Origin of the sequence: Aquimarina sp. Aq78 (assembly GCF_900299525.1) — a bacterium.
GTDB lineage: Bacteria > Bacteroidota > Bacteroidia > Flavobacteriales > Flavobacteriaceae > Aquimarina.
This window is the reverse complement of sequence record NZ_OMKA01000030.1, coordinates 1-46,949: the sequence shown is the minus strand read 5'-3', so window position 1 is coordinate 46,949 and position 46,949 is coordinate 1. Positions and strand designations below refer to the sequence as shown.

The following is a 46,949-nucleotide window of genomic DNA, read 5'->3' as shown; positions in this document are numbered from 1 at the left end:
GCTACGACACATATATTTAACGTTATAGGACATTTCACAAAATAAAACATTTCTAAAATTTAATTAATGAAAAACATTATTATTTTCTTTTCTTTTTCTCTTCTTATTTGCAATATCTATTCTCAAAACTTTTATGGACCGTATGGAGGAGGTAGAAACTATGAGCTAATGCTAAATTCTTTTGATTTAACTATTAATAGTTCTGATTTTAATACTATTAAGAATGGAATAGAAAATGCTACTTCAGGTCAAGTCATTTTAATAAACATAAATGATAATGAGATTATATCGCTTGATTCTACTGTAACAATACCAAATGGCGTAACCATTTTTGGAATGCGAGGTATCGAAGGTAAAAAAGGAGCAAGATTTACAGTAAGTGAATCTAATATTAATAAAACTGGTTTCATTCTAAAAGATGGTTCTCGTTTATCTGGAGTTAGGTTAAAAGGGCTTATTTTAAACCCAGAATCACATGTAAGTGATGGGGCTTCAAAAAACATAGGTGTTAAAATTAATAATGCGAATAATATTTTTATTGATAATTGTGAAATCTCACATTGGACAATTGGGATAAGTGTAGATAATATAGATTTAGCCAAAAATATTAACATCCATAATAATTTTATACATCGCAATATGACAAACGGTCTTGGATATGGTATTTATGTAGGAGATAATACTTATTTAAATATTTATAAAAACATATTTGATTATAATAGACATTCAGTAGCAGGCGGAGGTTTTCCAAATAGCGGATATAACATTCTTAGAAATCTTTTTCTGACAAATAGAACTTCCCAGAATATGCATGAAATTGACATGCATGGTTGTAGAAAAAGTTCAATATGCCAAGAAAGATACCAAGACTGCTTCGCTGCTGGGGGAATAATAGAAATAGCATTCAATCACTTTGCAACCGATATAGAACATCACAATTCAATCAGTAATAGATATCCAAATATTAGTATTGCTGGTGAACCTGAAAACGCAACAATTCACAACAATCATTTTACGAGAAAATTTGCCACAGCCAACAATGCCGCCGAATATCAATTCCTATATCAAAGACATGCAGCTCCAGAAGCCGATCAACGATGCATAGATTTAGGACTGGCAGATGAAGAAGAGATATTCGTTATCCAAAATGATGATAATGGAAGAGGAATAACACTTTCTGAAAATAACTTCGAACAAAATGACATGAAGCTAATTTATATTTCATGGGGAGGAATTACTAAGTGGAATATACTTAAACCGTATATGAATGAGCTATTTTTGATTGGTGATTTTAATGGAGATGGAAAATCTGATTTTTTCAAAGGAAATGGTAGTTCATGGTGGGTTTCATGGGGAGGAATTTCAGAATGGATAAAGTTAGGGAATTCCCATAAAACTACTAGTAGTCTTTTCGTTAAGGATTGGAATAGAGATGGTATCGATGATTTGGTTTATAAATCTGGTGATACTTATACAATTTCATATTTTAATTCATATGGTAATTTTTATACAGGTATTGACAATAATAATACGGGTAATATTATTAATCCTGATTTCCAAATTATGGATTTTGATGGGGATACCATTCCTGATTATTTTGAAACCACAGGAACCGAATGGTATATAACCTATTCTAGTACAGGAGTTCGTACTAGAATAAATGGTTCTAGTAAACTCAAAAAACAATTAATTTTTGGAGATTTAGACGGCGATGGCAAAACTGACATTATCAACATCGGAGATCCACCAAAGTATGTAGGAGATTTCAATGAAGATGGTCAATCGGATGTATTATCAAACAAAAATAACGCCTCTAAATTTTTCTTAAATAAAAATATGGAGGAGAACTCAGATTCAATTCAGATATCTGAAATGTACCCTAATCCAGTTAAAGATATCTTATTTTTATATATAGAAAATGATTTTAAATCAGCTGAAATCTATAATGTTCAAGGTAAAATCATTAAAAATATCGAATCGAATAAAAATCAAAAACAATTAAATGTTTCTTGGCTTCAAAAGGGAGTATACTTTATTAAAATAAAAACTAACAATGGGGAGTTTACCAAAAAAATTATTAAAAATTAGGATGATGCATAAAATAATAAACGTCCTATAACACTATATAACAAAACATAGCTGCCCTTCGGGTCAGCAACGTTTGTTATATTTATCGTTACCAGCAATTAAATGAACCCTGAAAATCAAATATTAAATTGGTTAGTGATTGGAATATCCCAATCGCCTAATAGCTTGAATGAAAGTTTTTATTTCGACAAAATCAATAATGAGTTCTTCTCAATACTGGTTACTGATTATTTTATGCTCGATGACAATTTGGACGTGGCAAAAAATACCACTACTTCATACTCTAACAGTAATCAAAGTGAATTAGTAAATAGAATCAAAAGAATTGAAAATGAAGACAAAAATATAATTTCAATTCCACGATTAACGGATAAAGAAAGAAAGGATTTATTAACTGAATTCCTTCAGACAATTGATAATTCAGAAGAAAAAGAAAGAATCGAAAATCTATACTTAAATACAGAACGAACAATTTTTAATAAGAAATTTGATATCGAAAGTGAAGATAAAATTGTTGATGGATGGGATAACTTCAAAAATGAAATCTTACTGTCTAAAGCTGAATCTTTCCTAAACTTAAACAATATCAATACTCATTCTGCCCGAGTATGGGAACTTGTGGAAGAAGGTAACATAACGATTGATCTGACAAAAGATGACGATGGAAATTTAATCGAAAAAAAAGGAAGTGGTGGTTTTTTTGGAAATAGAAATGAAAGAGAAAATTGAGAGAATAAAAGATAAACTTAATCGACTCAAAAAGTTGGATAAGAATTTTGATGCTTTTGGCTCTCAAAAACATCAATACAAGTTAAATAGAACTAAGTCCGAGCAAGAGTTAATTGATTTTGAAAAAACGCATTCAATATCGCTGCCAATAGAATATCGAGGGTTCTTAAAAAATATTGGAAATGGAGGTGCTGGACCATATTATGGCCTTGAACCTTTGGAAAATGGAAGGTTTGCTGACTTGGACTATATGAGAGAAAATGAGCTAATTGACCTTTCAAGACCTTTTCCGCATACTGAACATTGGAATCTTGATTTGGGAGAGTTAACCGAAAATAATGAAGAGGAATATGCAAAGAATGAAGAGGAATACTTTGATGAAAAATGGATAAATGGACTCTTGAGAGTTGCTAACTTCGGATGTGGTGTATATCTAAACTTAGTAGTTAATGGGTCTGAATTTGGAAATTTATGGGTTGATGACAGGTGTAATGACCAAGGAATTTATCCAGATCCTTATTCCGAAAAAGAAGATCGAATACAATTTTTGGATTGGTATGAATTGTGGTTAGACAAAGAATTAAAAGAAAGAAAAGCTGGTAACAAAACAAACTTATGGTCGAAGCTAAAAAGTATGTGGTCTTAATCCGCCACTGCGCATAGCCGAGACGTTATACACAATAAAATCAATTATTTGAAAATAGTAGAACTTTCCAAAGAAGTAAAGAATTTACTTGAACAGTTTGATGCTCCTCAAAGACTTATAAAACATCTAACAATTGTTAATTCAACAGCATTTTATCTTGTTGAACAATTAAAAGGTGAATGGCCAAACTTGTCATTAAACGAAAAGGAAATATCATTTGGTGCATCAACTCACGATATCGGAAAAACAGTAATTACTGACGAATTATATAAAAAAGGTAAAAAACACGAGTCCGAGGGTTTTAAAATATTAAAAGAAATTGGTTATGAAGACACGGAATCAAGATTTACAATAACTCACGGAAATTGGGAAAATTCTAATCTTCAAATAGAAGATCTTATTGTATGTTTATCTGACAAAATTTGGAAAGGAAAACGAATAAATGAATTAGAGGAACGAATAACTCTCAAGATCTCGGAATTAACCAAAATGGATTTTTGGGATGTTTCAATGAAATTAGAATTAATTCTAGAAAAGATTGCTATTGGATCGGATGAAAGAATAGCTTGGCAAGGAATATAAAATATGTATAACACTATATATGTGATCATAACAGTTAAGTGATAGACCCAATGGGTATTGTATTTTTGGTAACGTGCAATGCTTGCAGAAAGAAAAAGTTAGCAACCAATGCGCAGAAAAATCGAAAAGCAAGGTAACATTTTGCCCTACTACGACACATATATTAAACGTTATTACAAATTAAAATGAAGAAACATAAGGAAGATATAAAAATGTAATAAAAACGTATTTTACACTTAACGTCATAATGCATTCAAAAAAGCCTAAATATCTAATATTTTATTCAAGGAAACATGTTCTTTAAAGTATATTAATACTATAATCTCCTATTTTACCAATTATAAATTCGTATCAATTATTGATGAATTAATACAATTATTAAATACAATGTTATCAAAAACCGTAAATTTATTACATGTTAACAACGGGATTAATTCTTATTCTTGCTTCTCTTGGTCTAGCTCAAGGTCTTTTTTTAAGCTTTTACCTATTCACACTTAAAAAAGGTGATGTAAAATCTAATATTTTTCTGGCACTTTTCTTATTAGGTCTAACTATTAGAATTGGTAAATCTGTATTAAATTATTACATCCCTTTAGAGAATTGGCAAAACAACATTGGTATTTCTGGCATTCTGTTTGCCGCACCTTCTTTATGGCTGTATGGAATTACACTTTTTGAAAAAAAAAGAACTCTCTCAGTAAAAGATTACCTTCATTTTGTTCCTTTTGTATTGTTTCTTTTTTTAATTCCATTTGTACCAAGAAATGGAAATTTTGAATCTTTTTGGAACTATGGAATCGTTGTTTTTTGTTTACTTTTTTATTTAATATTATCCTGGACGTATCTATACAAAAATCGGGTAAAAGTATCCAAAAACATATTCTTTTGGTATCGCAACATACTAATTGGTACTACACTTGTTTTGATTCATTATATTGGTAATCTTTTTGATTTTACGATGTACTATATCAGAGGTCCTATATTTTATTCTTTTCTAATATATGCTTTTAGTTACATTTTTTTAAACCGACACAAGTTTAATCTACAGAAATATAGCAATTCTAATTTGGACAAAAATAATTCTAGAGATTTATTTTTGGAGATTAAAAAACTCTTTGAAACCGAACAACTTTTTTTAGATGATCAACTAACTTTACTTGTTGTTTCTAAAAAATTAAATAGGAGGACTCGAGAAATTTCACAAGCCATTAATGAAAACACCCAACAAAATTTTTATGATTTTGTAAACCAGCAACGTATTGAAAAAGCAGAGCAATTATTTAACGATTCAGAATATAAAAGTGAAAAAATAGCCACAATTGCTTACGAGTCTGGTTTTGGAAATGTTACTTCTTTTAATGTTGCCTTTAAGAAAAAAACCGGACTAACCCCTTCGGCTTATAGAAAAGGATAAAAAATCCGATTTTTCGTTCAAGGAAGCACGTATATTAAACTATTCTAACAATTTATTATTGAATATTGTCAAATACAAATTTGTAATGATTTTTAATTACATCATTAAAATATTCAATACATGGACAGAAAGAAATTCATTTATGGTTCAATTGTAGGGCTTGGTACAGCAATCGCCGTACCTGCTTATATACTAACGAAATCAAAAAAAGAAAATACTCAACAATCCAAAAAAGATTCGAATCAATTAGATGAAAAATTGGTTAAAGATTTTGTAATTGCCGGGCATTCAAAACTAAACCTGGTTAAAGAGATGCTTAATGAGCATCCAAACTTAATTTATACATCTTATGATTGGGGAAATGGTGATTTTGAAGAAGCGATTGAAGGCGCCGCCCATCTAGGAAACAAAGAGATTGTAAACTACTTTATATCAAAAGGATCCAGAGCTAATCTTTTTGTATTAACAATGTTAGGCAAAACATCCTTAGTAAAACCAGTTATCGAGACGTATCCCGAATTACTTTTTGCAAAAGGCGCTCATGGTCTTACACTACTCCATCATGCGCAAATTGGTGAGTGTTTAGAACTCGAAGACTATTTTAAGGAAAAAGGGTTAACCAAAAAAATGATAAAAATTAGATAAAAAAATTATGAAAAAAATAATCCCGTTTTTAATATTACTTGTACAATGCACTTCGACTTCTAATAATGAACTTACGAAAGAAGAACGAAATTTTGCAATCAACGAGTTAACTAATTCAAAAAACAATTTATTAAGTATCGTAGATGGTATGAATGAAGCACAACTCAACTATAAAAGTGATGAATCATCATGGTCTATTGCCCAATGTACAGAACATATTACAATCTTTGAGAATCAAGTATTTGAAATACTTGAAGAATCTCTAGAATTACCTGCAAATCCAGAAAGAAGAGAAGGCGTAAAAAACACCGACAAAGAACTTATGGCACGTATACTAGATCGAACAGATAAAGCGATTACACAAGAAGATCTTGAACCAAATAGAACATATGGAAATCATAACTCCACTATTGAAGAGTTTATAGCCAAACGAGAAAAACATATAAACTACATCAATACAACTAAAGATGATCTAAGGAATCATTTCATGGCTTTTGGGACTGTGGATGCTTATCAAATTTTTCTATATATGTCTGCACATACAGAACGCCATATCGAACAAATTAAAGAAATTAAAGAAAACATAAATTTTCCAAAAAATTAAATAGTAAACAGATGAAAAAAGTAACAATGATTAGTTTAATCACTCTCTTTATAGTTACATCATGTAAAGAAAACACCCAAGGTACGAGTAATGATACATCAACAACAAAACAAAATTATTCAAACCTAACACCACTAGAAGTCGTAAACAAAAGAATGAATTATTTTAATGAACATAATTATGATGAGTTCATTAAACTTTATAATACTGATGTTAAAGTGTATACATATCCAGATAATTTAATGGGGACAGGTTCAGACAGGCTGGCTTCTATATTTAAATCAGATTTCGAAAGTAAATCAGTGGCAGTAAAAATTGTAAATCAAATGGATAATGGTCCTTATGTCATTAATCATGAAATAGTCTCTAATAATGGTAAAGAGACTAAATATATTTCTATTTACAAAGTCGAAAAAGGACTCATAAGTGCTGTAAGTTTTGTGAGAGATTTTTAACACCAAAAGTTATTCTATTCATTCTAAAATAGATTCTTAAAATTCTTAGTCAGCTTTTATCAGAATCTGAAAAAAATTAATAAAACGCACTACAACAACCTGTATAATTAATTGCGGCTGGGTTTCCTTTCGGAGATTTCACCGTAATTAATTATCTTTAACAACCGCGAAAGTACTCATGTGCTTTCTCGCAACTAATCATACACAAACCGTAATGTACAAGCCTCACTTAGAATGAAAATATTAACCAAAGGAAAATATTATGGAATAAAGGATTCAGAAAAATCATTTGGTGGGGTTCTATTATCTCAATATAATTATACTGGAAATAAAACGGATTGGCATTATCACGAAAATCCTTATTTCTGGTTTGTTCTAAATGGAAATATGATGGATTGCAATAAGAAAGTGAAAACCTTATGCCCATCAGGGAGTTTAATGTTTAATAATTGGCAAGAAATCCACTATGGTTCTAAACATTCTAAAAATGCTAATGGTTTCCATTTAGAGTTTCAGAAAAAATGGTTCGATAATAACGGGATAAATTTGGATTTACTTGAAGGTAGTCAATTAATTCAAAATCCTCAAGTGCATTTTCTTTTCGCAAAGTTATACTATGAATTTATAAACTCAGATCAATACAGTAAGGTAACTGTAGAAGTTCTATTATTGCAAATTTGTGAAGCATTAGGTGACTTAATAGAAACTAATGTCAAGAATGTTCCAAATTGGGTAAATGATCTAAAAGAATTACTACATTTCGATAATTCAAATCTTAGCTTGCAATACATATCAGATCAACTTGGAGTACATCCCGTTCATATCTCAAGAGCAGTACCAAAATATTTCTCTACAAGTCTTGGAGAGTATATTAGGCAACATAAATTAAAAAAAGCGATTCCACTATTACTTGACCCTAATAATTCGTTGACTAAAATTGCATATCAAACAGGTTTTTCAGATCAAAGTCATTTTAACCGTGTTTTTAATTCTTATTTTAATATGAATCCCAGTTTGTATAGAAAAGAATTCAACAAAAAATAGTAATGTTAATCTGATACAATTTTTAATAACATCGTTATGGTACTTTTGAACTCAATCAAAACTTAAATTATGTTTAAAGACTCAACATTAGTGCTCTTATTATGTTTTTCATTTTTTACGAGTTGTGCGCAACAAAATATAGAAGATTATATAGGTAAATGGGAAGGAAAAACAACTAACAAAGATGCCCTTAACCTAGATATAACCATTAAAAAATTAAAAGGAGAAGATGCTTTTTTCACGCTTTCAAACAACAAAGAAATATTAACCAAAAAATTCAAATTTGGTAACAAAATCAATTTCACTTTAGATAAGAACTTTATTTTTAATGGAATAGTGAACGATGAACAATCAGAAATAAATGGTTTTATCAAATCAAAAGGGTACTTGTACCCTGCTAACCTCTATAAAAAAGGAGACCACTTCATAGGAAAATGGAACCTGTCTGTGTTTCATTATTTACAGCCTCAATCTTTACGATTAACTATAAAAGATGGTGGTGGAGCCGATGATGAATATCGAGCCTATCCAATCCTTGGCACTCTTTGGTGTAATGATTTCAAGAAAAAGAATAATTTTGTATCATTTACAGATTATAAAACAGGACTTGAATTTGAAGGGCAATTAAAACCCACTGAAATTATATTAAATATTAGTCTGGGTGGCAATTTTATAGCAAAAGCATCATTTAGAAAATACACAGGAAAATCTTCTTCTGGTTCAGTAAATGAGAATTCTCAGATCAACGATGGCTGGAAATCATCAAAAAATCGATTGGCACTACCTAAAATGGAAAAAGGTATTCGTAATGATAGTTTAATAGGAATAGAAGGTATTCTTGTTGCAAAAAACAGTAAAATTACCTACGAAAAATATTTTGCAGGTTTCAATGCTAATATTCCACATGATACACGTTCTGCCTCAAAAAGTGTCTCATCTGCCATCATAGGTATAGCTATAGATGACAACATCATAGAGAATGTCGAGCAAAAGCTATACGATTTTATCCCTTCAGACTATCAATACACAAAAGACACTTTAAAATCCAAAATAACAATCAAAGACTTATTGACTATGAGTTCTGGATTAGACGTAAATAAATTAGCATATGAAGGATATTATCAAGATTCAAATAATTGGTTAAAGACAGTTTTAGAAGCACCTATGGTAAAAGCCCCAGGAACTTATGCCGATTATGGGTCTGCAAACCCATTTCTACTTGGCGTTTATTTAAGTAAACGATTAGACGTACCGTTAGAATTTTATATGGCTGATAAGCTTTTTTCACCTCTAGGGATTACAAATTACACCATGAATACCGATGATACAGGAATAACACCTTATTTTGGAGGCGGTTTACATCTAACGCCTAGGGATATTCTAAAATTCGGACAGCTCTATCTTAATAAAGGAACATGGAATGGAAAACGAATTATTTCAGAAAATTGGGTGGAAGAATCGTTTGAAAAACATGTACAACTACAGGATAGAAATAAAAATGAGTATGGTTACCTATGGTGGCATAGCACTTATATTGTAAATGGAAAAACAATTACATCCATTGAAGCACGAGGTGCCGGAGGGCAATTTATTTTTATAGTTCCAACGTTGGAATCCGTAGTTGTGATAACAGCAGGAAATTATAAGAATAGGAAAGGGAATCAATCACGGGAAATATTTGAAGAGTATATTCTTCCTGCACTTTTGAATTAAAAGGTCAGTATAAAATTTATTGCCTGACACTTGCCTACTTACCAAAGTCTTAGCAGATCTTCTTTTCGGTTTGTATTTATTAAATTTGAGTATGGATTTAAAACATATTCTTTTGAACTTGCAGTTGATGATACCGAAGCAAAGTATTTATCGAATGAACTGAATAAAAAAATGTAATTAATGTGTGAATTCAATTTAAATGTTTTTAATTTTATAATAATAGCATCCGTATTTATAGGAACAACATTTGGACTACTACTTATTTTCACTAGGCGGATAAATAGAAAAGCTAATGTACTACTTGGATTAGTTACTTTCATTATTGTTTTTTGGAATATTTGGATATTGAGTTTGGATTTTCAAATAACTAATTATCTACCACATTTTTATTTAATACCACTAAATTACTCTTTGGCTCTGGGGCCATTATTATACTTATATGTAAAAAAAATAACCAACTTTAGTTATCATCTTTCTAAAAAAGATAGCATTCATTTTTTGCCATTAGTAATTGAACTCACTATACATTTTATTATAAGTCGTGATGCGTTTGTTAATAATATCATTGGTATTGAAACTGATACTTACCTTAAATTAATGCCTATCGTTCAGTTTTTTGCAATTGTTTCTGTTGTAATCTATTGTTTATATGCACTAAAAGCAATTAAAGCGTATCATTCTTGGTTAAACAAAAATTACAGTAATAATGACGCATATAGTTTAAGATGGTTATATAGGTTGATTATCGTGTTCGCTGTACTTTGGTTTTTATGGACACCTTATACTATTATTGATTATGTAATATTTGATTTTCAGTTAAACATAAGTGATTATTACCCAATTTATGTATTACTTTCTATTATAACTATTTGGATTAGTGCTGAAGCTTTTTTAAGACCAGAAGTAATTTTACTTGAGGCTAATAGAGAAAATAGTACAGACAAAGAAAAACCATCTGAAGAAATCTTAAAAAAAGCATCTTGGTTAAAAGAACAAATGGTAACTAATCTTTTTTATCTTAACTCAGAATTGACATTAAAGTCTTTAGCAGATAATCTTAATATGCACCCAAATGTTTTGTCCAAAGTAATAAATGATGGTTTAGATAAAAATTTCTCAGATTTTGTAAATGAATATCGTGTAAATGCTATTATTGAAAAGTTACATAGTGGTAATTATGATCACATAACTTTATTAGGTATATCTTTTGAATGTGGTTTCAATTCAAAAACAACGTTTAACAGAGTCTTTAAAAACATCAAAGGTATGACTCCAATAAATTATAAAAAGTCAATAGAAAACGACCCTGAATAGCTATAAATGGGTACCATTCTATAATATGGGGCTTTCGGTAATCTTAGTAAGTATATGTTTGTTGAATCATCCTGTTTATACAATCAAATATGAAATCAAACTATTACTTAGTACTTATTGCTTGCTTAATAATATCTTGCAACACCATCAATAGTTCACCCAAAAAAAATTCTCAAACAAAAGAAGTTGAGAATTTATATTTTTCAAAAATTGACTTTAAAAAAAATAAACCTACATCAGATAACTACTCAAATAGTTTTACGCTAAACAAAGATGAGTTTCTAAACATTCACTTTACATTAGACAAACCTCTTATTGAAAGTCTTAAGTTATTGGCTCCAAACTTAACACAAGATCAATTATTAAATAAAGGAAATTTTCAATTTTCGTTTTTAGTAGATGGAGAAATAATTTATGTGGAAAATTTAAACAAAGGCGCAGGAACAATTGATTCTAAAACAGCTCAACTTAAACATATGATTCCTTTAGTTTATCCCAAACAAATTGATTTTTGGGGTTGGTTTATGTGGCTAAAGTTTATGAAATTAGGAGGAGGACAAGATGTTCTTGTAGAAGGCAAGCATTCTTTAAGTATTGAAATAAGGCCTTATATAAAAGAAGAAACATTAAAAGTTGGTACTATTCTAGCCAAAGGAAATATTACTGTAGAGGTGGCAAAAATTCTTGTAGACGAAAGTCTAATACCTGTTCAAAAAATACAACCCAATAGTGGTTGGGAATTATCTAAAGATAATTTTAATCGTCACAAAATAGAAGCTCTAAATAGAAAAATAGCCGAAAAAAGATTTGAAAATATTAATGGAGTTGTAGTTATAAAAGAAAATAAGCTTTTAATAGAAGAATATTTTAATGGTGAAAATAGAAATAGTTTACATGATTCAAGATCTGTAGGGAAATCTCTTGCCTCTACAATGCTCGGAATTGCTATTGAAGAAAATTATATTAATAGTGAAAATGCATTATTAAAAGATTTTTACGAATTAAAATCTTTTAATAATTATAGCAAGAAAAAAGATTCAATAACATTAAAATCTCTTTTAACGATGAGTTCAGGGTTTCTTGGTGATGATAGTGATTACAGTAGCCCTGGAAATGAAGAAAACATGTACCCAACAAATAACTGGCTGAAATTTTCTCTTAATTTACCTATGCAGAAAGACAAAACAATAGGGAAAGATTTTACTTATTTTACAGCTGGAGTAGTGATTCTAGGAGATATCATTCATAAATCTGTTCCTGAAGGATTAGTTTCATATGCAGATAAAAAATTATTTGCACCTCTTGATATTACCAATTATAAATGGCAATACACACCACAGAAAATCGGTAATACTGCTGGTGGAATACAGCTAAGAGCAATTGATTTTGCTAAGTATGGACAGTTATACAAAAGCAAAGGAAAATGGAATAGCAAACAAATTATAACTGAAGAATGGGTAGAAAAAAGTTTATCGAAACAAGTATCGCAAGCCTATGCTGGAATAGAAGATGGGTATTATGGCTACCTTTTCTGGAATAAAACATATACTGTCAATGGTAAAGATTACCAAGTTTCTTTTTGTAGTGGTAGAGGAGGAAATAAAATTTTCATCTTTAAAGACATTCCTTTTGTTGTCGTTATTACTTCTTCTGCATATAACAATCCAAGTGCTCATTCTAATGTGGACAAAATGATGATTGAATATATATTACCAGCAATAATCGAGAAAGAATAAAGCCAATTGCCAACAATGTATAAAAAACATAAGGCGTTTTATACTTAATCGAGATTGCGTGCATTTCTCACTGAATCTGCTAAAAACAAAATTTGACATTTAAGAGATTAAATTAAAAGTAAAACATTTATATTTAGCTCAATAAAAAATCGAAACAACAGTGCTTACCGATTATTCTATCTTTTTGAAAATGAGAGTTTTACACAATTCAACCGATCATATGAAAACAATAAAAGTTTTAATTACATTATCAATTTTCATCATATTTTTATCTTGTAAAAAGAGTGATCAAACAAAATCAAAAGATTCTTTTTCAATTGAAGAAAAATCACAAGAAAAATCGTCTGAAAATAGTAATATGCTAATTTTGACAGAAAATACATTAGGTGATTTAAAATTGGAGAAAGGAATGCCTCTGGATGAATTAAAGATAAAAAAGCTCTTTAATAATCTTTCTGTATCAAAAAATATCGGAGAACAAGATGGACCAAATTATTTCTATTACAAAATTGGAACAGAAGCAATATTAACAACACCAAATACTGAAAATGAGATATTATCTCAATTATGGATAAATGAGAAATCTAAAGTATCGGATGAATATGGAATTAAACTGGGAATGATATATTCGGATATTGAAAAAAGACGTACCAATATGAATATATCTACAGAGCATTATCATATTTATTTATATAAGGAAGGCTCCAATATTGTGTACGAAATGTCATTAGAGAATTATAATGGTCCAGATAAAGAGGAATATTCATTAGAAGATATTAAAAACAACAATTCTAAAGTCGTTTCAATTATCTGGAAATGAAAACTATTCACAATACCATATATGCGATCATAACAGCAAATTGATCAATCAATAGGTTTCTACATATTTGGTATGATGCAATGTTTGCTACAAATAAAATACAGCAAACAATGTGCAAAAAAACCGAAAAACAAGTTAATATTTTACCCTGCTACTACACACATATTAAAAGTTACCATTCATTGCAGAACGAACACTGAGTCGAAAATCAAGAATTTAAAAACTACTTGTTTTTATTAAGCCATATTTCTAATTTCTGAGCTTTATCTTTAGCATATTCTAGAGTATTATCCATCTCATAACACTTTTTAAAATTCTTTAAAGCATGTATAGAATCTCCTTTTTCTAATAATCCATCACCATAACTATCATATACATTTGCAGAGTTTGGATATTCGTCTATGTTTAACTTAAATATTTTTAACGACTCTTCTAGATTACCATTTTGCAATAACAAATATCCTAATTGATTAATATTACCTTCTTTGACTTCATAAGTCATTGTATCCTTTTTTATCTCATAATAATGAGCAATACCTTTATCGATGCCTTCATTCAATATTTTTTTAGCCAAAACAGTTTCGGCTTTTAATCTTGGAACCTTATATGATTCATTTCTATTAATATTGACAAAACCACCAACTATATCTCGAAGATTGCTATTTGAATTATTAGTTAGTAAAATTAAACCGCTTTTGGCATCGACTTCATTATACAAATAAGTACCAAAACCTACCCAACCACCAGAATGAAAAACAATCCTTGGTTCGGTTTTAGATTCTATAAACCAACCAAAACCATAGTTAGTTTCTTCTCCACTATTTAATTTCCCTGGTGTAAATGCTTCGTCTAGGTATGTCTTTGAAATAATTGTATGATTAGAAAGTGCCATATTCCATTTCATTAAATCTTCTAATGTTGAGTAAATACCACCATCGCCTCTTACATCATTAACAATATTATAATCATTAAGTTCTAAATCTTTTTGGTTTAATGCAGTTTGGTAACCAAAAACACGATTTGGCATGTTTGGGTCTGCTGCCTCTTGGTATTTATACAAAACGGTGTTATTCATTTTAAGAGGTTCAAAAATTTGCTCTTTTAAAAATGCACTAAAATGCTGCCCTGATACTTTTTCTACTATCGAAGCTAAAAACAAATAACCAGTATTACTATACTCCCATTTCTCTCCTGTTTCAAAATCTAATCCCGGATTGATTCTATATATTTCTTTAATGATTTCATCGTTTCCCAAAATGTACTTTTTAGTAGAATCTGCAGGTTTCCAATTGTAAGCAATTAGCCTTTCATAATCGGTTAACCCCGAGGTATGGTGTAATAAATGCTTAACAGTTATATTTTCATATGGAAAATTAGGAAGAATAGTATTTACTTTTTGATCGTACTCTAACTTTCCTGCTTCTTTTAATTTCATGATGGCCATACCAGTAAACTGCTTACTAACTGAAGCTAAACGAAATTGTGAATCTAAGGTTAAGGAATCTTTAGGATTGATGCTTCTTAATCCCGAAGCATTTTTAAAAACAACTTCTCCGTTTTTGTATACTAAGATGTTTCCTGTTGTTATGCCTTTTTTGTGAAGCTCATTCAAAAACTCTTTATAAGTGTTAGTTTCTGCTTCTGGTTTCTTTTCTGTTTTACAAGAAAAAAAGCAAACCGTGAGAAAACATATTAGGGCTATTTTTTTAATTGATTTCATTTTTTTAATTGATTAATTGAACACACTAAAATTACAATTAAATCCTTAATTATTCGATAACGTATTACTTACTATACTAAGTATTAATAACAATTGTTTTAGTACTACTCTTTGGGTTATTTTAAATAAAAAAACAGAATTTAATCGAATAAAATTAACTTTGAAAAACAGTGAAATGGCGACAAAATGTATAACTAATTACTATTTCCTTCTAAATCAAAGCTAATAATTGTGTTATAAAGGTTAGTGATTCTCCAAGATTTAGTAAATTTAACGCACAACTTACCATACACAAGTCCTTAACTGCAATTAGAATATAAATTGAATAAGATCATGATAAAACCAATAATCCTTTTATTCTCTCTCTTACTTTTAGGATGTAATGGTCCTAATAAAAAAGAAAATCGTTCCTTTTCAGATATCGAAAGAAAAAGTATAGATTGTGTGAAACAGATATTTGAAAAAGACAGCATTTTTGGCAACATCAGAAATCACGCTTCCGAAAAAACTTCATTAACTGAAGTAATTAATGATTACTCAAAGAATTTAAAATCATTAGATTATTCTCATTGCCCAGAAGAATTTGAATCAGCATTTTCTAAACATATTGATGCGTGGTTGGATTTTAGAAAAATATCGGATAAATATCCGTTACTTCGTGGAGAACTACATGATATTTTTGCTGTCATAGAAAAAAGCAAAGATTCCACAGAATTTAAATCAAGATTGAATCAAATTTTGGAAACATGGAAAATAGTTAAAGAGAGTTCAAATCAATAACGACCTGTTACCAACAAAATGTACAATTCATTACTTCAGGTGTTCTCTATTGATAAAGAAACTACCTTTATAATTATCAACAATAATTTGTCTTAAAATTATGGAAAACGAAAATAAATCACCTCGTAGAACATGGGATCTGATGATCGGGATTGCCCTTGTCTTATTTGGGAGTTTGCGATTATACAACAGATTACAGGCTCAGGCAGAATGGGATTTTAGGTCTATTATTACCATATTGTTTATTGGATATGGTGGATATCTGATCTATAGACATTTTCAAAACTCATCTAAGGGTTAACCGGATCGAGAGTTAGTTTTGTTTCTAACAATCTAAAACCGGCAAAAACACCATAACCACCCTCTCCTTGTATATTATTAGGCGGTATAATAGGCTGAAAGAAAGGGTTTGATGTTTGATCTTTATTTAGGAACGAGGCCTTTAAAGTAGTGTAAATAATCTCATCTACATTTGCAACTTTTACAGTTATTTCTTGAGTTGTATTTATATTAAAAATCGTTCCGTTTGCAGATACACCAAGTCCATCTCCATTTACATCGGTTGCAAATCTTTCAATATCAAAATCTGATATAGTAGGATCTTCTCCAGTATTATTCACTGTATTAAATAAAGCGCCAATAATATAAAAATTATTTTCTCCTTTCAGGTCATCAAAACTTACGATAAGGTTTTCCCGAACGTTACCTTCATAAATTTTTAACCCCTTTGTAACAGTTGCATTTTCTACTTTAGTAGTAGGAATAGTACAAGTAGCTTTAAATTCTTTTCCTTCTGCTATAACGTTTAATGTATAGCTTTTCCCTGGTGCTATCAAAAAATTATCAGATGAAATCTCGTATAATTTATTATCATTAGAATAGATCAATTCTATCTCTTCTTGATTTTCATTTCTAATAGTTACAACAGCATCTTTAATAAGCAGCGTGTTTTCAAAATCTGCTTGCTCAATTTGTAATGGCTCATCAAATACAGATATCGTTTTAGAAACCTTTACTTTAATCACTTTTTCTTCAGGAGATAAAAACCCGTTAATCAAAACTAACTTCTCTCCTTCTGGTTTGTTTTTTATTTCTTCTTTTAGATCATCACAACCTAAAATGATAAAACCACCAATTATAAATAAAATATAAGATTTCATAAGCTAAAATTTTAAACTGTAATTAAATGATGGAAGGAATTGAAATAAATACCTTCTGTATAAAACATTCCGAGAATTTTCTTCATTCTTTGAAACTTCATAATAAAAAGGGTTTTTTCTGGCGTATACATTATAAAACGAAAAACCCCATGTTCTTTCTCTCTTACGTTTTGTGATTTTATGAAATTGAATTCCCAAATCTAAACGATGAAAGTTTTCTCCTTTAAAATTATTTTTTTCTGTATTAAACAGTAATATATTATCATTGTTATTTACATCTTCTATCGGAAAATTATCGCCCGCAGCAACTCCTAATGTATTTGGAAGGTTATAATTAATTCCTGATGCAAATAACCAATTACCAGAAATCGTTATCTTTTTACTGGGCTTATATATACCAACTAATGAAAAATCGTGTCTTCTATCATAGCGCTCATTAAATATCTTTCCTCCATTTAAGTCTTCAAATTGTCTTTGCGACCATGATAATGTATACCCCAACCAACCTGTTAGTTTTCCTTTCTTCTTTCTAAGCAAAAATTCTGTTCCATATGCCCAACCTTTCCCGGTAGTAATACCATTTACAAAATCTACAGTTCGGATTGATCCCGTGATTTCTTTTTCACTTCCCAGACCAGCAAAAGAAACTCCTTCTTTAAATGCTATGATATCATTCATTTTTTTATAATAGCCTTCAATAGTTAACTCATAACTATTATTGCCAAAATCTTTGGCCAACCCTAAAGCAATTTGCTCAGAAAGCTGGGGTTTTAACCGTTCTGTAGAAGACACCCAAAGATCTGTTGGCAAACCCAGACCACTATTAGATAGTCTATGTATATACTGATTCATTTTTGCATACGACCCCTTTAATGTAAACAAAGGAAATAATTTATAAGCAACAGAAAGTCTCATCTCTGGTTTAAAATAACCCTTAGATTTATGCTGAAAATGACTAAATCTCAAACCCGGGTATATACTAATTCTGTCATTAATCCTCCAATCATCTTCAATATATATAGCACTCTCTAAGGTTTTAATTTTTTGCGTATTTACAATTTCATCATCGCTAATATTTCTAATATCAATTTCTTTTGGTGTAAAATCATGATAAGTTGATCCCAGACCAAACTTAAATGTATGATTGGGATTAGGGTAGTAATTAAAATCGAACTTAACTCCATAATCGTTGATCCCAGAGCTAGTCTTAAAAGTAGAAATACGATTTGCTGCTCCTCTATTTTTATTACTAACTGTAAACTTATAATTACTAAATATTAGTGATGTATTAGAGAAGAGTTTATTATTAAATTCATGATTCCAACGTAAAGTAGAGGTTATATTACCCCAAAGAATTTTCTGCTTAGACTTCTCATTCTCTGCGGCAGTTTTATACCTATATTTATCTTGCCCATAGTATGTGCTCCAATACAGTTTATTTTTATCATTTATAACATGATGAAGCTTAGCATTGACATCGGTGAAATAATAAACAAGTTTATACTCCTTAGACATAAATGGTAAAAGTAGCAGATCTGCATATGTTCTGCGACCACTTATTACAAAGGATGTTTTTCCTTTTTTTATAGGCCCCTCTAGCAATAAAGATGATGAAATCAAGCTAATATTTGCTTTACCGGCAAATTTCTCCTTATTTCCATTCTTAGTATCTATTTTTACTACAGAAGATAGTCTTCCTCCATACCGTGCAGGAAAACCTCCTTTAAATATTTCTACCGATTTAATGGCGTCTCCATTAAATATGGAAAAAATCCCAAAAAGATGATTTGAATTATAAACTGTGGCTTCATCTAGTATAATCAAATTTTGATCAGGTGTTCCGCCACGAACATAAAACCCGGTAGAGCCTTCACTACCAGATTGTACCCCAGGTAATAATTGCAAGGTCTTAATAGCATCTTTTTCTCCAAGAATTGTAGGGATATCTTCAAAAAGTGAAGGATTTAATCTCTCAGAACTCATCTGTGTAACCTGGCTTTTATTTGTTTCCTGATCAGAGCTTATAATGACTTCATCCAGGTATTGAGTATCTAATTCTAAATCAAAATTTATTACTCTATCAGAAACAAGATCAATATTTTTTTTAACATTTTTATACCCTACAAACGAGATTAATACTTGATAACTACCTTCTGGAATAGAAAGAGAGTAAAATCCATAATCATTGGTTATTGTACCTGCATTAAGCTCTGGGATATAAATAGACACACTACCCAAATATTCCTGGCTTCCTTTTTCTGAAATATAACCGCTAATTGTATATTTTTTTGGCCGTTTATAAATCAGTAACTTTTTACCTAAAAGTTTAAATTGGTATAATTTAGAAGGAAAAAGGGTTTTTAAAACCTGGGTTAAAGTTTTTTCTTTGACACTAATAGATATCACTTTAGAAAGATCAATTACACTATCTGAGTATCCTATTGTAAAATCTAATTTAGTTTCTAATTCTGAAAGCACATTTGCAATAGATGTATTTTCTTTAACTAAATTAATTTTTTGATCTAAAATAGTTTCCTGGGCATAACTATCGAACAATCCAATAAAGAGCACTATAAAAAGTACCCAAATCATTTTTACTTTCACAATAATACTGAACCGGCAATTTGATTTTTGCAAAAAGAATGTTGTTTTTTTATGAGTTACACTCCCCTCCTTTTATAGTAATAGTATTCGAATCTACTTTTTCATAGGTAAGATCAAATAATATTTTAAGTGTTTCCAGAACATTTTCAAACGATTCGTTGTCAAAGATAGTTGTTAACGTGCAATTAGCAAACTCCTGGCTCTCGATGATTAGATTCTTATTGTAATACAATTCTATATCTTTAATTACTTGTTCTATAGAAGTTTTTTCAAATCTAAGCATACCCGATTTCCAGGAAGAGAAATTTAGGTTTTCATTTACAGCTTTTACCAATTTACCACTTGCCATTGCGATTATCTTATCTCCCGGAACTAAAATTTCTTTATGATTATTTGATAAAAACTCAACACTACCTGTTACCAATACAAGTTCGACTTCTTTTGTATTCGTATTATTTTTTAAGTTAAATGACGTTCCTAGAACCCTAGTTTGTGTAGTATTTGCAATAACAACAAACGGTTTATCAGGATTTTTTGTAACCTCAAAAAATCCTTCTCCTTTTAGATTTAGCTGTCTACTATCCCCTTTAAAGCCTTTTTTATAGGTAAGTTGGCTACCTTCATTAAGCCATACTGTAGAGTTATCAGGTAATATAAATCTATTTTCGGTTCCTGCCTTTGCTATTAAAGTTACTTCTGCATTAAAAAATGAATTAAAATAAAAACCTAAACCTATTAAAAACACAATAGATGCTGCTATCCTAAGATATACCTTATTAAATTTTGGTTTTTTCTTTTCTGAAGCAATTATGCCAGATTCAAATTTGTCCCATTGTTCATCTACATTAATTTTATCAAAATCCCCTATATCTTCTGAAGTATACCATATGCGTTTAACATTTTCAAAATAGGTCGTATTCGATTCGGACTCAGCAACCCAATTTTCTACAAACTTTCGTTCATCATCTTGTACGTTATTTTGCAAATAACGTGTTAAAAGTTGTAGTATGTGATCTTCTTGTTCGATATTCATTTCTGAAATTAAAATCTGGCTCTAAAAGTAATAAATTATTAAGATTATGTTGTCAAAACAACTTTAAGTTCGTTTTTTAAATACTAGTTTAATCAATTTTATCTTTTTGTCTAAAAAGTTTCTTCTACTTCTGCTAATTGATATCCCGCAAAAACACCAAATCCATTCTCTCCTTCTATATTAGTAGGAGCAATAACTGACTCCGCAAATGGGTCTCCGTCATTAAAATCGTTTAAATATGTTGCCCTAAAAGCTTCGTATAATATTTTTTCTGCATTAGCTACCTGAATTTTTAATTTGGGATTAGGTAATGCATTTGCAGATAAGTTAAAAAAACCATCTGCCGTGATTACAGAATTTTCTCTACTTACATCTGTTGCAAACTGTCTAAACTCGAAATTTACATTTTCTACTCCGTTACTGGTTGTACCTCCTCCATTATCAAAAGACTGAGTAACTACGGCACCTATAATGTAAAAATTATTTTGATCTTTAATATCTCCTATGGTAACTTTTAATGAACGATTACCAGAAAATTCGTCTTCTTTTATCTTAATATCCTTCTCTATCCTTTGTACGGATTCTGTTGGTATTGTGCAAGATGCTTTATATTCTTTACCTAGAGCCGTTACCTTTAAAAAATATTTCTTGCCTGGTGTGATTGTTAAACCACTTGCCGGTGCTTCATAATTTAAAGATGTATCCATATATGTAAGTGCTACCTCATTTTTTTCTTCGTCTGTTATCACTACAGTAGCATCTTTAATGACCATATCCTTAACATTGGTACTAGATGCTCTTGACTTAGACCTTGAGACTTGCACTTTTAGTGCTGTATCTTGTGGTGATAAGTAGCCATTAATAACAATAAGCTGTTGTTTTTCTAATAAATCACTTGCATCTACACTTGTCTCGCAACTTACTAAACAAATGCTTAGAATTATTAATATTATATTTTGAAAATATTTCATCTGTGTATCTTTATATTTTTCTAATAATGTTGACCTTGTTGATTTCACTTTTTAGAATTTATAGGTATAATTAATTGATGGAATAAATTGTAGGATCGATACTTTTTTAAGTTTAGCATCGTCAAAATAATAATAGAAAGGATTCTTTCTTCCGTAAATATTATATATTGAAACCCCCCATGTACGTTCTCTATTCTTTGAAAATCTTTTATGAAATTGAATTCCCAAATCCAAACGATGATAATTTTCACCTCTAAAATTATTTCGCTCTGTGCTAAAGGGTGTTCCACCATTAGAAAGATCTGGAATTGTTATCGGAAAGGTACTTGTATTTGATAAAGACTCAGTATCCGGAAGATTAAAGTTATTTCCCGAAGAAAACAACCATGTTCCCGATAGTGTAATACGATCACTAGGTTTGTATATACCAACCAAAGAAAGATCATGTCTCCTATCGTATTTTGAAAAAAACTTGCGCCCTTGATTTAGTTCATCAAATTGTCTTTCTGACCAAGATAATGTATACCCTAGCCAACCTGTAAGCTTTCCTGTTTTTTTACGTAATAGTATTTCTGTACCGTAAGCCCACCCTTGACCTGTGGTAATATTTTCTTCCCAATCAATTTCTTTTCCTGTTCCTAAGTCTTCTAATAACAAAAATGAGGCTCCTTCTTTATATGCTATCACATCATCCATTTTTTTATAATACCCTTCGACAGTAATAGAATATCCATCATCCATAAAATCTTTGGCAACTCCTAATGCATATTGTTCAGAAACCTGAGGTTTCAACTTATCAGTAGAAGATACCCAAAGATCTGTCGGTAATCCTATTCCCGAATTCGAAAGTAAATGAATGTACTGATTCATTTTGGAATAAGAAGCTTTTAATGCCAAATCAGGTTTTACATTCCAGGCAATGGTTGCTCTTGGTTCCAGATTAAGGTAATCTGTTGATTTAAACTGAAAATGAGTTAATCTTAACCCAGGAGAGAAACTCAATGTATTGGTAATTTTCCAGTCGTCCTCTAGATATAAAGCACTCTCCAGAGATTCAATTCTTTGTGTAATATCAGAATTACTTTCTCCTGTTTCTCTTATCCTTGATTGTTTTGGCACAAAATTATGATACGTAGATGCCAGTCCAAATCGTATAGAATGCTTAGGGTTTGGATAATAATCAAAATCTGCTTTAACACCATAGTCATTGATTCCTGAGTTTGTTTTTAATTTAAAAATTTCATCATTAAACTTTTCATCAACCTTTATCCCGAAATTATAATTACTAAAAATTAAAGAAGTGTTAGAAAAAAACTTATCACTAAATTGGTGATTCCATCGCAGCGTAGAGGTAATGTTACCCCAGAACAATTTTGTTTTCAAGTCATCTCCTGCTTCCTTTTCAACTGCATGAAATTTGTCTTGTCCAAAATAATTACTCCAGTATAGTTTATTTTTTTCATTAAAAACATGGTGTATTTTAAAGTTAAGATCCATAAAGTAATATCCTGCTTTTAAATCTGATTTTTGAAAAGGCTTAGACAATAGATCTGCATATGTTCTTCGCCCACTAAAAATAAAAGAAGTTTTTCCTTTTTTGATTGGTCCTTCTACCAATAGAGATGAGGATATTAACCCTACATTTATTTTACCACTCAGCCTTTCTTTATTCCCATTTTTTGTATCAATTTTGAGTACAGAAGATAATCTACCACCAAATCTTGCTGGAAACCCTCCTTTAAAGGTTTCTATAGATTTAATGGCGTCTCCATTAAATACCGAAAATATACCAAATAGGTGATTAGAATTATATACCGGAGCTTCATCCAATATAATTAGATTCTGATCCGGAGTCCCTCCTCTTACAAAGAATCCTGCACTTCCCTCATTACCTCGCTGAATCCCCGGTAATAACTGCAATGCTTTAATCACATCTTTTTCCCCTAAAATAGCAGGAATATCCTCTATTTCTGATGGTGTTATCGATACAACACTCATTTGAGTTACCTGGCTTTCATTTACTCTTCTGTCTCCATCTATAATAACTTCATCTAAGCTTTCGGTTTCTAGTTCCATATCAAAATTAAGTGCGAGATCATTGTTAAGATCAATCTGTTTTTTAATGGTACCATATCCTATAAAAGACACTATCAATTCATGTGTTCCTTCGGGAATAGTAAGCGAAAAGAATCCGTAGTCATTGGTAGTGGTCCCCACTGCACTACCTGGAATATAAATTGACACAGCCGGTAAGTATTCCTGACTACCTGATTCTTTTACATACCCACTAATTGTATATTTTTCTGATGTTTTTTGTTGGCTAAATATTTTACTAAAGCCCATAACTACTACCCAAAGGGCAAGAATTACTTGTCTTGTTTTCAATTTTCTAAAAAATTTAATGATTATATATTCAAAATACCGATTATGACCAAGTCATGGATTTCTATTTTATAAACTATATCACAAAACTATTCTTTGAATCCATAATCGTTGAATCTTATGATAATATGAAGTATTGTCAGAACTCTGAGAAACCCATTGTTGTACAAACATCTCTTCTTCTGGTGTTGCTTTATCAGAAAAATATTTAATCAAAGCATATTCTAAGTTAATTTGGTTGTGCATATTCATAACAGATTTCATTTTAATAAAAATTATATGTTATTCCTCTTTTATAACAAAGCGTTTTGAATCATCTCTGTATAGTTATGTATATGACGAATAGAAAAGAAGTTACACGTAACCGGAAAGTAAAAAAAATGAAATTAAATCATAAATAACTGATTATCAGAATTATAAAAATAATTAAAACTAATGATTTTATTTTTTTAAGAGCATTACTAATATGAGTTTCGACAGTTCTCTTGCTAATATTAAGTTCATCGGCAATCTCTTGATTGGTTTTTCCTTCGAACCGACTTAGAATAAATATTTTTTGATTCTGATCAGGAAGAGCCCTGATAGCTTTGTAAATTTTTTCTTGTAATTCTGTTTTCCCTACCTCTTCATCATCTTCTTCTACAAGAATAGAAGATTCTTTTTGAATGATATCCTTATGTTGTTGATGAATATTATGAATTTTGATATGATCAAGGCATCGGTTTTTTACAGAGGTATATAGAAATGATTTTAAAGAGGTATGGATAATAAGTTCATCTTTTCTTTCATACAACTTTATAAATACTTCTTGCGTAATATCTTGTGCTGTATCAAGATCCTGAACATATTTTTTTGCATATATCGTAAGTACTTTAAAATATTCCCTAAATACAGATTCAAAAACTTTGACATTTTTGTTTTTGATTTGTTCTATGATAAGTTGATCACCCAAACGTTGATTTTGAAAATTATGCTATCAAATATCTTACAAAGATAAAATTACATTACTATTCTCAAAGAACGAAAAACTCGACCATATGTTACAAAAATTAAAGAAACAACCTCTTCTTTTATTATTTCATAATCTATACAAAGCATAGAAGGGTTATTGAAATTCACCTCTTCCAACACCCCTCTAAAACTAAACGATTAGAAATTAAACCTATAGGATATACCTACTTGCAAAACTTCATTAAATTGTTGTTTTTCTTTATAAATGGATTGTTGTGAAAAGTTGTGGAAATCACCATCAAAAACATCCACTGTTCCCCGTTTATATCTGGCCTCTACTCCTATTCCGTTTTTAAATTCATAACCTAAACCAACTGCAATAGAAACATCTACAAAAGTAATATCATTGCCTTCGTCCCTATTTACAATACCTACTGGAGTATCATCTACATCAAAATCAATACTTGGCGCAATTATAAAATGTAAACCTGTATTTCTAACATAAAATTTGTTTGTTGCCGATATTGAGATATAATGAATTTCGACATCACTCCCTGTTGAAAACTTAGTATTACCTCCTTGATTTGAATATCCAATTTCGGGTTGAAGAGCATAAAGTTTTGAAAATCTAATGTTTAATAACGCTCCTAAATAAACCCCTGGTTTAGTTTCTAAATTTGAATCAGAAAGATTAGAAATATTAACCCCTCCTCTTAATCCAAAAGATGTCTTTTTTTGTGCTGAAGTAATACCGAAAACACCAATTAATGTAAATACTAATACAAGTTTCTTCATTTTAATAAAAATTATATGTTACCCTTTTTAGAGAATAAAGCATTATGCTTCATCTTTGTTCAATCATTACTATGACGTATAGAAAAGAAGTGACACGTAACTAAAGAATGATAAAATTTCAAAAAAAACATAAATAATTAAAAACCAACCTTTTTTCACTTAACTTTTTGGTTATTTATGTTCTAAACAATTAAGTTTGAGGAACGGAAAACAAAAATTAGAACTACTTTTTATAAAGTAGTTTGATTTTGATAAACTTATCAAACGTGGGAAGAAAGTCGGTACTCAAAAACAGAAAAGAAAAGAACAAAAAAGTAGAGCAATGGACTCTGGCTATACTCCCAAAATTAAAGACTGCTGATTTAGGTGAGTTAACCATGGATGATCTGGCTTTGCTAATGAAGAAAAGCAAATCTACTATTTATCAATACTTTACTACAAAAGAAGAGATTTTTGAATATATTACACAAGTAAGAATAGATTATTTGTACACTTATAAAAACCAGATTACAGAAGAAATTTTGAAATTAGATTACCGATGTGAAACTCTAGGACGTATTCTTATGGAGGGAGCTAAGGATGTTTCTTCATTTTTTTTAAGACAATTACAAGAACATTATCCCACAGCATGGAAAATTATTGAAGAATTTTTGTGCGCATTACTTGAAGATTTAAAACAGTTTTACATCTTAGGGATAGAAAACAATATCTTCAAACCTATATCATCTGAGCTTCTTATCAAACTAGATGAATATTTTATCAGGCAATTAATTACTGACGACAATTTCTTTGACCAGACCGAAGAAACATTAGAATCTACAATGAGAGATTATATGTATTTAAAATTTGAAGGATTAAAAAAATAATACCATTTGTATTTTGAATTTACTGGTAAAGAAAATTAAGATTTTTTTGTTTCAGTAAAGAAGAAAAATCAAGCATAGCAGGGCTACGGTTTATTTTTATTCTGAAACTGAGATGAAAAAAGAACATTTTATTCCAGTAGATTCAAAATACAAATGATATAAGATTGTCTTTTATAATAAGTATACCTATAAGTCTCTACTTATAGGTATACCATTACTTTAGCGTTTTAACATAATAAGATTACCTGATCACAATTCTGGTTGTATTTGTTATTCCTCCATCTCCAAAAACCTTAACTAGATACATTCCAGATTTAAGATTTTCTAAAGACAAAGTTTGTTGGGAATCATTTAGTGTTCCAATATTTTTTGAGTATACAAGTCTACCACTTATGCCATATATTTCGACCACGCTATTGTTGATTACAGTTCCGGATGAAATTTGCACTTCTCCATTAGAAATCGTTGGATATAGAAGAGCTCCTTCCGAACTTCGAAGAGGTTTTTCTACTTCTTCCACTTCTTCTGCTACCAATTGTTTTCCTGGAGCATTTATAGAGCGAATAGCCCAACCGAAAGAAGTAAATAAAGGATCGGAAACTAACCGAAAACGTACTGCAATAACATCATCTTCCTGAAAGAAATCTAATAAATTGATAGATTGCTCTTTAAACAATTCATCACTTATTGATGGAGAGGGCCCAGAATTAAAGGTATCTGTCCATTCTGGAAACCTTTGTGCATCATAAGTATCTAATCGTATCCAATCTTTTAAGTTACTAGAAGCTTCTATAGTTACGTAATCATAAAATTGACCCGGCGCAGGATCAAACTCTGTAATTGCAACATCTTCATAGGTAAAACTTCCATTCTCTGTATTTACAATAATAGGATGTCTTAAAACAGTGCGATATTCTGAATCGTTTAAATATGGATGTACAGAATTATTAAGAACTGCCTGACTTACCGTTTCATTAATTGTATTGATCACAAATTCTCCTCCAAAAGTATATACATCAGATATCTCAAAAGTTTCAATAGAGACAAGGTTTTTTGGAGCTGTATAATCAATAATATCAAATGATCCTGAAGAAATAACAGAAGTATCCCCTGCGCTATCAATAGCTTGCATTCCAACAGTATAATTTCCTTCTTCTAAATTCTCTATCACATAAGCAAACTCAGTACCTTGTTCGATATTATCTGTAATTTGAGCTATTTCTTCTCCGCCCAAATACACTACTATTTTCTCAATATCCTCATTTTCCTGCACATAAGTAATCTCTGCATTTTGATTTTCTACAGATTCCTGTGCTGCAGCAATAATTGTTGGAGGTGCATAGTACTTAGGTGGCTCATATCCTTCAAGTTCTTCAAGAGTAGCAGTCCAGATTCCTCTACCGTGAGTTGCCATAACTACTTCATCATTTACGATTTTCATTTGCCATACAGAAAAAGCCGGCAATCCAGCCAGTAGTGACCAATGTTCTCCTCCATCTAATGTTTGAAATACTCCAATATCTGTTCCTACCCAAATTCTATCTTCATCAAATGGCATTTCTACCAAACTATGAATTGCGACATCTGGAAATCCTCTATCTTCTCCTGTAGAAAACCCTGAAATATCTACCCAGGTTTGTCCCAAATCTTCTGTTTTCAATATTTTAGCTGCTCCTTGTCCAGAAAATAATACATACGCTCTATCCTCATTTGTAGAAGAAGTTTCTACTCCGGAAATAAAATAATTATGATTAACACCATCTCTTGGATCAGAGAATAACGCCGTAGGTTCATAAGACACTCCATTATTCTTAGAGACATGAATCACATAACTTCCTGATTCTGTCATTGCATTACCAGCCCATACAACATCTGGATTAGCTGTAGACACAGAAACATCTAATGAACTTGAAGCTCCTACTGAAAAATTATTTGGAATAGAAGTTAATTCCCATGATCTTGCAAAATCAAGAGATCTCCATACTCCACTTATAGAAGGACTGAAAAGCGCATTAGGGTTATTATTTGAATTTGTGATTTTTGAATAAAAAGGTGATGTTCCTGCTCCCGATTCTCCATGCCTTGCATTAAACCCTTGACCATTCTCATAACGTACAAAACCATTAAATTGAGAACCACCTATAAACTCATCGGGATTGTCATAATTCCATAATACTTCAAACCCATCTCCCCCAAGAATAAACTGATATGCGGTTTCATCGTTTGCTCCATTTTCTGTTAATGATATCCAGGTTCCATTATCCTGCGCTCCAGCCATATAATCTTCTGTTCCATTACGTTTATCGGCTCCATAAAACTGTGTACAGTTCAGTCCTACGGCAGAAGTAGACCAATCATTAAGTGTTGTTCCCGGTTCATATAAATAATCTGTATGATATATCCCTCCATCGTTAGCAAGGATTAATTTAAACTTTTTCTCTTTTCTTTTCTTAATCCATGTTAAACCATGTTGGTCAACGTGAACATAATTATTTAATTCGCCATTATAACCTGCTGCGATAGGCTGAAAAGTATAACTCACTGGCCCATCTTTACTTTTGGTTCCAGTTCCTGCTTTAACTATTTGTACTCTATGCATCACTACTCCTCCTGCATAAAAAACATTTTCATTAAAAGGATGCGCTCTTATTATATTGTCATACCATCCTTGCCCTGTAATTAAATTTCCTGCCGCCGGAGTTCCTTCATAACCAATCAGTCTAAATGTTGCTCCCGCATCACTGGTAAGGTAAAAATCAGTACTCACTGCAGTAGTTGCTGCTCCATTACCTGTATACACCGAAATAAAGACCCTATTTGGATTGGCTGGAGAAACATCAAGTTCAAAACGTGAATGGTTTGAGTTGTAATCATCTCTATTCAACACTAAATCCCATGTTAGTCCACCGTCCGTACTTTTTATAACTCCAACACTATTTACACCGCCATAGAGCGTATTAAAATTTGTAGGGTCATAGTTAAGGTCCTGAACGTTTCCTCCATTATACGTATTCTGCCATGTTACTCCTCCATCTGAGGTAACATAGATCCCATTTCTACTTGCAACAACAAGATTATTTTCATCTTCAGGATTTAAGGCTAATCGACCAATTCCTCCAAAATTTTTGGTATTATTAAGGTATTCCCAGTTACGGCCTCCGTTTACGCTTTTTAAAACTCCAACTCCTCCAACTGCATCTAGGTTATTAAAAGGCTCTCCTGTCCCCAGATACAATGTTTCTGGATCACTTGTTCCCACTGCAACTGTAGATGTAGACAGGTTAGGTATTTTATAATCTGTAAGATTTTCCCAGGTAGTTCCAGCATCTTCGGTTACCCAAAGTCCACCACCAACGGTACCTGCATACCATTTATCATCATTATCAGGAGCCACTACAATACCACGTATCCTGCCTGGTACATTTACAGGTCCTCTTTCTGTCCATTTAATAATACTAGAATTCTTAGCAGTAGATCTGTTTTTCATCGCTTTTTGATGCTCTGTCATCAAGAAACCATCTTTATATGTAGATTCTTCGGCTCCAATAGGTTTTAAAAGGTTTGCCTTATACTCTGCTATGATTTCAATTCCTTTCTTCTTGTTATAATCTTTCTTTTTTTTGAGTTTTTTAGAAGTTTCTACAGTGCTTATTTCTGTTTGTTTTTGTTCTTGATTTTTATCACATGAAGAATAAACTATTAGTAGAAAGATAAGAACAGCCAATTTTCGAAAATAAAATTTGTGTGTCATGAGTTAGTTGTTTAAATTAATAATTGTTATTTGTGTTTGAGTTTTTGACAGAAGTAAATCATCAGGATTTTCAGAAGTTGGTTTTTGTTCCATCCCGATGTAAGGAACAAGTTTTATAGAGGTATTATCATTCCAATCAACATTAGATCCTCTAAAATAGCCTTGTTTTATATTTTTTTTTGTTATGGCGTTATATACATTATATTCAAAATGAGTAGCTGGATCTCCTGGCTTTATTATCTTTTTAATATGAAGGACCATCGACTTATTTCTATTTGGTTTTGAAATAATCATATCATTTTTCATAGGTGTAACGGGCTGATGTGATGGTTTATCTTGTGTAGTTTTATTTTCTACAGTTTTACACTGGGCAAAAGAAAATATGGTTAAACCAAAAAAAAGGATACTTATAATTTTTCTCAATAACATCGATACTATTTTATAAATCGCTTGTGAAAGTTGTATTAACTATTCGTTAAATCGGTAATTACTTTCGGCTTTTGGGGAAGGAATATGGTGAAAGCTTATACTTTTATATAAATAATAAAAGACAACCGCATAACATACCTCTAAAATAGTTTTTATTTTTTTGAAAGTCAATAACTTAACGATTTATTTAACAAAATAAGTGTTGTTCAATTTCATGTCTACAGGAAAGTTTTTGGGTGATGATTTTTTTATTTAAAATCTGGACATGTTAAATATTCAGCAACATATATGTTGCTAAATGATCATAACTATAGTTTCAAGATCATACTAATGTACTTGCCAACTTAAGTTATAGACAGAGCTAACCTCGTATTTTGAAATTATCTTTTAGATTTTTCAAAACACAGTTACACTCCTAAAATAGTTTTAATTAATTTCCTTATTAGGGAATACTATATATGGAAAGATGTATAGAATTATAAGATACAACTCTAAAATTAATTTGTTATTTATTGATTTTGGCAATAAAATTAAACATTCACGCCATACATTTTTTCTCGTAGTTCTTTAATTTTTGGGTCACTCATATACTCATCAAATGTAGCATAACGATCGATAACTCCGTTTGGTGTTAGTTCGATTACTCTGTTACCCACAGTTTGAGCAAACTCGTGATCATGAGTAGTAAATAAGACTGTACCTTTAAACTTTTTTAATGAGTTATTAAAAGCAGTAATTGATTCTAAATCAAGGTGATTTGTAGGCTCATCCAGCATCAATACATTTGCTCTTGTCATCATCATTTTAGATAACATACAACGAACTTTTTCACCTCCAGATAATACATTTGATTTTTTTAATGCTTCTTCACCACTAAAAATCATTTTTCCTAAGAACCCTCTAATAAATACTTCTTCTCTTTCTTCTTCTGTAGTTGCCCATTGACGTAACCAATCGACTAGTGTAAGGTCATTTTGAAAATATTCACTATTATCTGCTGGTAAATATGATTGAGTAGTAGTAATCCCCCAGTTAAATTTACCAGAGTCTACTTTTTGTTTATCATTTAGTGCCTGATAAAATGCAGTTGTAGCTCTTGAGTCCTTAGAGAAGATAACAACTTTATCCCCTTTGGTTAAATTAATATCAATATCTTTAAATAGTGTATCTCCATCCTGGCTAGCTGTTAATCCTTCTACATTTAGGATTTGATCACCTGCTTCTCTGTCTCTTTCGAATATTATAGCAGGATAACGACGACTTGATGGTTTAATATCTTCGATATTAAGTTTTTCTATCATTTTTTTACGAGAAGTAGCTTGTTTAGATTTTGCTACGTTCGCACTAAATCGTGCAATAAACTCTTGTAATTCTTTTTTCTTCTCTTCTGCTTTTTTATTCTGCTGGGCCCTTTGTCTTGCTGCTAATTGAGAAGACTCATACCAGAACGTATAATTACCACTATAGTGATTAATTTTACTAAAATCAATATCCGAAATATGTGTACATACTGCATCTAAAAAGTGACGGTCATGAGATACCACAATAACTGTATTCTCAAAGTTTGCCAAAAAGCTTTCTAACCATGAAATGGTTTCATAATCTAAGTCGTTTGTTGGCTCATCCATTATTAAAACATCAGGATTACCAAACAAACATTGTGCTATCAATACTCTAACACGTTGTTTCGTATCAAGATCAGACATCTGGGTATAGTGCAATTCTTCTTTGATACCTAAATTAGAAAGCATTGCTGCTGCATCACTATCAGCATTCCAACCATTCATTTCTTCAAACTGTACTTGTAGCTCACCTATTTTCTCTGCATTTTCATCTGTATAATCTGCATAAAGGGCATCTATTTCTTTCTTTATTTTATATAAAGGTTTATTCCCCATAATTACAGCTTCCAGCACTGTATACTCATCATATGCATAATGGTTTTGTTCTAAAACAGACATTCGTTTCCCTGGTTCTAGATGTACATGTCCAGATGTAGGTTCCATTACACCAGAAAGAATTTTAAGAAATGTGGATTTCCCGGCACCATTGGCGCCAATAATACCATAGCAATTGCCCTGTATAAAAGAAGTATTTACTTCATCAAAAAGTATTCGTTTACCAAATTGAACAGAAAGATTAGAAACTGATAGCATGAGTATGAAAAATTGTAAGATTTAAATTTGCCGCAAAAGTAGATAAATGGATTCAGAACCTGAAACAATATATCATTAATTTCAAAGACTTATTCTATAGCTTATTAGTGATCAAAAAATTGGAAATTGGAAAATTTAAATGCTCCAAATCGTTAATATGTATAGAATTAACTTATAATTAACAACCGTAGTAGGTGTTTCCCTTTATTTTTGGGCAAATAGTTAAGTTAATTTTATAGCGTCAGAAATGCAGTTTTCCGTATTAAGATATTTTGTTCAAGTTTCTTTTTTATCATGCTTTGTATGCAGTTGTGGTTCTTCTGAAAAAGACAATAAAGAATATACTTATTTTGGAGGTGAAATTGTAAACCCAAATACTAACTATGTTATTTTATCTAAGGGTTATGATTATAGGGATACTATTCAGCTTGATAAAAACAATAGATTTCTACATAAAATAGAAAATTTAGAAGATGGCCTATATTCTTTTAAACATAATCCAGAATACCAAGTGGTACTTCTCGAAAAAGGGGATAGTGTACTGATTCGGTTAAATACATTAGAATTTGACGAATCTCTTGTTTTTACAGGTGAAGGTTCGGGGAAAAATAATTTTTTAATCGATTTATTTTTACAAAACGAAATTGAGCGTGAAAGTCTAAAAAGAACAAGTTTTAGGCAGTCTTCTTCGTATTTCAAAAAAAATCAAGATTCTTTATTAAATATAAAATCTACTGCTTTTGAAAAGTTGGTCAACAAAAATGAGTTGAGTAATTTGGCAAAAAAGCTTACTCAAGCGAGTTTTATATTTGAGTATTATATGAGGCATGAATTCTATTTTAATAGTCGCTACGAAATGGGTGGTCCCAATGCAACTAAAGAATTGTCTGCTTCTTTTTTTAATTATAGAAATCAGATTGATTTTAATGATGATGAATTAAAGAGACTATATTCTTATAATTGGTTTTTAAATTGTTACTTTACTAATGCTTCTCTTTCTAATATCGATAATCAACTACGACATAATGATGATTTAGAAAATTTTATTTATAAACTGGACTTAATTGATAATGTTGTAGAGCATTCGTATATCAAAAATAACTTATTAAGGAGATCTACTATTCGTTTTTTATTGGATGATAGTAAAAATAATAAAGAATCAGACATAGCTTTAAAACATTACCTATCAGTAAGCACCAGTAATCGATCGCAAAAAGAATTAAGAAAACTTGCCAGGCATATTTCAAAATTAAGGCCAAACAAAATTATTCCAGATCAGGATTTAATTACTTCAAAAGGTGAAACTGTGAAATTATCATCGCTTTTTAGCAAACCAGTTACTGCTTTATATTTTTGGTCGATAGAAAGTAAAGATCATTATGTAAAGGCTCATGAAAAAGCAACGTATCTTAGTTCTTTGTATCCTGGCATCGATTTTATTGCTGTAAATATTGACCCTGATCAAACAAAAAATTGGTTAAAAACTATAAAAAGGCATCATTACAATTTGGATAATGAATACGAATTTAAACATCCAAAATGTTCTTCAGAAGAATTGGTTATTCATTATAGAAATAAAGTCATTCTTGTAAATCAAGAAGGTAAGATAATAAACCCAAGCACAGATTTGTTTGCCTCTGTTTTTGAGAAGCAACTCATGCAATATACGCAATTGGCAAGTTTAGAAAATTAAAAAGCCACTCAATAGAGCAGCTTTTTATAAAATTTTATGGGTAAGGAAAAACTAAATTAATTTCCTTTTTTATAATCTGCAAGAAACTTTGCAAGACCAATATCGGTTAGTGGATGTTTAAGTAATCCTTCAATAGAAGAAAGAGGTCCTGTCATTACATCTGCACCAATCTTAGCACAATCAATTACGTGCATTGTATGTCTTACTGAAGCTGCCAAAATCTGTGTATCAAATCCGTAATTATCATAAATCAATCTAATCTCTGCGATAAGATTAAGTCCATCTGTAGAAATATCATCTAATCTACCAATAAACGGAGAAACATATGTGGCTCCTGCCTTAGCTGCAAGTAAAGCCTGCCCTGCAGAAAACACCAAAGTACAATTGGTCTTAATTCCTTTATCGCTAAAGTATTTTATTGCTTTTATACCATCTTTGATCATTGGTACTTTTACAATAATCTGATCATGAAGCTTAGCCAGCTCTTCTCCTTCTTTAATAATACCGTCAAAATCTGTAGAAATTACCTCTGCACTTACATCTCCGGTTACGATTTCACATATCTTTTTATAGTGATTAATAATATTTTCTTTACCAGTGATACCTTCTTTAGCCATCAAAGATGGGTTTGTAGTTACTCCATCCAGAACTCCTAAGTCTTGCGCTTCCTTAATCTGATCAAGATTTGCAGTATCAATAAAAAATTTCATAGTATTGTTTTTAAAATTGTTGTGTATAAATTTTGCTCTTTTATAGATCGCGAATATAAAAATAATCGTTGTAGGCTAATAAAATCTTTTTGTTAATTAAAAAAATATCTTTTATCTATAAAGCTCTTATATCTAATTACAGAAGTAAAAATCATAATTTATAATGATTCATTAGCATTTTCTCATATACTCTGTCTGGTAATATTCTTTTTAGTACAATAGAAAATTTTTGCATAAATGCTCCAACCTTATAATGCACCTTTGGTTTTTTATTTTTTATAATCTTAAAAACAGCTTCAGCCATTTCTAAAGGATCATTACCCGAATCTACATGGCTATCCATTAGTTTTAGTGTATCACCATATGATTTTTCATATGGTGAATTTTCAATAACTGGAGCATGGTAGCGCCCAGCAGCAATATTGGTTGCAAAATCACCAGGAGCCACATTTGTCATTCTAATATTAAAACTCTTTAATTCCATCCGCCATGCTTCTGTAGTCATCTCTAATGCCGCTTTAGAAGCGCTATAAATCCCTCTATATGGCAGTCCCATATATCCAGCTATAGAGGTGATGTTAATAATTAAGCCACTACCTTGTTTTCTCATTACTGGCAAAACAGCTTTAGTAACATTAATTGGACCAAAATAATTTGTAGTAAAATTTCGTACTATTTCTTCATTAGGGATTTCCTCTATCGGACCAGTAATACCTGCTCCAGCATTATTGATTAGCACATCTAATCGCCCATGTTTTTGTTCTATTGTTGCAATAGCAGATTCGATACTATTAGTATCGGCAACATCAAGCTCCAAAAGTGTAAAAAACTCAAAATCAGAAAATCGAGATGGATTACGACTTGTACCGTATACAATATACCCTCTTTCTGCTAAAAATATTCCTATTGATTTCCCTATCCCAGAAGACCCACCTGTTATTAAAACTACAGTATCTTTTTGATTCGTACTCATAATCGCAAATATACAATTCTGATTAACGATCTACTAATCTCAAAATATAAAATGATAGGAAACGATGATGGTGATTTATGTATTGATATTTATTAAATAACATCAAAAATTAGGGCACAAAAAAAGGCAAGCTACCTACATCACACTGCTACAACCGTCTACCTTTGCTGCGTTCCCGCCCTGGAGGATTCAACAGGAGCTAGTTGTGTAGGACTTGCCGATGCAAAGATACAATCTTTAGGATATAAAACAATGATTTTTTAAACCCAATTAAAATAAATATCTTGCTTAAAATTTAATTATCACAATGAAGATCCATAACTCCTTCGTCATCATTATTTTAAGTATACTCAGTTTTTCTTGTGGAAGTAATCAGAATAAGCAAAAAAAATATTTTTCTATCAGTACCGAGGATAATAAAACAAAATTTATGCTTGGTGAGACGATAAAAGCAAACATCATAAACTCTCAAAATATAAAAATTGATTCTGTCACCTTTCTTTTAGACAATAAAAAAGTAGCTTCTAAAAAAGATTTTAGTTATGAAGAAAAAATAGATGATGAAAAATTAGGAAATCATATCCTAACCGCTCAAGTTTTTTATGATGGAAATATAGATACAATAAGCAAAAAAGTTGCTTTTCTTAATAATATATCTCCAAAATTGTATTCTTATAAAATTATTGCAGAATATCCTCATGATAAAAAAGCCTTTACCCAAGGACTAGAATTTTTTGGAGATACGTTATATGAAAGTACTGGTAAAAAAGGAATGTCTTCTTTAAGAAAGCTTAACTATAAAACTGGAGAAGTTCTTGTAAAAATAGATATCGCAAAAGAATATTTTGCCGAAGGAATTACGATTATGAATGATAAAATATTTCAACTGACCTGGACATCTAAAGAAGGATTTATCTATAATCTTAATACCTTAGAAAAAACTGGAAGTTTTGCATATAATCAAAGTAAAGAAGGTTGGGGATTATGTAATAATGGAAATAAGATCTATAAAAGTGATGGTACAGAAAAAATATGGATACTTAACCCTAATACACTTGCTGAAGAAGATTATATAGAAGTTACGACAAACAAAGGTGTTAAATCCAGGTTTAATGAATTAGAATGGGTTGACGGAAAAATTTACGCTAATACTTGGCAAAAGGATGGGATTGCTATAATTAATCCCAATAGTGGTGCTCTAGAAGCTGTAATTAACCTTAGCGGTCTTCGTAAAAAAGTAACCCAGCATGAAAAATTAGATGTACTAAATGGTATAGCTTATAATGAAGACACCAAACGGCTATTTGTAACCGGTAAAAACTGGGATAAACTTTTTGAAATTGAAGTTATTAAAAAACCATAATGTTTTTCGATAGAAAACAACCATAGACTACTAAATATAAGTCATTTCATTTCAATTTTTTGATACAATAAAGATTCATTTTTCAATAAATTTCTGCAACACTATAATAAGTTCCTCGTTATTGTAATAGACAGATAATAAACCGTACCTTTGCGGCTTATTTTTAGCTATATGAATAAATTTGAAGCGTTAGGTCTTGGTGAAGCCATTATTAAGGCGGTGAATGATATGGGTTTCGAAACCCCTAGTGAAGTACAGGAAAAGGCAATCCCTATTTTATTAAAAGAAGATACGGATATTGTTGCTTTAGCACAAACCGGTACAGGAAAAACAGCAGCTTTTGGTTTTCCTTTAATCGAAAAAATTGATAGTAGCAGTAGGATTACACAAGGATTAATCCTCTCTCCTACTCGTGAACTTTGTTTACAAATTACTAACGAACTAAAAAACTACTCTAAATATATTCCTGGATTGCACACTGTAGCAATTTATGGTGGAGCAAGTATAACAGATCAGGCAAAACAAATAAAGCGTGGTGCCCAAATCGTAGTGGCAACTCCTGGGCGAATGCAGGATATGATCAACCGTAAAATGGTAGACATTACCAATATTAGTTATTGTGTATTGGATGAAGCCGATGAGATGCTAAATATGGGGTTTTATGAAGATATTAATACCATTTTATCTCATACCCCAGAAGATAAAAGTACTTGGCTCTTCTCTGCTACAATGCCAAAAGAAGTTTCTACCATTGCAAAACGATTTATGCAAACACCAGTAGAAATTACTGTGGGGCATAAAAACACCGGTTCTAAAAACGTTTCTCACGAATATTATGTAGTAAACTCTCGTGATCGATATGCTGCTCTGAAACGATTAGCAGATGCTAATCCAGATATCTTTTCGGTAATCTTTTGCCGTACAAAAAGAGATACTCAAAAAGTAGCAGAAAACCTTATTGGTGATGGATACAATGCCGCAGCATTACATGGTGATTTAAGTCAAAATCAACGTGATCTGGTGATGAAAAGTTTTAGAAATCGCCAAATACAGATGCTAGTTGCTACAGATGTAGCTGCACGTGGTATTGATGTAGACGATGTTACCCATGTAATCAACTATCAACTCCCAGATGAGATAGAAACATACACCCATAGAAGTGGAAGAACAGGACGTGCCGGAAAAAGTGGTGTCTCTATGGTTATTGTATCTAAAAGCGAAGTTCGAAAAATTAAATCTGTAGAACGGATTATTAAGAAGAGTTTCGAGAAAAAAGAAATTCCTAGTGGCGAAGAAATATGCCAGGTTCAATTATTTCATTTGGCCAGTGATATCGGAAAAGCAGAAATAAATCATGAAATTGATAGTTACCTACCGTCTATTAATGAGGTTTTAGAAGAATTTTCAAAAGAAGAATTGATCAAAAAATTCTTTTCGGTAGAGTTTTCTCGTTTTCATAATTATTATAAAAAATCTAGAGATCTAAATGCTGTAAATGAAAGAGATGGTAATTCTGGTAGAGATGGTAGTACACGTTACTTTATTAATGTAGGAGAAAAAGATGGATTTGACTGGATGACTTTAAAGGATTTCCTGAAAGAAGTGTTAGAACTAGGAAGCGATTCTTTAAGCCGGGTAGATGTAAAAGAAAGTTTTTCTTTTTTCAATACTAATACTGAGCATCAGGAACGAGTTCTTCAAGTTTTTGAAGATTTCAGAATGGAAGGAAGAAAAGTTAATGTAGAAATCTCTAAAGATTCTGGCCGTAGAGGAGGAAGACGTCGTCGTGATAATGATGGTGGTGGTTTTAAAGGAAAACGTAGAAGCGACGGATTTAAACCTAAGGGTAAAAAACGTTTTGATTCAAAAGAAGATAGAGGTAGCGGAGGTAATAAAAAAAGAGATCGTAGAAAACGTAGTGATCGTAGATAAATCAGAGGTTTGTCTTTTGTATATTCAAGAAATATTTCCTTAGTAAACTATTGAATATAAAGACTTAACAAATAAATATGATTTTTGGCGCGATTTTTATGTTATATTATTTAAAATTGAACGTCATATTATATACATGAAGAGAGTATTACTTTACATAGCACTATTAGCAGGTATAACAACTACTTATGCTCAGGTAAATGATTCAAATACAGTATCAGGAAAAGTATTAAATGCTGCCAATGATCAGATATTAGAAAATGTTCACATTGTTAATCTTAGTCAGGTAATAGGTACAATTACCAATGAAAAAGGAGATTTTAATATTCCTGCCAAAGTAAATGATACTCTATATTTTTCTTATATTGGATATAAACCATTACAGGTTAGAGTAACTAATGATTGGGTTAAGTTTGGAGAAGTTAAGATTAAGATGACAGAGTTAGGAATTGCACTAGAAGAGGTCGTTGTTGCCGATGTACAACTTACCGGTTATCTGGAGATCGATGCTAAGAGAATTCCTGTCTATAACAATTACAGATATAGTATTTCTGGGTTGAATTCTGGATATGAAGGTGGTAGCAGACAGCCTGGAGCTGTAAACAAAGTATTGGGTGCTATTTTTAACCCTGCAGATTTTCTATATAATATATTTAGCAAACGATCAAAGGAATTAAGGAAGCTTCGCAAAATGAAGAAAGACGATGAGATTAGAAATCTATTAGAGACTAAATTTGATCGTGCGACCTTAATGGCTCTTCTACAAGTAGGACGGTTGGATATAGATGAGATTTTACGAAATTGTAACTATTCTGTTGATTTTATAAAATTTGCAAACGATCTTCAAATCCTTGATGCGATAAGCGAATGTTATGAGGAATACAAAATACTAGACAGAAAGTAATCTACACACAAGAGCATATTATCAACGTAACGAATGTAATGCGATTCTGTTTCCTTCAGAATCTATAAAATACGCCATATACCCATGCTCTTCAGAGATTTGCTTTTTGTCTAAAACTACTTTTCCTCCTGCATCTGCCACTCTACTCATTTCATTAGCAACATTGTCACAAGAAAAGTATACCAAAACTCCATCTTCGCTAGGTTTGTAATGTTCTCCTGCATAGATCAATGTTCCGGTAGCAATTCCAACTTGATTTTGGTTAGGAAACCACCCCATCTGTACACCTTCCATATCTTGAAGGCTAATTTCAATATCAAAAACTTTTTCATAAAAAGTTTTAGCTCTCTTCATATTTATAACCGGAATTTCGAACCAAGTAACCATAATGTTAGATGTTAGATGTTAGATGTTAGATGTTAGATGTTAGATGTTAGATGTTAGATGTTAGATGTTAGATGTTAGAAAGTTACTCATTCTCATGATATCGCGCAATAATTTGCTCATGACTTTTAATCACCTTCTTTGCCCACTCCATTCGTTTTTCTAATTTTTCTTCTTCAGATAACTGCCAATTGATACTTGTTTCTTTAAGTGTAGAGGTAACATGTTGTAATATAATTGCTGCAGAAACTGAAATATTAAGGCTTTCGGTAAATCCAACCATTGGGATATGTAACCTGGCATCTGCCATTTCCAGTACCTGATCACTTAACCCTTGTTGCTCTCTTCCAAAGAAAAATGCAGCTGGTTTATCAATATTAAAACCCTGCAAAACTTTAGAATCATCATGAGGAGTAGTCGCAACAATTTGATATCCTTTATTTTGTAATGTAGTAAGACACTCTTTGGTAGTTGAGTATCGATTGACATCTACCCATTTTTGAGCGCCCATTGCAATCTCACGATCTATACGTTTTGCGTTTATTTCTTCAATTACATGCACATTCTGGATTCCAAACACATCACAACTGCGTATCACCGCACTTGTATTATGCAATTGATACACATCCTCGACTGCAACCGTAAAATGGTTTGTACGTTGTTCCAAAACTTTTTTATTTAAACCTTGTCGTCTTGGAGTAAGAAATGATTCTAAATATTCGAGAAGTTTTATATCTATCATAACTGCTAAAATATGAAAACGTCAACTATTTTTAAATAAAAAAAGAGCTGTCTGATATAATGTCTGACAGCTCTTTTACAATCTACTTAATTTAACTTAAATACATATACCGTAGCTTTCTAAGTTGTAAAACTTATGGTTTATTACAACATAGCTCAAGTATATGCATAATTCAGATTTAAAAACACTTAAAATTTGATATCGTCTATCAAACATTCTTTTATGACTTTATATATATTAAATCATTCTTTTTCAGATAAAAAAAACCTCCCGAAATTACCCCTAAAAACGGAAGGTTTAAGTAAACACATTGTCAAAATGTTTCTTACTGACTAATTATTTGAATCATAATTAGCCTAATTTTTCTTTTTCATTATTTCTTAATTCATACTTTATTATGCTGTTGTTATGTTATTTATAGTTATAGGTTTTAGTATAAGTGTAGCTATACTCAAAATCAAATTTGGTATCACTATACTGTATGGCGTGGCAAATAAATATCAAAAAAGATCTTAACAACTTGTAGCTGTGTACATTAAACTTAAATACCACATTAACTAAAGATAAAACGTTAGTTTTTCTGGTATTATATCGTGTTAAGAAAGTGATAAAAAATGTACGGTAAGTCCGTAAAAAAGATAAAGAATTACTATATTTCACCCTTTGAAAAGAGGAGAAAAACGATACGCATTTTTCCTTAAGGGATAGAAGCATCCCACCAATTGAAAATCGAAATTGACAATTTCTAGATGCATGAAATAACAGTCTACTCATAATGATTGATTTATTTTAAATTAATCGCTATTCAGACCCTGCTTTTGTTGGCTCGCCAAAGTTTTACAATCGCGGGGTTGTTTTTGTCTTAACCTTAATTTTTAATGATACATATTTATAAAAGAAACTAACATTAAAAATCTACAGTCTTTACACATTTATTTATTTATTATAACTTCTTATTTTAGTACTACGATCAAAACACTTCCAAAAACAGAAGTTTTTGATTTCATATTATTATGTATTCTCTTATATACAATAAAAGTAATACGTTCTTATTTTCTCATTAATTCAGTTTGACAATAAAAGTGCTTGTTTCTTCACAAAAGTATTTAACTGCTACTTAGATGAAAAACTACATATTTCTTTTACAAAACAATATCGAATATAAAACTCAGGGAGGGGTAAGAAAATAAGTTTTTTATTCTTTAATTATTACATTATGTTTTGTTCAAAAACAATACTTAAAGATAGTTACTATTTGTTAAAATCGAACACTGAAATACCACATAATTATTCTGGTTTTACCGTAAAAAGATAAATGACTAATCATATTTGAAAAAAAATAAACAAAATTAACATTTATATTATTTTAAAAAACAACAAACACCTAACAATCAATCATTTATATAAAATAACAAATCACATAACAGGTTGCAAATTTTAAAAAAAAGTAGGAATATTCCATAAAAATTATATAAATATTGCTTTTTAACTGTATTAATATGCTTTTTAACTGTTTTTAGGTTGTTGCAAAAACGTCAATTATTGATAGATAAACTGTAATTTCTTATTAAGATAAAAGTATCCATCTTGTTTTTCAATACTAAAATAGATAGTAGATTTAAAATGTTATACTATTATCCTCGCTCCTAACATTTTCAACTCCTTAAACTTAAACAGTTTACATAAAAAAATCACTCTCTACAGAAAATAGAAAGTGATTTTTAATTTTAATTTATTTTTACGATTAGCCTTCTTTTTGAATTTCTACCGCGTGTGGGTAAGGGATTTCTATGCCAGCAGCATCAAGGGCTAGTTTACAGTTTTCTAACGTAGCAAAATACACATCCCAATAATCTTCGGGAGTACAGTATGGTCGAACAGCCAAATCAACAGAGCTGTCCCCTAATTGACTCACATTTACAGAAGGTGCAGGATCTTTCATTATCTTAGGGTTTGATGTCAAAACTCCTAGCAATACTTCTTTTGCATCTTTTATATTTTCATCATAACCTATACCTATCGTGATATCTACTCTCATCATTCCTTCTACTGTATAGTTAATGATATTACCATTTGCCATTGCTCCATTAGGAACAATAGCTAACTTATTTTGTGGAGTAGTTAATTTGGTCGTAAAAATTTCAATTTCTTTAACTACGCCCAATACACCTTGTGCTTCTATAAGATCTCCTATTTTGTATGGTCTAAAAATCATAATAAGTACTCCGCCTGCAAAATTTGACAAAGACCCTTGTAGTGCCAAACCTATTGCTAAACCGGCTGCAGCAATTACAGCAGCAAAAGTAGTTACATCAACTCCTAGTCTCGAAATTACAATAATGATAAGGAATACTTTTAGCGACCAAGTGATTAAGTTTAACAAAAACTTCTGTAGAGATTCATCATACTTACTTTTAGACATCACTTGTCTAACACTACGAATTAATTTTTTGATAACCCACGATCCTATGATATAAATAAGAATCGCTGTAATAAGTTTAGGGCCAAATTCTTTTGCCAGTTCAATTCCGTAATTGAACCATTCTTGAGCTTTTTCCATTATAATTTGTGTTATTTTATATGTGAAATATTGTAGTAATAAAAAATATAACTGCAATAAATAAAATTTAGAGTAGCAAAGGTATATGAAATCAATTCAAAGCCAAAATGTTTTCTATACTATGATTATTGTATTATAATAAACTCGCTTCTACGATTAAGTTGATGTTCTGCATCACTACATGACACCCCATCTGCACATTTATTAATAAGCGCAGTTTCACCATATCCTCTACCCGTTACACGAGATCTGTCTATCTTACCCTTTTCAACTATATACTTAATTGTGTTTTTTGCTCTTTGCTCACTTAAATACATATTATAATCATCATTTGCTCTACTGTCTGTATGAGATCTAACATCGATTTTTAAGTTAGGATACCCTTTAAGTGCCGCAATAATTTTTTGCAATTCTATTTCTGCATCTGCTCTTATAAAAGATTTATCCAAATCAAAATATATGATTTCCAGATCCAATAGTTTAGCCAAATCATCACCTGGTTTCACTTCTTTTTCAATCAATCCTCCTTTACTAAGTTGTAAGGCCAGGTCATGTTTATGTTCTAACACATTATTTGCAGTAAGAAGTGCTTCTGTAGGACTATATGCTGTCTTGTTTGCTCTAACAATATATGACGTATCACACTCGAGATCAAATTTATACACTCCTCTTTTATCTGTAACGGTACGTTGCAATTCGTTATTGGTATCATCTAATAAAAATACTTCGGCATCTACCAGAACTTCTCTAGAGCTTGCATCTGTGACTACTCCTGCAACATATTGATTACATGTGGTAATTAATTCTTCAGTTTGCTTAAAGCTATAGATATCATCGTTCCCTTTTCCTCCAGCTCTATTACTTGAAAAATATCCAATTTTTGTATCCTCATTCAACACAAAAGTAAAATCGTCTTCAGAGCTATTTACTGGTTTCCCTACATTATATGGGATAGAAAATACTCCAAATTCCTCTGGAACAGTTACAAAAATATCCAATCCTCCTAAACCAATATGTCCATCACTTGCAAAATACAATCGTCCCGAATTACTAACATACGGAAAAGTTTCTCTTCCTTCAGTATTAATTTTATCTCCTAGGTTTTGAGGTTCACCAAAAGTACCATCTTCATGTATATCAATAACATATAAATCAGAAAGACCTCTACTATCGGGCATATCGCTAGCAAAATAAAGCTTAGTCCCATCTGCACTTAATGCAGGGTGGGCTATAGAATATTCATTACTATTAAAAGACAACTCTTCTATATTTGTCCATTTATCATTTTCGAGTGTTGCTCTATATATTTTTAATAATATAGTCCCCTCTACATTAGAACCTAATTTTCTTTTGATATAATTATTACGAGTAAAATATACCGTTTGTCCATCACTACTAAATGAAGTAGATGATTCATGAAATTTTGTATTTATTTTTCCTTTTAATTTTTTAGGTGTTTGCAAAATTCCATTAGATTCAATAATCGTTGAAGAAAACAAATCTAAAAATGGCATTTCATTCCATTCATGCACAACCTTACTCATTCCACTTCCTCCTCCCCGAGAAGATGCAAATATCAATTCTCCCTGATTATTAAAACTTGGTGCATAATCAGAGTATTTAGAGTTTACACTTAATTTTAATAATCTAAACTTACCTGACTGCATTTCAATAAATTTCAAATAATCCCTGGTATTCATAAAGAATTCTGCTCTTTGATCATTACCAGTAATCGTATTAAATTGCTCCATTATCTTATCAGCTTCCTCGTATCGCTGTATACTTTTTAAGCTTTGAGAATATCTGAATAAATATTCAGGGTCAAGATCATCTGCATACTTGGTAGTTAACTTTTCATACCAAGGAATTGCATCCTCTAACCGGGCATTAAAATAATAAGAGTCTCCAAGTTTTTTAAACAAATTAGCAGATTCATAACCACTTTCTGCAACTTGAAGATATATTTTACGGGCATCTACAAAAGCGTAATGATTAAAGCTTTCATCAGCTTTAGCCATACGTTTTTCCTGAGAAAAAGCAATACCAGACAATAGTATACTTAAAGATATATTTATAAAGTATTTGGTAAAATTCATAGTTTTTCGTTTTTACTTAATTCTAAAAACTAGGTTTTATTAAGGTTCTTATCTTTTGCTTTTATTTTTTTGAAGGCTTATCATCCCAGAATACTAATTAAAAGAAACGAGGTGTTAACATTCTATTGTATTTTTTGAAGAGCTCGAATCTGAGAAAGACCTCATAACTCCCATCATTAAATTGACTCTGACCTAACTCGG

General features: G+C 30.9%; 38 protein-coding genes and 1 other RNA gene. 20 read left to right on the top strand and 19 right to left on the bottom strand.

Going from position 1 to position 46,949, the window contains the following annotated elements; all coding sequences use genetic code 11:
* Window positions 1–66 precede the first annotated feature (66 nt).
* From DG435_RS23080 to DG435_RS23020, 13 genes are all read left to right on the top strand, one after another.
* Complete coding sequence (locus DG435_RS23080; protein WP_108840678.1) at window positions 67–2,088, top strand: T9SS type A sorting domain-containing protein; 2,022 nt, start codon at window positions 67–69, stop codon at window positions 2,086–2,088.
* Window positions 2,089–2,190: 102 nt separating this feature from the next.
* The gene (locus tag DG435_RS23075) at window positions 2,191–2,817 is read left to right on the top strand and encodes a hypothetical protein (RefSeq protein ID WP_106794982.1); all 627 of its coding nucleotides are present in this window, start codon (window positions 2,191–2,193) and stop codon (window positions 2,815–2,817) included.
* Complete coding sequence (locus DG435_RS23070; RefSeq protein WP_234387193.1) at window positions 2,801–3,463, top strand: SMI1/KNR4 family protein; 663 nt, start codon at window positions 2,801–2,803, stop codon at window positions 3,461–3,463. The genes DG435_RS23075 and DG435_RS23070 overlap by 17 nt, the downstream gene beginning before the upstream one ends.
* Before the next feature lie 48 nt (window positions 3,464–3,511).
* On the top strand, window positions 3,512–4,045 hold the full coding sequence (locus tag DG435_RS23065; RefSeq protein ID WP_159025786.1) for an HD domain-containing protein: 534 nt from the start codon (window positions 3,512–3,514) through the stop codon (window positions 4,043–4,045).
* A 415-nt stretch (window positions 4,046–4,460) separates the two neighbouring features.
* On the top strand, window positions 4,461–5,462 hold the full coding sequence (locus DG435_RS23060; RefSeq protein ID WP_106794979.1) for an AraC family transcriptional regulator: 1,002 nt from the start codon (window positions 4,461–4,463) through the stop codon (window positions 5,460–5,462).
* Between the two features lie 120 nt (window positions 5,463–5,582).
* Entirely contained in the window at window positions 5,583–6,107 is a 525-nt protein-coding gene (locus DG435_RS23055) for a hypothetical protein (RefSeq protein WP_106794978.1), read from the top strand.
* A 7-nt stretch (window positions 6,108–6,114) separates the two neighbouring features.
* On the top strand, window positions 6,115–6,711 hold the full coding sequence (locus tag DG435_RS23050) for a DinB family protein (RefSeq protein ID WP_106794977.1): 597 nt from the start codon (window positions 6,115–6,117) through the stop codon (window positions 6,709–6,711).
* An 11-nt stretch (window positions 6,712–6,722) separates the two neighbouring features.
* Entirely contained in the window at window positions 6,723–7,166 is a 444-nt protein-coding gene (locus DG435_RS23045) for a hypothetical protein (protein WP_106794976.1), read from the top strand.
* A gap of 234 nt (window positions 7,167–7,400) precedes the next feature.
* Window positions 7,401–8,210, top strand: coding sequence for an AraC family transcriptional regulator (locus DG435_RS23040; protein WP_106794975.1), 810 nt, complete (start codon window positions 7,401–7,403; stop codon window positions 8,208–8,210).
* Window positions 8,211–8,279: 69 nt separating this feature from the next.
* Window positions 8,280–9,923 (top strand): serine hydrolase, encoded by a 1,644-nt coding sequence (locus tag DG435_RS23035; RefSeq protein ID WP_106794974.1) that lies wholly within the window; start codon window positions 8,280–8,282, stop codon window positions 9,921–9,923.
* 180 nt (window positions 9,924–10,103) lie between these two features.
* Window positions 10,104–11,237: an AraC family transcriptional regulator gene (locus DG435_RS23030; RefSeq protein ID WP_106794973.1), complete on the top strand. Its 1,134-nt coding sequence runs from the start codon at window positions 10,104–10,106 to the stop codon at window positions 11,235–11,237.
* 89 nt (window positions 11,238–11,326) lie between these two features.
* Window positions 11,327–12,973, top strand: coding sequence for a serine hydrolase (locus DG435_RS23025; RefSeq protein WP_106794972.1), 1,647 nt, complete (start codon window positions 11,327–11,329; stop codon window positions 12,971–12,973).
* A gap of 220 nt (window positions 12,974–13,193) precedes the next feature.
* A complete protein-coding gene (locus DG435_RS23020) occupies window positions 13,194–13,793 on the top strand; it encodes a hypothetical protein (RefSeq protein ID WP_106794971.1) in 600 nt (199 codons plus the stop codon).
* A 223-nt stretch (window positions 13,794–14,016) separates the two neighbouring features.
* Here the strand turns inward: DG435_RS23020 and DG435_RS23015 are convergent, their stop codons facing one another.
* The gene (locus DG435_RS23015; RefSeq protein ID WP_106794970.1) at window positions 14,017–15,513 is read right to left on the bottom strand and encodes a serine hydrolase; all 1,497 of its coding nucleotides are present in this window, start codon (window positions 15,511–15,513) and stop codon (window positions 14,017–14,019) included.
* A gap of 333 nt (window positions 15,514–15,846) precedes the next feature.
* Between DG435_RS23015 and DG435_RS23010 the strand changes: the two genes are divergently transcribed.
* Both DG435_RS23010 and DG435_RS23005 read left to right on the top strand, forming a co-directional pair.
* Window positions 15,847–16,293, top strand: a complete 447-nt coding sequence (locus DG435_RS23010; protein ID WP_108840677.1) for a hypothetical protein — start codon at window positions 15,847–15,849, stop codon at window positions 16,291–16,293.
* Window positions 16,294–16,393: 100 nt separating this feature from the next.
* Window positions 16,394–16,594: a hypothetical protein gene (locus DG435_RS23005; RefSeq protein WP_106795006.1), complete on the top strand. Its 201-nt coding sequence runs from the start codon at window positions 16,394–16,396 to the stop codon at window positions 16,592–16,594.
* On the opposite strand, the gene DG435_RS23000 is transcribed toward DG435_RS23005, so the two are convergent.
* The 8 genes from DG435_RS23000 to DG435_RS22965 all read right to left on the bottom strand — a co-directional run bounded on the left by DG435_RS23000 (window position 16,584) and on the right by DG435_RS22965 (window position 26,189).
* Window positions 16,584–17,453, bottom strand: a complete 870-nt coding sequence (locus DG435_RS23000; RefSeq protein ID WP_106795007.1) for a DUF4249 family protein — start codon at window positions 17,451–17,453, stop codon at window positions 16,584–16,586. The genes DG435_RS23005 and DG435_RS23000 overlap by 11 nt on opposite strands.
* 3 nt (window positions 17,454–17,456) lie before the next feature.
* Complete coding sequence (locus DG435_RS22995; RefSeq protein ID WP_159025793.1) at window positions 17,457–20,045, bottom strand: TonB-dependent receptor; 2,589 nt, start codon at window positions 20,043–20,045, stop codon at window positions 17,457–17,459.
* Window positions 20,046–20,106: 61 nt separating this feature from the next.
* Window positions 20,107–21,090: a FecR family protein gene (locus tag DG435_RS22990; RefSeq protein ID WP_106795009.1), complete on the bottom strand. Its 984-nt coding sequence runs from the start codon at window positions 21,088–21,090 to the stop codon at window positions 20,107–20,109.
* Window positions 21,091–21,200: 110 nt separating this feature from the next.
* Window positions 21,201–22,061: a DUF4249 family protein gene (locus DG435_RS22985; protein WP_106795010.1), complete on the bottom strand. Its 861-nt coding sequence runs from the start codon at window positions 22,059–22,061 to the stop codon at window positions 21,201–21,203.
* A gap of 51 nt (window positions 22,062–22,112) precedes the next feature.
* Window positions 22,113–24,446: a TonB-dependent receptor gene (locus DG435_RS22980; protein WP_199852735.1), complete on the bottom strand. Its 2,334-nt coding sequence runs from the start codon at window positions 24,444–24,446 to the stop codon at window positions 22,113–22,115.
* A gap of 78 nt (window positions 24,447–24,524) precedes the next feature.
* A complete protein-coding gene (locus tag DG435_RS22975; RefSeq protein ID WP_159025794.1) occupies window positions 24,525–24,695 on the bottom strand; it encodes a hypothetical protein in 171 nt (56 codons plus the stop codon).
* 139 nt (window positions 24,696–24,834) lie between these two features.
* On the bottom strand, window positions 24,835–25,395 hold the full coding sequence (locus tag DG435_RS22970; RefSeq protein WP_106795013.1) for an RNA polymerase sigma-70 factor: 561 nt from the start codon (window positions 25,393–25,395) through the stop codon (window positions 24,835–24,837).
* Window positions 25,396–25,592: 197 nt separating this feature from the next.
* Entirely contained in the window at window positions 25,593–26,189 is a 597-nt protein-coding gene (locus tag DG435_RS22965) for a porin family protein (protein WP_106795014.1), read from the bottom strand.
* 266 nt (window positions 26,190–26,455) lie between these two features.
* Here DG435_RS22965 and DG435_RS22960 point away from each other — a divergent pair, with 266 nt between their 5' ends.
* Window positions 26,456–27,055 (top strand): TetR/AcrR family transcriptional regulator, encoded by a 600-nt coding sequence (locus DG435_RS22960; RefSeq protein WP_106795015.1) that lies wholly within the window; start codon window positions 26,456–26,458, stop codon window positions 27,053–27,055.
* 241 nt (window positions 27,056–27,296) lie between these two features.
* Here the strand turns inward: DG435_RS22960 and DG435_RS22955 are convergent, their stop codons facing one another.
* The 3 genes from DG435_RS22955 to DG435_RS22945 all read right to left on the bottom strand — a co-directional run bounded on the left by DG435_RS22955 (window position 27,297) and on the right by DG435_RS22945 (window position 33,391).
* On the bottom strand, window positions 27,297–30,806 hold the full coding sequence (locus DG435_RS22955) for a T9SS type A sorting domain-containing protein (protein WP_106794914.1): 3,510 nt from the start codon (window positions 30,804–30,806) through the stop codon (window positions 27,297–27,299).
* 3 nt (window positions 30,807–30,809) lie between these two features.
* Window positions 30,810–31,235: a hypothetical protein gene (locus DG435_RS22950; RefSeq protein ID WP_106794913.1), complete on the bottom strand. Its 426-nt coding sequence runs from the start codon at window positions 31,233–31,235 to the stop codon at window positions 30,810–30,812.
* A 530-nt stretch (window positions 31,236–31,765) separates the two neighbouring features.
* A complete protein-coding gene (locus tag DG435_RS22945) occupies window positions 31,766–33,391 on the bottom strand; it encodes an ABC-F family ATP-binding cassette domain-containing protein (protein ID WP_106794912.1) in 1,626 nt (541 codons plus the stop codon).
* Window positions 33,392–33,638: 247 nt separating this feature from the next.
* Between DG435_RS22945 and DG435_RS22940 the strand changes: the two genes are divergently transcribed.
* A complete protein-coding gene (locus DG435_RS22940) occupies window positions 33,639–35,084 on the top strand; it encodes a hypothetical protein (RefSeq protein WP_106794911.1) in 1,446 nt (481 codons plus the stop codon).
* A gap of 56 nt (window positions 35,085–35,140) precedes the next feature.
* Here the strand turns inward: DG435_RS22940 and fsa are convergent, their stop codons facing one another.
* The 3 genes from fsa to ffs all read right to left on the bottom strand — a co-directional run bounded on the left by fsa (window position 35,141) and on the right by ffs (window position 36,987).
* Entirely contained in the window at window positions 35,141–35,794 is a 654-nt protein-coding gene (gene fsa, locus DG435_RS22935) for a fructose-6-phosphate aldolase (RefSeq protein ID WP_024772849.1), read from the bottom strand.
* A 151-nt stretch (window positions 35,795–35,945) separates the two neighbouring features.
* Entirely contained in the window at window positions 35,946–36,767 is an 822-nt protein-coding gene (locus tag DG435_RS22930) for an SDR family oxidoreductase (RefSeq protein WP_106794910.1), read from the bottom strand.
* Window positions 36,768–36,888: 121 nt separating this feature from the next.
* Window positions 36,889–36,987, bottom strand: an RNA gene (gene ffs, locus DG435_RS22925) — signal recognition particle sRNA small type.
* A gap of 210 nt (window positions 36,988–37,197) precedes the next feature.
* On the opposite strand from ffs, the gene DG435_RS22920 reads away from it, so the two are divergent.
* The 3 genes from DG435_RS22920 to DG435_RS22910 all read left to right on the top strand — a co-directional run bounded on the left by DG435_RS22920 (window position 37,198) and on the right by DG435_RS22910 (window position 40,966).
* Window positions 37,198–38,130, top strand: a complete 933-nt coding sequence (locus DG435_RS22920; protein ID WP_369872390.1) for a glutaminyl-peptide cyclotransferase — start codon at window positions 37,198–37,200, stop codon at window positions 38,128–38,130.
* Between the two features lie 171 nt (window positions 38,131–38,301).
* On the top strand, window positions 38,302–40,062 hold the full coding sequence (locus DG435_RS22915) for a DEAD/DEAH box helicase (protein ID WP_106794908.1): 1,761 nt from the start codon (window positions 38,302–38,304) through the stop codon (window positions 40,060–40,062).
* A gap of 136 nt (window positions 40,063–40,198) precedes the next feature.
* Entirely contained in the window at window positions 40,199–40,966 is a 768-nt protein-coding gene (locus DG435_RS22910) for a carboxypeptidase-like regulatory domain-containing protein (protein ID WP_106794907.1), read from the top strand.
* Window positions 40,967–40,987: 21 nt separating this feature from the next.
* On the opposite strand, the gene DG435_RS22905 is transcribed toward DG435_RS22910, so the two are convergent.
* From DG435_RS22905 to DG435_RS22890, 4 genes are all read right to left on the bottom strand, one after another.
* Window positions 40,988–41,353 (bottom strand): VOC family protein, encoded by a 366-nt coding sequence (locus tag DG435_RS22905; protein WP_106794906.1) that lies wholly within the window; start codon window positions 41,351–41,353, stop codon window positions 40,988–40,990.
* 82 nt (window positions 41,354–41,435) lie between these two features.
* On the bottom strand, window positions 41,436–42,092 hold the full coding sequence (locus DG435_RS22900; RefSeq protein WP_106794905.1) for an RNA methyltransferase: 657 nt from the start codon (window positions 42,090–42,092) through the stop codon (window positions 41,436–41,438).
* A gap of 1,744 nt (window positions 42,093–43,836) precedes the next feature.
* Window positions 43,837–44,652 (bottom strand): mechanosensitive ion channel family protein, encoded by an 816-nt coding sequence (locus DG435_RS22895; protein WP_106794904.1) that lies wholly within the window; start codon window positions 44,650–44,652, stop codon window positions 43,837–43,839.
* A gap of 125 nt (window positions 44,653–44,777) precedes the next feature.
* Window positions 44,778–46,748, bottom strand: coding sequence for an OmpA family protein (locus DG435_RS22890; RefSeq protein WP_106794903.1), 1,971 nt, complete (start codon window positions 46,746–46,748; stop codon window positions 44,778–44,780).
* Window positions 46,749–46,949 lie beyond the last annotated feature (201 nt).

Bases quoted from the DNA above. Each gene is read 5' to 3' on its own strand.
- DG435_RS23035 (WP_106794974.1), top strand. From the start codon at position 8,280: ATGTTTAAAGACTCAACATTAGTGCTCTTATTATGTTTTTCATTTTTT.
- DG435_RS23000 (WP_106795007.1), bottom strand. From the start codon at position 17,453: ATGAAATCTTATATTTTATTTATAATTGGTGGTTTTATCATTTTAGGT.
- DG435_RS22900 (WP_106794905.1), bottom strand. From the start codon at position 42,092: ATGATAGATATAAAACTTCTCGAATATTTAGAATCATTTCTTACTCCA.
- DG435_RS23060 (WP_106794979.1), top strand. From the start codon at position 4,461: ATGTTAACAACGGGATTAATTCTTATTCTTGCTTCTCTTGGTCTAGCT.
- DG435_RS22990 (WP_106795009.1), bottom strand. From the start codon at position 21,090: ATGAATATCGAACAAGAAGATCACATACTACAACTTTTAACACGTTAT.
- DG435_RS23055 (WP_106794978.1), top strand. From the start codon at position 5,583: ATGGACAGAAAGAAATTCATTTATGGTTCAATTGTAGGGCTTGGTACA.
- DG435_RS23075 (WP_106794982.1), top strand. From the start codon at position 2,191: ATGAACCCTGAAAATCAAATATTAAATTGGTTAGTGATTGGAATATCC.
- DG435_RS23030 (WP_106794973.1), top strand. From the start codon at position 10,104: ATGTGTGAATTCAATTTAAATGTTTTTAATTTTATAATAATAGCATCC.
- DG435_RS23045 (WP_106794976.1), top strand. From the start codon at position 6,723: ATGAAAAAAGTAACAATGATTAGTTTAATCACTCTCTTTATAGTTACA.
- DG435_RS23005 (WP_106795006.1), top strand. From the start codon at position 16,394: ATGGAAAACGAAAATAAATCACCTCGTAGAACATGGGATCTGATGATC.
- DG435_RS22905 (WP_106794906.1), bottom strand. From the start codon at position 41,353: ATGGTTACTTGGTTCGAAATTCCGGTTATAAATATGAAGAGAGCTAAA.
- DG435_RS22965 (WP_106795014.1), bottom strand. From the start codon at position 26,189: ATGAAGAAACTTGTATTAGTATTTACATTAATTGGTGTTTTCGGTATT.
- DG435_RS22895 (WP_106794904.1), bottom strand. From the start codon at position 44,652: ATGGAAAAAGCTCAAGAATGGTTCAATTACGGAATTGAACTGGCAAAA.
- DG435_RS23040 (WP_106794975.1), top strand. From the start codon at position 7,401: ATGAAAATATTAACCAAAGGAAAATATTATGGAATAAAGGATTCAGAA.
- DG435_RS22950 (WP_106794913.1), bottom strand. From the start codon at position 31,235: ATGTTATTGAGAAAAATTATAAGTATCCTTTTTTTTGGTTTAACCATA.
- DG435_RS22930 (WP_106794910.1), bottom strand. From the start codon at position 36,767: ATGAGTACGAATCAAAAAGATACTGTAGTTTTAATAACAGGTGGGTCT.
- DG435_RS22910 (WP_106794907.1), top strand. From the start codon at position 40,199: ATGAAGAGAGTATTACTTTACATAGCACTATTAGCAGGTATAACAACT.
- DG435_RS22985 (WP_106795010.1), bottom strand. From the start codon at position 22,061: ATGAAATATTTTCAAAATATAATATTAATAATTCTAAGCATTTGTTTA.
- DG435_RS22975 (WP_159025794.1), bottom strand. From the start codon at position 24,695: ATGAATATGCACAACCAAATTAACTTAGAATATGCTTTGATTAAATAT.
- DG435_RS23020 (WP_106794971.1), top strand. From the start codon at position 13,194: ATGAAAACAATAAAAGTTTTAATTACATTATCAATTTTCATCATATTT.
- DG435_RS22955 (WP_106794914.1), bottom strand. From the start codon at position 30,806: ATGACACACAAATTTTATTTTCGAAAATTGGCTGTTCTTATCTTTCTA.
- DG435_RS23025 (WP_106794972.1), top strand. From the start codon at position 11,327: ATGAAATCAAACTATTACTTAGTACTTATTGCTTGCTTAATAATATCT.
- DG435_RS22940 (WP_106794911.1), top strand. From the start codon at position 33,639: ATGCAGTTTTCCGTATTAAGATATTTTGTTCAAGTTTCTTTTTTATCA.
- DG435_RS22945 (WP_106794912.1), bottom strand. From the start codon at position 33,391: ATGCTATCAGTTTCTAATCTTTCTGTTCAATTTGGTAAACGAATACTT.
- DG435_RS23010 (WP_108840677.1), top strand. From the start codon at position 15,847: ATGATAAAACCAATAATCCTTTTATTCTCTCTCTTACTTTTAGGATGT.
- DG435_RS23070 (WP_234387193.1), top strand. From the start codon at position 2,801: ATGAAAGAGAAAATTGAGAGAATAAAAGATAAACTTAATCGACTCAAA.
- DG435_RS22920 (WP_369872390.1), top strand. From the start codon at position 37,198: ATGCTTGGTGAGACGATAAAAGCAAACATCATAAACTCTCAAAATATA.
- fsa (WP_024772849.1), bottom strand. From the start codon at position 35,794: ATGAAATTTTTTATTGATACTGCAAATCTTGATCAGATTAAGGAAGCG.
- DG435_RS23080 (WP_108840678.1), top strand. From the start codon at position 67: ATGAAAAACATTATTATTTTCTTTTCTTTTTCTCTTCTTATTTGCAAT.
- DG435_RS22890 (WP_106794903.1), bottom strand. From the start codon at position 46,748: ATGAATTTTACCAAATACTTTATAAATATATCTTTAAGTATACTATTG.
- DG435_RS23015 (WP_106794970.1), bottom strand. From the start codon at position 15,513: ATGAAATCAATTAAAAAAATAGCCCTAATATGTTTTCTCACGGTTTGC.
- DG435_RS22915 (WP_106794908.1), top strand. From the start codon at position 38,302: ATGAATAAATTTGAAGCGTTAGGTCTTGGTGAAGCCATTATTAAGGCG.
- DG435_RS22995 (WP_159025793.1), bottom strand. From the start codon at position 20,045: ATGATTTGGGTACTTTTTATAGTGCTCTTTATTGGATTGTTCGATAGT.
- DG435_RS23050 (WP_106794977.1), top strand. From the start codon at position 6,115: ATGAAAAAAATAATCCCGTTTTTAATATTACTTGTACAATGCACTTCG.